Source organism: Dysgonomonas termitidis (genome assembly GCF_042654545.1).
GTDB classification, from domain to species: domain Bacteria; phylum Bacteroidota; class Bacteroidia; order Bacteroidales; family Dysgonomonadaceae; genus Dysgonomonas; species Dysgonomonas termitidis.
This window is the reverse complement of sequence record NZ_JBHSGN010000121.1, coordinates 57,672-115,342: the sequence shown is the minus strand read 5'-3', so window position 1 is coordinate 115,342 and position 57,671 is coordinate 57,672. Positions and strand designations below refer to the sequence as shown.

Sequence of the window (57,671 nt, the reverse complement as noted above, 5' to 3'; positions counted from 1 at the left end):
TCAAAGCGGTCTTTGTTAGCCACATAAAGCCAACGAAGAGCCAATGAAGTATGGATATACTTAGCATTAAAAGTAGTGAGAATCGTTTTCATCTGACAAAGGTAAGAGTTTTTTCAGTGAACAGTCAACAGTCATCAGTTAACAATATACTCTCGCAAAGACGCAAAAGGTAACAAAGGTAACAGATATATCAGTTAACAGTTAGCAGTTAGCAGTAAACAGTAAACAGTAAACAGTCATCAACCCGTAACTTGTAACTGTTAAAAGGTAACAAAGGTAACACTTATTTCAGTTAACAGTAAACAGTCAGCAGTTAACAACCCGTATCTTGTCTACTCGTAACTTGTCTACTCGTAACTTGTAACTGCCCGTAGGGCGCAGTAACTCGTAACTATATCAAAAAAGTTACAAAAGTTACACTTTTCCCACTATTTTTTATCTGTTCCTTTTTCCCTCTCTGTAAGTCCCCCGAGGGGAAACAACGTTCGGCGGAGCCAATTTAGGGGGCTCCTTCAATACTTCAAAGAACTGTCAGCCAAAGGCTACCGGCTAAATACATAGATAAATATTTTCCTCAAAAAAACAAAAAACCGGTACTTTATTCAGTACCGGCCTAATGTTATATTGAATGTGAGATCCGTTATTATCCTACCTCTACTACGAGGAATTTGGTCAGGCTCCAGAATCTCTTGTAATCCGTCACTTTAATAACCACTTTACCGCTTGCATCTTTATCCAGGGTATAGCTGTCTTTCGGATGGTCCGACAAAAGCTTAGCTTTCTTGTCATATACAGGAATACTCTGAGTATCACGTATATCCACCTTTATAAATTTGCTTTTCTCGATACCTTCGTTCAGTATCTTGTTTGACGCAAGGAATCCACCTGTAACGACTTTAGCTTCCTTCAGTTCTTTGGATGTACCGAACATATAATAAGCAGTATTTAATTCCTTATCCTGCTCTTTGATCTTAGAGGCCTGTTCAGCAGTCTGCGTAGATAAGTTATCCACATTTTCTGTCAATGACTTCACATCTGTCTGCAACGAAGCGATCTGGGCATCGCGTGTAGCAAGGGACGACTGCAGCTCGGATATTGTATTTGCCCTTTCGGTCAGCTCCGCATTCAGACGTTCGATTGTAGACTTCAGGCCGGCCATCTGTCCCGAATTACCCTTCAGACGTTGATTCAACTTATCTATATCTGCTTTATTCTTTTTCAGGATTTCATTTATCATTTCAAAATTGTCCCTGACACGGGTTTTAGTGTCGTTCGACATTTCACCTTTCGATTTGGATTCTATAGTCAGATATTTTTCGGCTTCCCTTATCTGTCTGAAATTTTCCTCCACATCGTTTATCAGGCTGTTCATTTCAGCCAGTTCAGTATTCCCCTGAGCACTAACCTGCAACAAGGAGTCCCGTTGGGCTTGTAAAGCCTTATATTCATCCGAATTTTTTACGTTACATGACGCTAAAGCTAATAAGCAAAAGCATCCTACAAATAATTTTTTCATATACAAATATTTAACTTGTTAGTTTTATTATCGAATTTATTCATCCATTTTTACCAGACAGGACTATAACAAACTCACCACGTGGTTCGTTCACCGAAAAGTGAGATATTAGTTCCGTCAATGTTCCACGGCATGTCTCTTCATATACCTTCGATATCTCGCGGCAAGTAGCGGCATACCTGTCTTCTCCCATGTATTCGGCCAATTGGGCCAGTGTTTTTAATACCCTGTGGGGAGACTCGTAAAACACGATAGTGCGGGTTTCCTCTGCCAGGATTTTCAATCGGGTCATACGCCCTTTCTTCTGGGGCAGAAACCCCTCGAAACAGAATCTGTCGCACGGGATACCCGACGATACCAGTGCAGGAACAAAAGCCGTGGCACCCGGCAAACATTCCACATCAATACCGGCTTTCACACATTCCCTCACAACCAGAAACCCCGGATCGGATATACCGGGCGTGCCCGCATCGGATACCAAGGCAATATCTTCTCCTGCATTGAGCCTGTTGACTATATGTGAAACAGCTTTATGTTCGTTGAATTTATGATAAGACTGCATTTTGTTCTGTATATCGAAATGCTTTAAGAGGATACCTGTAGTACGTGTATCTTCAGCCAGTATAAGCGCAGCGTCCTTCAGTAGTCGCACTGCCCTGAACGTCATATCCTCAAGATTACCTACGGGCGTAGGTATGATGTATAACTTTCCCATTTCCTTTCTTTCTATGCAAACTTACACGCTGCAAATATACGAAAAAAATAACCTACCATGTATAAAACGTGAATTATGTGCATTTGTTATGAGCCTGTCTAAATTTTATTCGTTCAGATTTTCAGAACTATTTTTAGAATGATTTTTTCTTTTTTGAAGTGCGAATAGCGGGCTATTCAAGCTGAAAAAAGGGGAAAATCGGATAAAAAGAGACTGAAAATGAACGAAAATAGTATTATAATAAAGTATTCATATAAAATTGAAACAGGCTCTAAGTACTTTCGATAATACATTTTTCCTCAATGGAAATACCAAAAAGGGCGAAATCATATTTCACGGGATCGGCAGCGTCCAGCAACCTGAGATTAGCGGTCAGCTCCAATGCAGCCTGCCAATCCGGCTTATCACGATACAGTAACCCCAGCTTGCGGGCTGTGCGTTCCACATGCAGATCGAGCGGGCAAATCAAATCTTTGGGCTTTACTTTGTTCCATAATCCGAAGTCTACCCCATTATTATCGCTGCGGATCATCCAGCGCAGGTACATATTGAGACGCTTACACGCCGACTTACGGGCAGGCGAAGGTATGTGCTTGCGGGTACGCCGGGGAGCATCGGGATGTAAGAAAAAATAGGTTTCGAAATGGTTGAGCGCGGCTTCAACGGTCATATTTTCATCCGGAAAGAATGCATCCTCAAAGCTATTATATACAGAATAATGCCGCTTCATAAAATGGATACAATATAACAGGTCGGTATCATTGAATGTACGGTGCTTAAACCCCAATACTTTTTTCAGGTCGGAATCTTTATGTTGCATAATAAATTCATAGGGGCTGTTATCCATTCGCTGAGCCAGCTCCCTGCATTTATTTATGATCGTTTTACGTTGTCCCCAGGCAAATATGGATGCAAAGAATCCCATAATCTCCTTATCCTGTTTCGATGCGAAGCCATGAGGGATGCAAACAGGGTCGTTAGCTATAAATCCGGGAGTATTGTATTGCGCTGCTTTCTTATCCAGGAACCCTTTTAAATCAAGTATATGTGTATCTTCCACTTATTCTTTCCATTAAAATCAAGAGTGCAAAGATACGTTTTTTCAGAAATATCGCATATTTTTGAAAATAATCGTATTCAGATGCTCATTCACATAAACAATAAAAAAATAACAATCTACACCCTTATACAGTTAAAATAATCGCTCAAAAAAGCTGTTCATTCATCCAATAATAATTAATTTTGAACCAAAAATTAAAAAAACATGCTACTAAACATTATCCCTGCAGATACGCTCCAAAATGCAGAATTATCGGTATCTGCCATAGACAATTTCCTTGACAAGATTTTCGACCATGCCGTGACTTTAGGTTTGAAACTTATTGCTGCCGCAATTGTGTTTATCATCGGACGATGGGTGATTAAATGGCTGAGAAAATTCATCGACCGCTTTCTGGAAAGACGCCAGATTGAAGCTACTGTAAAAAGTTTTCTTGACAGCCTGGCTAATATTACGCTACAGCTCGTCCTGTTCTTATCGATAGTGAATATACTGGGACTTTCGATGACGTCTTTTGCCGCTATTCTTGCTGCCGCAGGTTTAGCTGTGGGTATGGCCATGAAAGACAACTTATCTAACTTTGCCGGAGGAGTCATGCTTCTGATAAACAAACCATTCAAACTGGGGGACCGGATTGTAACCCAAGGCATGGATGGTTCGGTACAAGCCATCGGTATTCTATATACAATACTTCTGACGGGAGACAACCGCACCATATATATACCGAACGGCCCTTTATCCACAGGAACTATAACCAACTATTCGAGCCAAAAGGAAAGGCGTATAGACATTACATTTACGCTGGGCTATGGTGCAGATGTAGATAATGTAAAATCTATCCTCCAATCTGTTATCAAAAATAATCCTTCTATAAAGGATACCCCCGAACCGTTCATTGGCGTTACAATGCTGAACAATGGGACATTGGATGTTACAATACGGGTATGGGCAGATAGTGGAGATTATGCTTCGATAAACGTAGACCTGAACGAAAAAGTGTACGCGGCATTCCGCGAAAATAATATTTTCGGACCAGCGGTCACAAGCATCAAAATGCTTAAAGATTAAAAAATATTAAAACTCCTCTTTATATCTATAAATAGCATATAGACATTTTCTATTCAAGAAGAAAAAAAGTAGTTTTGTACCAAGTAAGGAATGTCTATATATTATATAATAAATCAATAATTTTTAAAAAGCTATGAAAAGGCAAAAATTAAAGCTATTATTTTCATTAATTGCTCTGGTTGCGATTTTAGGAACATCTTGTAGCAAAAAGACAATGACCCCGTTAGCAAATTCTCTGTTCACAACTAACCCTTCTCCACTCGAATTAGTGGGCACAAAAGTACCGGTGACAATCAACGGACGTTTCCCTGCCAAATGGTTCGAAAAAAGCACATCAGTAGTTGTTACCCCTGTATTGAAATACAGCGGAGGCGAAGCCCTTGGCACTTCTTACTCTTATCAGGGCGAAAAAGTTGCAGGAAACGGTACTGTTGTTAATTTCGAAAGTGGGAGCGCTATCACCCTGCGGTCAGAATTTGACTACACTCCGGCAATGAAGAAATCGGAATTATTCTTAAGATTCGACTTCTCCAGAAACGGAAAAACCGTAGCAGGCTTCCCTGATGTAAAAATAGCTGACGGCGTAGTTTCTACTCAGGCGCTTGCCAGTGCTGCGACTACCACTCCGGCTGTAGCACCCGATGCTTTCCAGCGTATCATCAAAGAGGCATATGATGCGGATATCATGTTCCTTATCCAACAAGCTGAATTGCGTTCAAGCGAGCTGAACTCTACAAATCTTGCCGCATGGAAAGACCTGGTAAAAGAAGCTGATTCTAATGACCGGAAAAACATAAATGTAGAAGTATCTGCTTATGCTTCTCCCGACGGTGGTTATGAGCTGAATGAAAAACTTGCTGAAAAACGTGAGAAAAATACAACAGACTATCTTACCAAAGATTTCAAAAAGAAGAATATAGATACAGAAATCAATGCCAAATATACCGCTCAGGACTGGGAAGGTTTCCAAAAACTGGTTCAGGCATCAAGCCTTCAGGATAAAGATATCGTATTGAGAGTTCTTTCCATGTATCCTGACACTGAAACAAGGGAAAAAGAAATCAAAAACATCTCGGCAGTATATTCCGGATTAGCAGAAACAATCCTTCCTAAACTTCGTCGTTCACGCCTGATTGCAAATATCGAAGTTATCGGTAAGACAGATGAAGAACTGAAGAACGCAGCAAATTCCGACCTTACAGGCCTTTCAGTAGAGGAACTGTTATATGCTGCAAATCTGAACGGAACTTCTAAAGAGAAGATCTATACTTATGTTACTCAGAAATTCCCTAACGACTACCGCGGATGGAATAACTTAGGTGCATACTACTATACAACCGGTCAGACAAGCAAAGCTGTACAGGCATTCAACAAAGCGGCACAGGTATCGGCAAAAGCTCCTGAAGCTAATATGAACCAGGCTTTACTTTCTCTTGCTGATGGTAACACCGCTAAAGCAGAACAACTGCTGGGTAGCGCTTCCGGTGCTAATACACTGGGTGAAGCACTTGGTTTATTATACATACAGAAAGGTGATTACAACAGAGCTGTACAGGCATTCGGCGATGCTAAAACAAACAATGCCGCTCTGGCACAGGTATTAACCAAGAACTACAACAAAGCTCAACAGACATTGGATGCTGTAGCAAATAAAGATGCTACAACATATTACCTGTCGGCTATCGTAGCGGCCAGAACAAATAATACATCAGGTGTTGTTGGTAACCTGCGCTCAGCATTAGACAAAGGATTTTCAACTTCTGAAGTTCTTAACGATATAGAGTTCGCTAAATTCCTTACAAATTCCGATGTAAAAAATCTGTTGATAAGATAAACATTAACAGGCTTTTGAAATATGAAAAAAGCAGCAGGACTTTTCCTGCTGCTATTTTTTTGTTCATAACCGGGATTATAGAAGTAATTGCCTTGCCCTACAAATAAAAAAGCCGGAGTATTATTATTCTCCGGCTTTCAAGATTATCTCGAATATCTCAGACTATTATTTTACTTCCCACACATCTTTAGTCATCAGGTAATCCCTTAACTTGCGCACAGGGTTCTTCGCCTGCACATCTTTGATCTGATCTGCCACACCCTGATCATATGTAGGCCCTTCTACATCGCGGATAACACCTAAAGCCAAAGGCAGTCCGTTTTCAGGAGACATCAGGCCTAATTTCATATGCAAAGTATCATCCAGCATTGTAGCGTCGTGAACAAGAACATCATCTATTGTAAATCCGTTTTGTCCTATAATCACATCTTTTATCTGCCATCCGTCCATAACAAGACCTTTGTCTTTATTGGCTCCGAACAACATTTTCTCTCCGTGCTTAAGCAATATTGTACGTTCGGCCCTCCATGCTTTATCTACAATATTGTCATGGATAGCATCGTTAAATATCACGCAATTCTGGAGGATTTCCACAACGGACGTACCTTTATGCCGTGCCGCATGCGTCAAAATCTCGGTAGTATTTGCCAGATCGACGTCGATACAACGGGCGAAAAAGGTTCCGCGAGCGCCTAAGGCCAGCTCAACAGGATGGAACGGATCTTCGACTGTACCATACGGAGAAGATTTTGAAACAAATCCCCTGTCGGATGTCGGGGAAAATTGCCCTTTCGTTAACCCGTATATTTTATTGTTCAATAACAGAATATTTATATCCACATTACGGCGAACCGCGTGAATAAAATGGTTACCGCCGATTGCCAGGCAATCGCCGTCGCCTGTAGCCAGCCATACAGATAATTCAGGTTTTGCAGTCTTCACTCCTGTAGCCACGGCAGCCCCACGTCCATGAATAGTATGGAAACCATATGTATTCATATAATAAGGCAGACGTGAAGAACAACCGATACCTGAAACCACAGCCGTCATATGCGGCAGTATATCCAGTTCGGCCATTGCTTTATATAAACAGTTGAGAAGAGCATGGTCTCCGCACCCCGGACACCAGCGTACATACTGATCGCTTTTATAATCTTTGGCCTGATGAGATGAGGCCATTTTCACATTTACATCCATAGTTTTACTCTCCTAATTTCTTGGTGAATGCTTCTATCAGGTCGGATACAGCAAAAGGCTGCCCTTCAACCTTATTGTAACGGGATATTTGCAATCCCTCTATTTTTTCCTGCAAATAGCCGGCAAACTGGCCATTATTTTGTTCTGCAACAATAATTTTCTTAAACTTATTAAGTACTGCAGCTGTATTTTTCGGCAACGGGCTAATAAAACGGAAATGAGCCAAAGCTACTTTCTGCCCGGCGTCATTCATTTTCTCCACAGCTTCGCGCAGGTGTCCGTATGTACCGCCCCAGCCCACAACGAGCAAGTCGGCATCTTCTCCACCGATTAATTCCAACTGCGGGATAAAATCAGCAATCTTATTAACTTTAGTCTGACGCACGTTCACCATTTTCTGGTGATTAGCCGCATCTGTAGATATGGCTCCCGTGGTATAATCTTTTTCGAGCCCTCCTATACGGTGTGTATAACCTTCAAGACCAGCCTCGGCCCAATAACGTACCATTGTTTCATCGTCACGTAATGCGCTGCGCCATTCATTGCCCTTATATTGGCTTACATCATGCGGCACTATAGACGGATACTTATCCAAATCAGGTATACGCCATGCGGATGAACCATTGGCTATATAACCGTCGGTAAGTAATATAACCGGAGTTATATGCTCCAATGCAATTTTAGATGCCCAGTATGCCATATCGAAACAGTCTGTCGGGCTGGCAGCCGCCATAACAACAATTGGGCTTTCGCCATTACGTCCATACAGAGCCTGGCGAAGGTCGGTTTGTTCTGTTTTGGTCGGCAAACCTGTCGACGGGCCTCCGCGCTGAACATCCACAACAACAAGAGGCAATTCTGCCATTACGGCAAGACCTATAGCCTCTCCCTTCAGCGCCAGACCGGGACCAGAAGTTGAGGTAGCGGCAAGGCTTCCGGCAAAACTTGCCCCGATAGCCGTACACACTCCTGCTATTTCATCTTCGACCTGAATGGCCTTAACTCCTAACTGTTTAAATTTAACGAGCTCATGCAATATGTCAGTAGCGGGTGTAATCGGATATGAGCCTAAGAAAAGCGGCTTACCTGAATTTTCTGAAGCGGCAATCAGCCCGTAAGCAGTAGCTGTATTACCATTTACATCCAGATAATAACCCTTATCCACATTTACGGTTTCTACGCGGTATGATGATATGGTAGTATCGGTATTCTGTCCATAATTGAATCCATCGGCCAATACTTTCAGATTTGCTTCCACCAATACGGGTTTCTTTGCAAATTTAGCCGATAGCATATGGTTAGCAACATCGAGAGGCCGGTTAAACAACCAGCAAACCAAACCCAGGGCAAACATATTTTTACTACGGATACGCGATTTCATATCCATTTCCATTCCTTCCAGACTACTTTTAGTCAATGAAGTAACAGGAACTGAGATTATTTGCTGAGTGGTAAGTCCCAACTCTACAAAAGGATCTTCTGTAGCAAACTGTGCCTTCTCCATATCTCTTTTCGAGAAAGAATCCGTATCAATAATAATAACAGAATCTCTTTTCAGAAAATTGGCATTTACTTTCAATGCTGCCGGATTCATCGCAACTAATACGTCTGCCTTATCTCCGGAATTATAAATCTGATTGCCTAAATGTACCTGAAATCCGGAAACACCGGAAAGTGTACCTTGAGGGGCTCTGATTTCTGCCGGAAAATCGGGAAAAGTGGAGATTTGATTCCCAAAGATTGCCGAAAGGTTTGAAAAGATGGTTCCGGTTAACTGCATGCCATCCCCCGAATCACCTGAAAAACGTATGACTATGTCCTTTACGTCCTTAATTTTTACTGTGTTTTGCATTACTAATTCTATAAATAACAGATAGTATATTAAATCATGAACAAAGGAAAAAAGTATTCATGAATAAACAAACTAATTTAGATAAAAAAATGCCAAAATAACACTTTTTACTTCGGTCTATACTGTTTCGTTAAAAAGAACTCAAGCATTTTTCTGCAATTATGTATTTAGTATGTATCTTTTAATTTAAAAAGCATGGATCAAAGAAGAATTACGTATGGAGAAGAATTATCAGATAAATATTCCACCAAAACATCGTTAAAACCTATCTATATCAAATAGATTATTTTGATACAGCACCTTTCTTTATAGATAAATATAGAAATTCAGAAAAAGTATAGATATATTTGGGTTCACTTTAAACAAATCCAACATGATATATGCTATTATTTTAATAATCTTCGGATTAACATCTTTTTTATTCAACAAATATCCCGTTATAAAAAAAATGGCTTTATGGTTGGCCTGCATTGCTCCACTAATTATTATCTGGGGAGTCGTAGGCATCGTAATACTAAGTACAATACGATACAGTGTTATCCAGGACAATGCCGCTTACTGGTTCTCTCTTATCTGCGGCAGTGTAATAGAAATACTAATTGGTTTATTACTTATTTACCGATATTTGAGAATAAGCAAATACGCGGATTCTGATAAAAAGCTTTTCCAATATCAGAATATCCTGGGAATAGTTGCAGTGCTGACAGGCATTGTAACAATCATTGTTATTTGAAGCTGCTGTTCCTCTATTCCGTCTCCGGATAATTCTTTCTATTTAAATTTAGGACAATAGATCTTGAATTTTATCATAATTATTCCGAACTTCATACCAATAAATTTAAGATACAAAGATGAAATATCGCATAGAAAAAGATACGATGGGGGAAGTAAAAGTCCCTGCTGACAAATACTGGGGAGCACAAACTGAACGCTCAAGAAATAACTTCAAAATAGGGCCGGAAGCGTCTATGCCCAAAGAGATAATCTATGCATTTGCCTACCTGAAAAAAGCAGCGGCATATGCCAACGCCGATCTGGGGGTTTTGGAGGTTTCGAAAAGGGACCTGATAGCCCTAGTATGTGATGAGATATTAGGAGGTAAACTCGATGACCAGTTTCCACTCGTAATATGGCAAACCGGGTCCGGTACACAATCGAATATGAATGTCAACGAAGTTATATCCAACCGGGCATTGGTATTAAGTGGCGGTAAACTCGGAGAAAAGAGTCCGATCCATCCGAATGACGATGTAAACAAATCACAGTCTTCAAATGATACCTACCCTACCGCATTACATATTGCCGCATATAAAAAGATTATAGAGCAAACGATACCTAAAGCTCAGGAACTACAGACGGCTTTAAGCAGTAAGGCTAATGATTTTAAAGACATTGTAAAAATAGGCCGGACACATCTGCAAGATGCAACACCACTAACCTTAGGACAGGAGTTTTCCGGTTATGCAGCTCAATTACAATATGCTATCGATGCAACTAAAGCTACATTGAAGCATTTATCCCAGCTTGCACTGGGAGGGACAGCTGTAGGTACTGGCTTGAATACACCTGACGGATATGACGTGAAGGTAGCAGAATACATTGCCCAATTTACAGGTTTACCTTTTATTACCGCCCCTAATAAGTTTGAAGCGCTGGCCTCGCACGATGCCATTGTCGGCACCCATGGGGCCTTGAATCAAATGGCGGTGGCACTATTCAAAATAGCGCAGGATATTCGTCTGCTGGGTTCAGGGCCACGTTCTGGTATCGGAGAACTGATATTACCCGAAAATGAACCGGGATCGTCAATTATGCCGGGAAAAGTAAACCCTACTCAAAACGAAGCCATCACAATGGTTTGCGTACAGGTTATGGGGAATAATACAACAATCTCCATTGCAGGATCACAGGGTAATTACGAGCTAAATGTTTTCAAACCGGTTATCGCAACTAATTTTCTGCAATCAGCCCAATTACTAGGTGATGCTTGTAAATCGTTCAATGACCATTGTGTTGCAGGCATAGAGCCTAACCACAAACGAATAAAGGAATTGGTAGATAATTCTCTGATGCTTGTTACCGCACTTAATACACATATTGGTTATGAAAAAGCTGCTGCAATAGCAAAAGCCGCGCATAAAAACGGAACAACATTAAAAGAAGAGGCTATTAAATCAGGATTCCTTACGGCCGAAGAGTTTGACAAATGGGTTCGTCCGGAGGATATGGTTGGAAGCCTGAAACTGAACTAAACGATAAATAGAATACGACTTAAATAATAAATCTCTCCAAAGTTAATCGGAGAGATTTGTTATCCGTGCGCATGAAGGGACTCGAACCCCCACGACCGTAGGTCACTGCCACCTGAAGACAGCGCGGCTACCAATTACGCCACATGCGCCTTTATCCGAGCGAAAAACGGGGCTCGAACCCGCGACCCCAACCTTGGGAAGGTTGTGCTCTACCAACTGAGCTACTTTCGCAATTGGTGGTGTAAAATTAATATATTTTTTTAGAATTAATCAAAGCTTTGACTGTTATTTCAAAATAATTGATGTTTTTTTTCAATCAGGGCAAAGCTGTAAGCCGTAAACAAAAAAGGCTGGCCGTTATAGCCAACCCTTACACGTACACACGATGAGATTCGAACTCACACGTCCTTGCGGACACTACCCCCTCAAAGTAGCATGTCTACCAATTCCACCACGTGTGTATGAATATCCTAAACAAAAAATGTGACCTTTGTCACACTCGAGCGAAAGACGAAGCCCAAACCACTAGTTACTATATCACTGGCAATAAACACCTTACAAATAAATTCAAAGAATGAAGACTGATTCTGTGTCTTTCCTTCATCTCTAATTACCTAACAGATGTCCGCCGCCAACCTGCTTTTCTTTCCGGATTCAAAATTAGTCTCTTTTTTTTAATTACACAAATCTTTAATACCATAAATATCATCATTTTTTAGTGGACCATATCCTTATAATCAAAGGCTATGATTACAAATTAACGATAATATCGCCGGATCTTTCTTCCGGAATTACCTTTAATAATCGAATTGTCCCCTTCTCAACTTTACATTCTACAGTAGTATTATATGGAGCATGCAATTTGAAATGGACATCCCATTCCTTAGGCCATGCAGGCAACAGATAGATTTTTTCCCTATCGGTCTGCAAAAGCATTTCCTGTAAAGCGATCATACCCGAACCACCCCAGTTATGGTCGGGAGTCCAGTCAAACCCCGGCCCCCAGAAAACAGGAAAACGGGTCCCGGCACTTCGCAATTTCTTTACGACCAGATCTTTCGACTCGGCAACCAGGCCAAGACGCGCGGCCCAGATAGCATCTTGTTTCCAACCCACATGACTTCTGAATTTCTGAACATCAGGATCATATCTCCATGTATTGCGGGCTATCTCCAGATTCTCTTTGCCAACGCCATATATTCCCCAGGGGAACACAGGATACAACTGGGGAGTTTCCGTATTATTTACCCGCTCCCAAAGCCAGGCCGGAGCGATTGTTTCATGCCCGCCCGTATGCCGTGTCTTTATTTCAGGTATCCTCGACAGGAAAGCCGTGAAATATTCCCGTTTGATACTGTCTGCCCCAAACGATCCGGACTTTAATAAATCCCTAGTGACGACTTTCAACGCTGCAATGGTAGATGACGCATTATAAGCCATTTTATAAGTTTCGCATGCCGACCCTGGATATAAAACGAGCTTATCCTGTTCATCAAAGACCTTTCGCCCTCTTTGCCGGGCCAGATATTGATAATGTTCATTAAAAAAACGGAGGGTGCTTTCAATTAATGGAAGATATTCTTTGATATCCCCGCCTGTATATTGCTCATGTTCCAGTATCATATAGCAGAATTCCAAAGCTGTATCCCACTGATACTCAAGCCATGCATTATATTCCATCCCCTTATCATAATCGTCAGGGCGTTTCCACCCGTACTCACTCGGATTTGGTAAACCGAAGTTCTCTATCTGCTCGGTAAAGCAAGCTCCTTCATGCCCCCAATAGACCTTACTCCTCAACTCTGCGGCAGGCAATAGCCGGTTATAAAAGTCAAACTGGGATCTCATCATATCAAAATCACCGCTCCTGAGCATCGGGAAATAGACCAGACGCTGATTCTGTGCGGTATGTGTTCCCCCACCCCACTTCCTGAAATCGGGAGTAAAACGATAAAGGGTATCTGTGTACTGAGGATCGTATGTAAACAATCCACCGTTAAATTTTGTAGGATAATCCCCGTATGCATTGCATCCCAGCATATAGCGGAACAACTGATAGTTACGGGCAATCTCTTTCGCCTTTCCATCATTATCCGAAGCGATATGAATAAAGCTGCGGTTCCAGAAATCAGCCCACCATTTTTTATTCTCTTTCCGGTCCGAAACAACTGGTTTTTCCAATCCGGACTTCCATGCCGCAATATCCGGCGTTTGGGCTGTATGAAGTTTTATCCTTATACTGCAATTCTTCAGGAGCTTTTCGCTTTCCAGTCTCCATGCCCGGAAATCGGTATTTACATAAACACCTTCCGATATACCGGATGCTTTAAAACCCTTCGCTTCCATATATCCCCCAAATACAAGATTATGGAGCGGGTTGTTTATCAGGGACTTTACCTCATTTAATCCCTGCTGTGCTACGGCGACGTCGAATACGGTTTTTCCCTGATTCTGATGGTAAAACAAAACCTTATTCCCTTCGAACCTGACTTCATCCTTTTTCGTTACCAGATCTTTCGGAGCAGCCCATTTATATGAATTCTGGTTACTTTCGTCTTTCCGTAACAATCTGTCCTGATAACGCCAGTTTTCATAGCAGGCCTCGATTTTCAAGCCCTGATTATTCGAGATATCGACATTTATAACCGGATTGAACACATCCACCCAAATATGGACTTTTGACGTAATATTTCCGTCACTGCCTTTTATATATACACATCCTTCTTCCGGATTCAATTCCTGACTGAACTCATTACCAAATGGATTGGGTGTGAGTTTCAAGCGGACACGTCCGGGTTTAAGCAGCGTGTTATTTTCGTCGAATGTTCCGCTACGCGACATGTAAAATAATATGTCTCCATTTTCTACCCAGACATTCAATCCTATATCGCCACCGCCACAGGGCATGCTTTCAGCCGAATTTTCACTCTGGGTATTCCACTTCACACTGTAGCCGGAAATTGTCTGCCCCGATACAGTACAGACCTGAAACAAGACAGATAATAGCAATATAAAAGAGCGGGTACACATAGCTTACTTCTTTTTCAGGGAGTCGACATATTCTTTGTATATAGCCTTCCAATTATAATTATTCTGATATAAATACAATTCTATCCGGGTTTTATGTATTTTGAAAATGGCTGAAATCTCCCTCATGCTTTTGTAATCCACAGCCTCTTCCCTTGCCTGCTTCAAATGATTGAGTATGTACTCATCCATTTCTTTTGGCATATCAGGCAGTATTTCCCGGTATGCCTTCATCGTAAAATCGACTTTGCCGATAGTGTATTTATCCAGAATAGCTTCCACCTGCTCCTCTGTGAGATCTTTCCTGAGCCCTGTCATCAACGCCTCATGTACCGTCTTGGGGATTGTGGAATCAACTATCAGTTGGCGGTCATCGGCTGACAGCTTCTCTCCGGTTTTCGGATTTATGCCTTCCGGAACCATCGTATAAGAATGGCTGTCGTGCCAAGTCTTTACGGCCGTCAGGTGTGTCGATATTACATCTGCCAGACGGGCTTCTTTTCCTTTATCGTTCAGTTCTAAGGAAGTAACCCAATCTGTCGATTTCTTTAGAATTTCAGTATCCGCCTGAGCAGATACATATGTAAAAACGAATACAAATAATAAAGATATAACTAACTTTTTCATCATATAACTTATTTAATATCATCCCAGTTATCTGTCCTGAATGAAGATAAAGGCAAGCCTTCGGTACTGAATAAATCTCCAATAACAAAATCCTTAAAGCCATAACGCACAGCGAGCGGTTTGCCGACTTTATCTGACGAAACTTCTATCTTGCTGCGTTTGATCTCTGCCTTTGCCGGATAAAACACCCGGTCTTCGCCCGCTATCTCAAAGTTTTTAAGTTCTTTTCCGTAGGCTGTAAGCCACATAGGGGCATTGTCGAACGACAAAACAGCCTTGCCTTCTTCTACTACCATCTCTCTAAATGTCGGGCTTTCATATGCAAAACCTGTCATCCCGTAAGTCTTAGCCAGAGCCATCATTGCCAGGCGTTCACCTCCGGCTTCTTTATTGCGGGGGTGGATACAGTTCTCTTCGCCTATATCCATCAGAACTGCCATCCCCGAATTTGGTATTACCTGAGCAGATTTATATTGAGCTTCGCGTAAAAAGGCCGCGTTAAAATCCCCGTGCTTTTCGGGAGGATTATTATATGGCGCTATCTGGCAATAATAGAACGGAAATTCTCCCTGCCCCCATATTTTCCGCATTTCCTTTACAAAAGTCTGGAAAAGAAGGGGATATTGCGCTGCCCGGTCGTAATTAGATTCTCCCTGATACATTATCGCTCCTTTGATAGTATAACCTTTTACCGGATGTATCATGCCATTGTACAGAGTCGTAGGAGTCCGGTTCTTCTCCTTTACATCATCGATACTATCCGGCAGTTTCACTTCCTTAAATTCACGGCTGAGAATATCGCGGCTCATCCAGCTTTCGATCCACGACCCTCCCCATGAAGAAAGGATAAGCCCGACCGGAATATCCAGTGTTTCGTTTATCAGGCGCCCGAAGTAATAAGCGGTGGCACTGAATTCCTTTACTGTTTCGGGGGTAGCTTCCTGCCATTCTCCGATAAAATTATCCTGTGGCTCCAGTTCGGATGTACGTTTAACTGTAATAATGCGCATATTCTTATTCTTCGACTTGAAAATAGCTTTATTCCCTCCCTCTACCGGCTGATTTTTAAAGCCTTTCATCGGCATTTCCATATTAGACTGGCCTAAGCATAGCCAGACCTCGCCAATCAATATATTCTCAAGAGTAATTTTATCTTTCCCATCCGAAACAGTAATCGTATATGTATCATTACCTGCGGTTGGAGTAGGTATTTGCAGAATCCATCTACCTGCATTATCTGTCTTGGCCGAATATTTCCGGTCAGTCCATGACGGATCTGCTTCTATCGACTTCCCTTTTTCCGACCAGCCCCACATATTGATATTTGAGTTTTGTTGTAATAACATGTTATCGCCAAAGATGGATGGCAATTTCAACTGCGCCTGAACTGACATGCTTAATATCAACATCAGAGATAATAGCAAAGAGAGTTTTTTCATGTTTATATTTATATTAGTTTTTTAGTTTATAATGACATTGATATTAATATTAATTAACTATATATAGTTAAAAAGTAACAAAAGTAACAGATATACCAGTAATCAGTAAACAGTAAACAACTCGTATTTTGTATCTCGTATCTTGTCAACTCGTAACTTGTAATTGCCCGAAGGGCGAAATAACCCGTTACTATTTCAAAAAAGTTACAAAAGTTACACTTTTTCCACTATTTTTTATCTGTCCCTTTTTTCCCTCTCGGTAAGTTCCCCCTTGGGGGCTCGTTCATCCTTTCAAAGAGCTATCAGCTAACAGCCAAAGGCTATCCGCTAATAACATAGATAAAGTTTTCAACTTCTGATGAGCATCATTTATCAATTTATAATCTCTAAATGTCAATTGTTTCCCTTTTCAATTATAACATTTCCAATAAGACCGCTTCCGGCAAGGGTTTTATCCCTTCTCCTGTGATGGGTTCCGTTCGTCCATATCTTCTTGTTGTCATCAGGTTCCGCATTGTAATATTCATCGCCTAAGATACGGTTTGCCCATGTATTTACAACTTCGATCTCAATTGTATTTTCCCCATTTTTTACAGCACCGGAAATATCCAGCCTATATGGTTTCGTCCAGATGATACCACAGGACTTGCCATTGATTTTTACCTCCGCAAGATTTGCAATTTCATCAAATGCGATATCGAATTTATCTCTGTCGGCAACATTCAGGTTAAAGGTACTTCTATAAATAGCCGTACCTGAATAATAGCGGATACTGTCATTTTTATGCCTGCTCCAATCTGTCAGCGTTTCAAACATTACGGGATTTGTCGGGCCTCTCTTTTCTTTATCAAATGATACACTCCATGTACCTGCTAACGGAATTGTATCGGTTATTTTCCGAATACTTCCTTTTCCGCCTGTTGCGGATGTTGGCGTTTGCAACACGATAAAGCAAGATTCGTTCGGCTCTAATGCCAAATCTATATTTGTTCTTCCGTCCACAACAGACCAGCTGGCATTTGTATCTGTCTTTCCGGTGACAGGATTCCACAATTCAGGAATACGCCCCGATGAACGGAGGCTAACCTCCAGGTCCCGCTTCTTATCCTGCTGGTTGGAAACGAAATAGACATCAGCCTTATCTGATTGGCGATGAGTGTAGGCAATACCCCTGGCATAACCCTTTATTCCTTTCTCCATCGCTGCAAAATCACGTCCGACACCAATATCTTCAAAAGTTTCTTTGACATAAGGCAGCTTTACAAAACTGGCCGAAGCCCATTCTATTTTTTCTCCCTCCTCTTTAAAATCTAACGTTTCAACAGGTAAACCCCCTATCATTATCTTGGCCCCTTGCGCGGAAAACTCTTTCAATTTCCGGGCCACAGCCTTCGACATCCTGTATTCCGGCTGCATAGGATGTTTACCGGGGATTACCAATACGGCGTAACTCATACCGTCAGGAAGGACAATCCGTCCGTCCTCTACCTTCATTCTGTTCAACAGCACATCGGCATTAAAGCTGTCATACTGATAGCCTCTGAGGCAGTTGACCCAATCTTCGGAAGTTGTTATATTTGCGGAATGATTTACTCCGGCAGGCATTTCCCGGGCAGGCGTGCCCACATTCGCCATGCGCCTTTTCTCCCATTCCAGTTTTTTTTCACCAAACAGCCCCGGCAAAAACGGAACAAGCCTGTCCGGTAAGATAGAACGCCTAGGCAATTCCTCCCCTGTGAATACGGCAATATCGGCGACAGGTTTTCCATATTGCAATAAGGCCTGGCAGCGCTGTGCATAATCTACCCATGCCCTGCCAGGTTTCCACCAGGTCTGGTCGCGCTGAAAATACAGCCCGATGCCATCGAGTGTCATACCCGGCTTACGATCCTGCCAGGGATTCAGCGCGTACACATGGTAGCTCAGACGGTTTACTCCCAAAGCATAATGCCTGTCTTGCAGGGTTTTCAGCATCGCGGGATGTTCGTCGAACATCAGCCTTAACTGTGTGAATGCCTCTGCCTGTACAATATTTTTCCCGTAGATGTGCGCGCCTGAAATGGCGTCCGACACATCATTAGGCTTATCGTGGGTAGGACTTTGCAACCAATATTCATTCATCGGAATATCAGTGTTTTTATAGTGCATCATACCATCGCTGACCATAGTTGGCGATACATTCTCGGCGCTGAATTCACAGCCTTTCGCATTGGCTTCTTCTTTCAGTACGGCATAGAACTTATCTACAACCAACTCTGCTATAGTTTGGCGCACATCATACAAAATACGTTCCGACATATCAGCGCTTCCGACAGGAAATCCGGCCATTACCGGTAAATAATCATATATATCGTATCCCCTGCGACTCTTAAACTCATCCCGAAACAACGGAGACCAGTTCTGACTACCACATTCCCAACTATCTACATGAAAGACTTTCAATACACGGGATGCAATCTCCGGCCCGGCCACTTCATAAGCCTTTCCAAACCATGAATTGAATTGCAGGCGGATAGCTTCGGGATTGAATTTATCACACTCCAATCCGATTCCACCTCCTCCGGTGGCATTGGTGTGTCCCGTCGACGTATGGCCTAAACGCAGGATTGTCCATTTTCCTTCCGGAGCCTTCCAGTTCAATTTACCGTCTGTGCCTAGATATGAAGAAATATCTGTCATTTTTTTCATATCTATACATTGGTTATCCGGTATCTGCGAAGCAGTAGTACGGGCGCTGACACGCCACGCGTCTCCCGTTTTACCTTCGTACTGATGTATGCGGGCTTCGGAAGACATCCAGATGCTTTTAAGTTTCAGATTTTGCTTCCATTTAGCCGCATCCAGATCTTCGGCTCCCGGCTCCGTTCCACTCAGATTATATTGCAGGCGGAAATATTTTGCAGTGGTGCCTGGTATAGAATGAGTCATAGGGAAATCATCGTTCTGCCATCCCTGGCGGGGAGGTTCTAATTGAACGATCTTCCTATAGTTTCTCCCGTCATTACTGGCTTCTATGGTGAGCCTTTGCGGCTGGAAACTACGCGAAGGCCCCGTAAGCTGTATGGTACGACAGGTAAACGGTCTTTCAAATTCGAGCTGAATCCAGCAAGGATCATCGCTTCGTAAAAGCTCCTTATTATCTTTTTTCACCAAAAACTGAGGATCTATATCCGCGATGCTGCTTGTTACTCTCGGTTTTACCGTTTCTGTCGAAATCCCCTCTCCGTCAGGTGTAGGAAATGCATAGACAGCAATGTCTTTATAATATCCTTTATAGCTTTCGGGTTGCGGCAAGGTTCCATTAAATTGCTTTCCACCCTGTATATCCAGTTGCGACCAAACGACTTTTTGCATAGAAAGTTCCGGTGTAATCCAGGGGCCGCCGGCCAAAGCAAATCCATCGCAAATATGGAAGGCTATTTTCATTCCTATCCTGTCCGCTTCTTTGAAAGCGAAGTCTACCATCTCCCACCATAGGGGGCTTAACTGCTCCACAACCGGTGTCAGATAAGGTTTTTCGGGAATTCCTCTGATTGGCATCAGATATGCCCCTTCCAACCCGATTTCTTTCATCGCTTCCAAATCGGCCGTAATGCTCTTTTTGTTTACTGCCCCATTCATCCAGTACCAGAATGTCCACGATTTCGTTTCAGCGGAAGGCTTCTCCCACAATTGCCTCAGGTTTTGAGAAAAGCAATCGCCCAAGAATAGAAATGATATGATGATAAATAAGAATATCTTTTTCATTTAATACTTATTTTGTCTCAAAAGACAGGTAAATACTTCCTTTCTGCAATCCGGTTACCCATTGGGCCTGAGAAGAAGGGCCGACCAAATCGGTGGCATTCACCTTATTGCGTACAGCCGGGATAACTTTCAATATAGAAATACCACTATTTGGGAAAGTATATAATAATACATCGCGCCCGTCTCTCGGACTATAAACTCCGAGATAATTATCATCATCAGTATTCTTCAGATTAATTATACCTTCCGAAGTATTAAATGTTGCCCATTTCCAATTACTGAAATATCCCTTAAATTCAGGATACAGGAACGATTCTCCCGGAATAGGGTCGTTGTAATCATTTTCCCAAAGACCGAATGTAGCACCATGCAGACGATTCTGCCATACACGATAAGGCCCGTTACCGAGCCACTTTTTAGACACGACCCGATCTTCCGGATAATCGAACATGATACCCATCAATTCTACAACGCCTTCATATCGGTAAGTATAATCGAGTCGGATAGTTCCATCCGGCTTAATAATCCAGCGGGCCCGACACATATTTCCGAAGTAGTCGGCAACAACCTCGATACTATCTCCTAAAGTTTTATAATTGAAGTTTGTCAACCTGCTTACTCCCGAAATATCTTCATAGATACGCTCTTTACTACGTGCCGAATTATCATCATGGTTGTAATATACATCCATCGAACGGTCGCCACGCCGGAATGCTACAAAACGAGGGCCGTTAGCGAATGAAATAAGCTTGTTGTTCTTCTTCACAGAAGCTAATGTTCCGCTTTTCTTATCGAAAGCAAGAATCATATTTCCGGTCGTTACAAGCAGGTTTTCACCTTCTTCCTTAACTGAAACAGACACATTGCCCTTAGGTAAGGAATAAAAATCTTCTGCTTTCTTCCATGTCCAGTCCCATGTCCAGAGCTCTTCTCCCTGCGGGCCGTAAGCTGTCAGATACAATACATCCGCATCTTTCCAATTGGATGGAAGGCCTATATTTAATGTCCCTGTTGCATGATGTGCAAGGTCGAAGCCTTTCACCTCTCCCGACTTCACGACAGACGCTTTATCGTCTTTGAAGCTTTTCAACATCCATGTAAAACGGCAGTCTTTCAGATTAGTAAAGTCATATCTGTTTTCTACTGTAAACGAACCGCTGAAATCTTCACCCGGTTTTGTATTCATTATCTGCACAGGCGACCATACCTGCTTTACTGTATAGAAGCTACCTTCCTTTTCGTGGTGAGGGCCAAGTATTCCATCAGCCCCATAATTGCCTGCATTGTCAATCCTTTCGTTCTGGTCGGTACGTATAACCCCTTCATCGGCAAACATCCAGATAAAACCTCCGGCTGTGCGGGGATGCTTACGCATCATTTCCCAGTAATCCCAAAGGCCTGCTCCTGCGCCTCCGTCATAAAGTGCATGTAGAAATTCAGTCGGCATAAATATCTCTGGCTTTCGCATATATTCCTGGCTTTCGCCATAAGAACGGTAATGCATGGTTTCGAATCCGTTGAAATTCTTCTGGGGATGCAGGACTACACGTTTCTGAGGATCGAGAGGGCCATATTCTTTGACAAGTTCATGGTTGTGCCCCCCCTCATTTCCGTTAGACCACCACGTTACGCACGGATGGTTGACATCACGTTTTATCATCTCATGTACGAGCTTTGTACCTGCGCCCGTATCATAGCTATAATGCCAGCCACCGAGTTCGACCATGACATACAAGCCCAGTTCATCACAGGCGTCCAGAAAATCAGGATCTGACGGATAGTGCGAAAGCCGGACGGCATTCATATTCATCTCCTTTATTATTTTCACGTCATCGTAGTTTGCCTGACGGCTGAGCGTACGCCCTGTTTCAGGACGGAAACTGTGACGGTTTACTCCACGGATATTTACTTTCTGTCCGTTTATATATATTCCGTCGCTTTCGCGTATTTCAATAGTACGGAAGCCAAAACGCTCTTTTGTCCGGTGCAACACTTTACCATCCTGCACTAATGAAAAGTTTACATAATACAGATCAGGCGTTTCGGGTGTCCAGTTTTTAATATTTTCAAATTTCCCTCTTATTACCGCTTTGTCCGTTCCTTGCGACACAGTAGTTTCAAGCGGCCGGCCTATAGATTTACCATTGACATCTGTAAGTTCGGCAACTACTTTCGTATTGTTTCCCATTCCCAAACCAAGAAAAATATCGGCATAGAAACTGCCGTCGGCTTTAGCATCGATTGCTGTACGGTCAATAGACTGAGCCGGAAGAGCTTCTACAAAAACCGGACGGAAAATCCCTCCGAAATTCCAGTAATCGCCGCGTCTTTCAGCCATATTTACACTCGAATTGGCTGACTCTTTACTAACAGTCACTTCCAATACATTTTCAGTATCACCAAAGAATATGCGATCCGAAACATCACTTTTAAAACGGTAAAATGCACCCTGATGCAAATGCCCGCAACGACGGTCGTTAATCTTTGCTTCGCAATCGGTCATTACTCCATCAAAAACGATGCGGATAACCCGTCCTTCCCATTCTTTCGGAAGTTTAAACTTGTATTTATACAACCCCTGCTCTTTTGCTATCCCCGGAGGATTGGCCTTTCCATAAAACGGCATACCATATTGATAAGTCCCGAATCCCTGCAACTCCCAGCACGAGGGAACCGGAATAGATGTCCACTTCCCGCTGTTATTGCCTTCTGTACAAAAGAACTCCCAATCTACGGCATCATCAAAGCCCGTTCCCGACAGGTATTGTATTCCTGTTTCAGCATTTGCTCCGGAATTGTTTCGTTGCGAAAAGCTATTTTGCGAAATTAAGAAACTCAAAATCAATAATAGGTATAAGACTTTTTTCATATTCAGAGAGATTGTTTTTTATCGTAATGGTTCTATAGTGAAATCCAGCGTATAAGGCCTTTTTTCTATTGTATATTTTTTCAGTACACCCGGCCCGCAACTACTGTTACCCAGTCCCAGCATTATAGCATCGAGCGATAAAACGACTTCCTTACGAGGTTTCAAAAGGTAAGCATGAGAAGCCATATCAAGATCCCCGGCTGTGAAATGTAAAGCTGAGCCTGACATACGTTCAGATGTACAGGTAAAGCGAATACCTTTCCCCGCCTTATTTGTAAGTTGTATCCATTTAATATTCTCTTTATTCCCCGTTTCCTGTGGCACCGGATAAGGTACATATTGCTCTGTTACAGTAGATGCATAGATTCCTACCGGACAACTTTCTTTTCTGTCCGAATAATTCTCATATGGCCCGTGTCCATACCATTTCATATTTTCCAAATTCTGATTCAAAGACATTACCACTCCAAGACGGGGCAATTCGGGCAATGTGCCCGATGGCGTAAATGTATTACTGACATCTATCCTTCCGTCACCCCATATCGTATATATAACTTCATGTACAAACCATCCTGCTTTCGCATGGCTTTCTGCAATAGTTTTAATCTTTACAAATTGCTCGCTTTCTCCTGTTATACCGGCAAATTTCAGTGTTCGTTTTAAACTGTCGAGACCCTGATCCTTCCAATCTTTCGCCAGCCAGTTACCAAACCCCTTGTCATTATCCACAGGAGCACGATAGCCCTGGAATATAAGAGGAGATACGATCATTTCATTATTATCGTATTTCAAAGATGAAAGGATTCCCTCTTTCAGATCGAAAACCATAGAGAAAGTTTTTCCATCCATCTCAATCACACCGTTTTCTTTTACAATGGACTTAAAAGCTACGTTACTACGATTTTCCGCTTTATCTTGCCTGAGACCTAAATTTAATTGTTCGAATCCGATTTCATAACCTCTATCAGCCCATAACCGGCCTTCTTTCAAATGAAAACTTATTCTCAACCAATAGTCTGTATCCGGCTTGACGCTTATCTTTTTGAAAGGGACAGAAATCTCTCCGGTCATACCGGCGGGAATATCTATACCGGTAAAAACTCCTTGCTGTAAAGTATCTCCACCAGCAATTATTTTCCAACGTATTTCATAGTCGTTCAGATTAATGAAGTGGTTCCGGTTTGTTACGGATATAACATTTTTATCACCCCTTGAAAACTCTGCTTTTATCGGCTGATACACTTTTTTCACCTCATAATATTTAGGAGTAACTTCTCTTTCTGCAAATACAATTCCATTGAAACAGAATGCTTTCAGATTAGGCTTATCTCCGAAATCTCCCCCATAGGCCATAAAACGAATCCCATTTTCATCAGTCTTATAAAGTCCCTGATCTACCCAATCCCAGATGAAACCGCCAAGCATCCTCCTGTTCGAATATATCTCATCCCAGTATTCCTTGAAGTTTCCCAGCGCATTGCCCATCGCATGGGCATATTCGCTGGTAAGGACAGGACGGTTGTCGATAGTATCCCTTGCTATATTTAACAAACGTTCCCAACGTGCGTTTTCAGCCCGTTCTTTATCGTCTCCTTCTGCGATATTCGGGTTCAGATATTCATCCTGTACACGCGGATAAAAACGGCTGATAATATCCACGGTCTCAGGGTCAAGATTACCCTGAGCCCCTTCGTAATGAATGAAACGTGTCGGGTCAAAATCTTTCAGCCATGCAGAGATAGCGGCAAAATTAGGGCCGTATCCGGATTCATTACCCATCGACCAGCAGATTATCGACGGATGATTTTTATCTCTTTCTGCCATACGTATAGCCCTGTCCATAAAAGCTGCGTGCCATGCAGGATCACTGGCCAGTTTTCCCCGCAGGCCGTGCTCCTCTATATCGGCCTCATCCATTACATACAAGCCGTATTGGTCGCACAGTTCATACCATTGGGAATTGTTGGGATAATGTGCTGTACGGACAGCATTGATATTTGCCTGTTTCATCAGCTTAATATCCTGCACCATCCTTTCGTAAGAAATGGAACGGCCGGTTTCCGGATCATGCTCATGGCGGTTGACACCCCGGAGCCTTACCGGATTGCCGTTAACCAACACCTGCCCATCTTTAACTTCAACGCTGCGGAAACCAACTTTGCAGGATATTACCTCTACAACCTGCTTTTTATCATCAACAAGGCTGAGAACCAATGTATAGAGATTTGGTGTTTCGACAGTCCATTTCAAAGGATTAGAAACAGCCGCTTCCATCCATGCAAATTTGGCCGGGCCTCTCTGCGGCGTCCTGTCATTCAAAACAGCGGCTTTATTATCGGCATTGAGTACAGGAAGGGCATCTTGCTGAAGCTGTGTGCCAAACACCGGACTATTATCAGCATCGTACAGTTGTGCTTCAAGATTCCAACCTTCCAGCTTATCGCCATTGTACGATTTAATTTCCGGTTTTATCTGCAAGCTCGAATCTTTATAATCTTTATCTAATATTGTGCGAACTGCAAAATCTGAAATTCTTACATCGGCAGTCGAATAAAGGAATACTTCGCGATGTATGCCACTGGTACGCCACATATCCTGATCCTCGAGATAGCTGCCATCACACCAGCGATAAACCTCTACTGCCAATTGATTCGTCCCGGCCTTTACATAATCGGTAATATCGAACTCCGCCGGCTCCATGCTTCCCTGACTATATCCTACTTTCACCCCATTTATCCAGATATAAAATGCACTCTGAACCCCTGCAAAATGAATGAATGTTCTCCTATCCTTCCAATTGGAAGGTAACGTGAAAGAATGACGATACGAACCTACCGGATTACGCTCCCTGAATGATGTATATTCTGCTTTCGGCTCACCGGTTACCCGTGGAGGATCTATTTTGAAAGGGTAACCTGCACTGACGTATATCGGTGTGCCATATCCCTGCATCTCCCAGTTGGAAGGAACAGGAATAGTTTTCCATGATTTATCGTTAAAATTCGTCTTGTAAAAATCTATCGGCCGTTCTTCCGGACGGGGAACCCAGTAAAACCGCCAGTCTCCGTTAAGAGATAAGAACCAAGGGGATTTTTTCCTGTCTGCTGACAACGCCTGCTTACTATCTGCATAAGGGATGAATGTTGCCCGGGCAGGTTCCCGGTTTATTTCAAGTACGGACAAGTTTTCCCAGTCCGGCTTATCAAATTGGGTAAAAGCGGATTGAACAAATAGCGTCAGAAATAATAAGGTCAATATATTTTTCATCTTACTGCATATCTAAAGCATCAAACCAAAGTCCGTCCAGATTATCCCCGCTTATAACCACCCTGTAATGTCCCGCATTGATATAAGCTCCGGTAGTAGTGCTAACCATACGCCATTTTTCAGGAGCGGAAGGAAACTGTATTTTATCTTCACGCATCACCCTGTCGTCAGAAGCCAGAATCCGGATATTCGCAATAACCGGAATTTTACCGGTATTCATATATTTAAAACGTAAAGCATATATTCCGGCTAATCCGGGTGAAATAGTCCATGTTATAGTATGCCTACCTTTACCTTCGGCTTTTACACCGTCTTTTTGGCGGTGATTTACGGCCGACCATCCGGCGCTAACTTCCGACATTTCAGCTTCATAAGTTATTTCGGGGCGGAGATTCGGTTCCTCTATCCAATTTATCCGGGGAACAGCGATAATATAATTGTTCCCTTTGATATTTATCTGCTGATCTTTTTTATATGCCTTTTTTACAAAACCCGTATCTACTTCGGTATAAATATCAGCATCATCTGTGAGTTTGAATGATACATTTTTTGCTTTAGTATCAGATTTTATCCATTCTGCCCCATATAAAACAGGTGGAAGACTTGTGAAACCGTTACCTGTATCGAGCCATGAACTATGTTTACCACCTTTCACATCTGTAATCAGTCCCGGTGATGGAGGTGCGGCCTTCACTGCATTATCTTTAGACGCAATGGCAATAGCAGATATTACAGCTTGCCCAGCCGTCAATCGAGGGAAAGAGATTTCCAGTATACCGCTTTTAGCATAACCTTTCACTGTTTTCTTCAAAACCTTATCGTGTCCGGCTTCCCACCAGATGTCAAGGTCTTTCAATACAGTTTCACCACTTACTGCGACATCGAATATGCGGTAGCCTTCGCAATCCATGCTGCGGTCTGTTCCCCACCATGGCTCTATGAAATAAAGTTCGACTAAATATTCGCCGTCGGGCAGAGGGAATTCGTATTTTAATTTATCACGCCCATAGCGGAATGTCTGGAATAGCTCCCAGTCTTTTGTGCCCGCAATGGGGTCTTTGGTACGGCGTTGCGATGCCAGAAAATTTGGAAGATTACCAAAATCATCTGTCCATGAGAGTGAACCCCAGGAATTACCTTTTTTCTTGTGTACATCTGCCATCCACAGATTCCCGTTTTCGTCTGTAAAATCAGGGCCTCCGCAATTTACACGATAAATATAGGTATAATCATTTTCTGGTAAAGTCTGATTCTTAACGTCTTTGTATAACTTACCGAAAGACGGCGACTCCGGCAAATTTTCCATTACAATATAGTCCTCGGCTACGGCGTTGCCATTTACATAACCTACGGCATACAGCACATTGTAACGGATATCCACTCCATCCCATTGGAAATGAGTTCCAATACCATTTCTTGTACGTTTGCCCAATGATAGGGATTTTACATCATTGAAAAGCTCCACTTCATCGCAATTGGAGAAAACCCTGATGCCATCTTTCTTTCCCGGTTCAGTCCAACGGTGATTCCATGTATGTGATACCAGATAAACCATCGGCGCTTCTTCTTTCGGAACATAATTAGAGCGATACATATAATACACATCTAAAGGTTCTTCCCAGGGAGTAACCAACCCTTTATAATTGAATGGCCCGATGCGGTCTATATCGCGGAAACCTTCTTCGTTTTGTACTCGTCCCGGATTATCATGTGAACTGTATATCCATTGGAATTGCCCGCAAACACTATCCCTTGCCTGCTCGGCCAATCTTATTTTCATCTCCATAAGTAAAGACATACGGTCTTCGCTGATAGCTCCTTTCTGGTCATAATCACCTTCCGTATGCAGATCGATACTTCTCCATGCGCCGTACTCCCCGTTAAGCAACTGGTCTTTCTTGCTTAGTTCCCGATTATAGATATATGGGTTGCCACCATACGTTCCAGACCAGTTCTGAACTACATTCCAGTCTGTACCTGTGCCTCCGTTACAGGTGGTAACCAAACGTTGGGAAGGAGAAGTAGGGTCCATCTCACGGATTATCTCCATACATTCTCGGGCAAAATCTTCCGGCAATGTACTCTCATTCTGTAATCCCCAAAGAACTACTGAAGGACAGGAACGCCGCTCTTTTACCCATTCCCTCAGATTAGCCTTGAATGTTTTCCTGAATTCGGGAGTATCGTACCAAACATGGGCAGACAATTGCGTCCAAAGCAAAGTTCCGGACTTATCCCACATTTGTTGATAAATCAGATTATGAGGCTGATGCGCATCACGGAAAGCATTGAATCCGGCTGCTTTCATCTGGCTGACACGCGACCATATCTGTTCTTCGCTGAAAGCATGGCTCTGCCCCAGCATGTGCTCATATTCACAAACACCATTCAGAAAAACAGGCTTCCCATTCAGGAAGAAACGGTGATCGCCATCGGTACGGTATACCGGCCATGAAATCCAACGGAAGCCATAATCTGTGGTCTCCTCGTCTATAACTTTCCCGTTTTCCTTTATCATCGTTATCAATTTATACAAATAAGGATTTTCGGTATCCCACAAAACAGGATCTGTAACGTCCTTACTTTTCTGATTGATAACTCTTATTTCATTTGCTTTCAATATTATCTTGTCCGCAACACGTTCTACCTGTATGCCATCTTTGTTTACCAGCTTCTGTATTACTTCCAGTTCACGGTCTTTATTACTGTAATTCTTCAACTCCGTATTTACATTCATCGTAAATACATTTTTACCATCAACCACCTTTGGCTCGTTATTCCAGATGTGCACACCAAATGGTTCTATCCTCGCCGTGTTAGTTACAACCAATGTTACCGGACGAAAAATTCCCATAGGCTGTGACCCTTCTGAAAATCCCCATTCGGAAGAACAACCTCCACATATCCATGGAGAATCTGAAATCATTGGCGGATGATCGGCCTGCACAGCTAAAATATTAGGCTGGTCGAACTTTACTGCATCTGTTATATCAATGGTAAAAGTAGTACGGCCACCTGAATGAAACCCGACCTTCTCCCCATTGACATAAACAGTTGCATAGGTGCCGACACCCTCAAAGAAGAGGAAGTATCGTTTACCGGCACCTTCATCACTAATCCCAAACAATCTACGATACCATGAAAATCCATGCTTGTTGCCGTGTTTCAGACGGCGAATACCTTCATATTTGTCCCAATTGTGTGGGACATCGACCTTTTCCCAATTAATATCATTGTAGCTCATATACTGGAACCCGGTATGAGCCTCTTTATTCGTATCGTCTGCCGTTGTCAGCCAGTTATCATTGAGTGAAATCTCTTTTCTGAATGTCGTTTTATCCGGCTTGGGGAAACGGATAAGACTTCGTCCCATATCTTTGGACGTGGCCACAGCTATTCCCCGCTGATCGTCTTCGTTCACCGCACAATAGAAGTGATATACGACACCATTCCATTTCATAACATAAGACTTGTGAGCAAACAGATTGTCATATTTTTCCGTCGGGATAATCAAATCATCACCATCCCAATCCGTCCAATTCACCAGATCGTAAGAGCATGCGAATGTATTAAACGCTTTATAAGGTCTGTCTTTGCGGAAAGCGCTGAAATAGAACATTACATATATATCTCCGATTTTCTGGATGACTCCATCACCAGTGATACCTTCTTCGTGGTTTACAATCGGATTACCCTCATAACGTTTCCAATCGACCATATTGTCGGATAAAGCAACGCCGATACGCTCTGCCTTCACGTTATTATCCGGATTTACCCCTCCAGCATTGTAATACATGATGAAAGGATAGCCCAGTGTTTTATTCCTATCCCAGATAACTGACGATTTATATTGCGTAATATTCTCCCACCAGCCCCTATCTTCATCCAGTGGTGATAATCTGGGCATATCGAAACTTTGCCATTCATGTGCTTTGGTTATATCGCCGGAAGTATATGCTACTCCTTCTTTCAGAACGCCGCGCTCATAACCTCTGGTATCGCTGCCGAAATATGACATCCAGTATTTATTACCGAATTTCTGAGCCTTATAGCTTCCGCCCCACTCATGGTCGATCAAAGCCACATATCCGGCACGCTGGTTTTCGTCCCAACGCCCGCTTCCGGCTTCCGGAAAAGACAGAATTCGTCCCAATATATCCCAATGAAGCAGATCCTCGCTTTCGGCAAGCCATGTTTCATAACCCCGGCCATCTGTGCCCGATTTACCATTATAGATAAGGTAAGACATATACCATTTCCCGTTTTCACGAAAAACAGTAGGACAATCTATCTTATGCTTATTATCTGACGGGGCAAGTACTAATCCGTATTTAAACGGAGTCTTTACTTCCTCATATATCTTCTTCATAATATCTTTCGGCACAGTAACCTGTGCCGAAAGACAACCTGCAAAAGAAATAAGTAATATTATAATTACTCGAAATACACTCATATTCATCTATTTACAAACCCTACCATTAATAGAATATCCAATCTATCCGGCTCGAAGGATCATTCGCGCCCAAACCGGCATTGCGGGGATTTATTTTTTGTTCCGCTCCGGTAAAGCCTAATACCATTAATGCGCCTTTACCCAGATTCAACGTATGTTTTCCTGCCGGGAAAGTATATGTGTGGACATTCACCGTTGCCCGTCCCGGAATATCTATTGCGTTGGCAATCTGCACATCTCCCTGCCCGTAAGCATTTGCACTGGCATCGGTTTCCAGAGTCGGGGCCTTTGCATATTCTTTACGTTCGGTATTCAGATAGCCCACCAAAAGATTGACGCCTTCTTTACATTCAAAAGAGATGATAGTGCCTTCCGCAGCCTGCTTGTCCTGGCTGAAACGGAATGGGTGCATATTTTTCAATTCTTCAGACAATTCACCTATTACAAAGTCCTTATCGGAGAATACCTTCTCTCCTTTTTTCATCGGATAGCTCACCGGATTTCCGTCAACTGTAATATTCACCGGATTTAATATCTCTATCGTTTGCTTATTATCGGCTCCGTGCTTCTTTAAAAATTCTATATTCCTTTTGAGGTTTACCAGTTCCGCTTCATAATGAGGCAACAACTCTTCCCATGTTTTATTATTTCCATCATCACCGCCTGTTGGAATCCGGCGCTGGGCTGTTTGCATGCTGTTTGCATACAGGTAGGTATCTTTTGTAAGATTAACTAGTTGCTGATAATATTCCAGACTTTTTTCGACAAGAGGAATCGCTTTATCCAAATCTGTAATATCGCCCGAATGGGTGTATCTGAGAATAAGCATGGCTGCTTTTACTTTCTCAGAGAAAAAGTTCGCAAACGCCTGATAACAGTAAACGTCATTTTTCAAACGGTTAAATTCATCTTTATTTTCAGATACCTTAGGCGTAGCTTTGTCGATCGCTTCCACAGCAGCATTGCCATGCGCAACAGCTTCACCGATCAACTGCGGAGGGGTTTCCCCTACATGCGGCTGATTGTTCCACTCTTTATTCATATACTCGATAAGCAATTCACCCTCCGGCCCGCAAGACTCATGGAATCCGGGATATACCTTCCATTTGGCCGGATTTACAAGCTGGCTAAGGAACATTCCAAGCAAAAGAGTCTGCCTGTTACCTTCCGTGATACCGAACTTGCGTAATAACTTAGGCGCTATTTCCCCCGTTTGCTCATAGGCTTCGAGAATATTTCGCCCTTCTTCTCCACAACCGTACATATCGCCAAGTTGCTTAGTCCAGTATTTTATTTCATCATTTCTGTCACGGTTTACATTCCATGCATAACGAGCCCACGCTTTGTACCAGATCCAGTCTCGATCCATTTCGCGCAAACGCGGCTCCGTTTTATCTGCCGTATAAGGCCAGTCCCAGTACGATGCCTGCGGATACAGATGCAGAGCATTTGCACCATGAATATTATGCATAGCATGAACTGTTTTTTGTATAAAGTCCGGCGAACCATAGCGGAATGGCTCCAGATTAGCTAAAATATGTACATTGGATATATGAACCGACCCCAGACTGCTCAAATCGGTATGGATCTTCGACCAGGGACCTCGGGGCTCATAAGTTGTAAGAGATTCACCATTGTATTTATGCATTGTATAGAGGTTCTTGTATAAAGGTAGAGCAGCATCCATTACCATTTTACAATCCGTATCATGCGCTCTTAGCACCAACGGAGGTTCTTTTGTAATATTCAATGCTTTCAATCCATCCTGCACTCCGGGTATGATCGTTTTTGTAAACCACTCCACATCATCTTCATAGGTATCCATGGCTTCTCCGAGACAAACCAGTAATCCTACATTCGGATATTTTTCAATGAAGGCAGCCACCGATTTTCTTGTATAATCCGAAACAAGCGGGGTAATAGGACGGCTTCTGTCCTGTGTTTTTATTCCGTGGTGTTCAGCAAAAGGTTTCGATACCAGAATGTTGTAAAACATCTGGATAACCCAAATCCCCCTTTTATCGGCTTCTTCCGTCAGAAAAGAGAACATCTCTTCATTCTTTTTGAATGTCACATCATCTACTTCTACAGCATAAGGATAATCCTTCAGCCTTACCAACGAAGCAAACGGATGTCCGTTCCAGAGATAGAGCGAATTCATCTTATTGGCGGCAAGCATATCCAGATATTCTATCCACAAGGCTTTATCATAGAACCAAGGGAAAGTCTCTTCTGTATAGGGATATTCATAAACAGTCCTGCCCGGCAGATAATATGGTTTCTGCACACCGATGCAGGCTCCACGCAATACCATTTCAGGCTGGTCTGTCAGATTGATATCCGAAGGAATTTTCCGGACATCTTTTATCCGGCTTATAAGTTCCATGCAACCATACATCGCACCGGACGCATCATTACCTATAATACGAATGGATTTACCTTCTGTACTTATAGAATAGCCTTCTTTAGCTAATGTATCGGCTGCGCTTTCTTCTACATAAATTGTATAATCTTCCGCTTTATTATTTTCTCCGGATGCAGCAACTATTACTTCATAATTTTCCGCTTCAAGAGTTGATTTTAATTTATCAACTCCGTATAGAATCCTGTTCGATGATCCTTGTGGAGAAACAATTACAACTTTTTCTTTTGAGCAGGATATTATCAGAAAAAAGAACGATAATAAAGCTAACAGATGTTTGATTTTCATTTTATCAGGCTATTTTTATTCGGTTTTTAAATCCGCTGGAATTATTCAATATGGAATGTTAAACCCAAACTATACTATTCTGTACTGTGCTGACAAAGATATATTTTTAACATGAGATGAAAAAAGCCGTGAACATGCTATAAAACATGTTCAAGACTTTTAAGTGTACTTTTTACAGTTTTCAGCAATTGTAAACCCGTCTAAATAGTCGGCTCAAAGGCTTTTAAAACCTTCCGTTTATTATATATTCCTCACCGGTATCAATCATTACTCTATATCTGTTAGCTGCGATTTGTTCAATATCCCCAATATTTATTTTAGGCTTCCCCGATGAAGTAAAATAGAGATACCCCTCTCCTTCTGTAGCAGAAACCTTAATCTGTTTCTTATCCATATATACTTTTATATCTCCTTTCGGTGTAGGTACAGAACCCTCCATCCATTTAAGGTCACCTAATACCGGGCTGATACTGAATTCTTTATAGCCTTCTTTTTCTGGTTTCACCCCAAGGTAATATTTGCCCAACAAATATATTGGACTGGCTCCCCATGCATGACAAAGGCTTTTTCCAAACGGACGCCCATACATGGCCAAATGCTCTGTACCGGTTTCATCGGGATTATACTTTTCCCAGAAAGAAGTCGCGCCCAAGTTGAGCATACCGCCCCAATAGTCACGGATTTCTTTCAGCACATGGTTGTACTCTCCCAGCTTACATAAGGCTTCCAGCTCATAGAAACGCATATATGGCGTTGTTATCTTCAATGCATTAGTATTTAACAGGACATTGTCTTTCACTGCTTTTGTTTTCTCCGCATCCAGATAATCGAATAATACGGCAAACATGTTGGTAAAAGGAGTTACCTGCTCACTCATTACCCCATTCTCGCGATTATGGATAAAAGCATTTTTATTTGCCGACCAAAAGGAAGTGAACAGTTTCGATTTTAGGTCTGATGCCAACGATGCATATCGTGCTTCATGCTCAGTATCTCCCATTATATCTGCACACAACGCCATTGTTTCCAGGCTTCGGCAAAACAGTAATTGCTCGAAACTGACCTCACCACTTTTACTCATCTTAAAATCTGCCCAGTCGATGAATACCCAGTCCCCGGCTAAGCCTTCCATCATACCGTTACTGTTTCGGCGGGATAAACAGAAATCCATCAGGGATTGCATACGCGGATAGAATTGCTTTACAAACTCCCGGTCGCCCGTATATTGCAAATAATCATATACACCTATAAACCAGTAGAATGTATAGTCCATTATCGTATTTACATGGCTCGTAACAGGGTCTTTCCCTCTAAGGTTCAGCATAGTACGTGTAACCGAATGGGAATCGAAAAACAGATAGTAATTCATCAGGTAACTCTGATAAGCATCACCGCTCCATATCCAACGGTCGCGTTTAATGCCATCAATAAAAAACTCCCTCGAGGTAAGGTGCATCGTATAGGCAGAAATATCCCAGATGCGGTTTATCAACTCATCGTTACATCTGAACTGCCCCCTGTAATCCAGAGGCAGATACTCATACAACATCGACACGGAAGAGTAAGACAAGTCTCCATCTGTTTCGACATATATGTAACGATAAGCTTTTGAATCTTCCAAAGTAAAATCATTCGCGGATGGATTATCTATATCGATCCGGTCTAATGTTTCGCAATGGGTTGTCGATAAAGCTTCTTCGGGTGATTCCCCGTAATATATATTCAGACGGCCTTTTCCCTTCAGCTGATGGAATTTCACATATCCGAAAGTCTCTTTTCCAAAATCAATGAGTTCTCCCGCCCCTTTCTTTTCAGTTCCGGCAGCAGTCATTGGTGTTACTGCCAGTTTGAACTCAGACGGAGGAGTATCAGGTGAATTGAAATTCCATCGCCCGGCTTGCAGGTATGCTGTACCTGAAGAGGTATCGGAGGCTTTACCCGACTCGTCTATCCATTCTTTATCTTCGAAAGTTACTTTCCAACTCTCATCCGAACCAAAGGATTGTCCTTTCACATATATGGCCGGAACATGAGCCTGATTATGTACTTTAATATTCAGGCTATGTTTTCCTGCCGGAATGGTTATCTTATTACAGGCAGGAAGTATTTTTCCATCCAGTTTTATATTATACTTACCTTCTGCATATATTTCAACTTCCTCAGCCACAGGCAAGACTAATTTTGTAGAAAATTCTACCGCGACATAGTGGCTATCCATCTTCCAGAACGGAGGAAAGAAACCATCCCTTTCCGTACGGCGATTCTGCGTTTCATTACCGAGCCATATTTCAAAATCTCCCGGATAGTATATCCATGTGGCATCCTGAGCTGATAGAGGAAACGTACTCAAAACAAAAAACAATACAGTTAATATTCTCTTCATAGTATATTACTTTATATTCTTAATCCATGTATATTCCGGCTTCAGTCCTGCCTTTTGTCTGATTGAGTCGGAGACCATCGGGCCATTGTTTTCCCACGTATTGCCGGGACCGTTTGCATTTTGCAGGAACTTTTCGGCAGGGCACCAGTTATCTTTTACCGTGATAAACGAACTCCCTTCATCAGTATATAGGTAGAACCAATGATTGGGATCATGCACATAAGAAGGCGTATATATATCTTTCACCACGTTTTCGGTAATAAAAGATTTAGGCTGTACCGACAGTGTATATATTCCGGCAACATCATACATATGTTTTCCGTAATGATGAATATAATTGGCATGCACCATATTATTCCGCATACAGTTCACCGTTTTTGTCCATCCCCAACCCAGGCTTATACCTGTGTAGGCTACTTCACTGATTTCGTTATGCTCAATATTAATGTCTTGTACAAAACCTGCCAGAATGCCCACGCATCCCCAGTCTTCGTTTGTCACATCCGTGATATAATTGTTGGAAACAGAAATATGAGAGCAGATTTCGCGCTGGTCAACAGGGTCGTAAGGCAGATGCGTCTCCATACCGGTTTCCGAAAAACGGCCGATCTGCATGCCGTTTCCGGCAATATCCCTGAATAACGAGCCTTTTATTCCGGATTTCTGCACTCTATCGATAAGGTCGATTCCGCATGAACCGAGATGTTCGAAGCGGCACTGGTCAAATTCAATATTCAGAGCCGATTGCACCATTACTGCTGCCGGAGGGCGACCTACCCAACCCTGATTTTCAATTCCCTTATTAAAGTTACCGGGAACTCCCGGAGGCCTCAATTTATAAGCGTCCAGCAGATACATTCCGGCCTGCAACGGTACATGTCCCATCTGTGAAGGACGTACCCAGGTCGTATAGTTAAATCCGATATTCTTAAAACGGATATGCTCCACCGGACGATCCGGCGTCCCTGTTATTTCCATAAGGGATTCCAATACCGGAACAATTGCTTCGGCTGTCGGCATATTCTCTCCCTGACGGGGCATATAATATATCTTGTCCGTCTTCGTATCGTGATACCATTCTCCGGCTTCATCCAACAATTCAAGGGCATTCGTAAAATAGAATGCAGAATTCAGGCCTTCTTTAATCATCGGTTGCGGCCACGGATGCTCAAATTGAATACGTGCTTCCGGATTATGAAAACGGACTCCTGCCGAATCTCCCTGGACAATAATGGATTTAACCCGAAGATTAGCGATTGCCCACATCTGGTGGATAACGAGTTCAAGATTCTCCGATTTAGTCAGTCCTTTTACAGCAGAAGCCGGAATCCAGAAAATTTCATTCATTTTATCATTGCTTCTTATCCGGTCCATTTGTTCAAAATCGGATACATTCCGCGCTCTTACAGCCTTCTTTCCATTAATCCATAGCTGGCGGAATATCAGCCTGTTTCCATTAAAGGTGGGCACATCAGCTACCCAGTATTTGCCTTGCTTTTTCCAACTTTCAATCCGTATGCCACCGCTAAGAACCACATTATCACCTTCAGCCGCTTCTATTATGGTCGGACTGCTTTCCGTTCCCGAATCTTCAGGACGAATAAATACAGGTTCGTACAGGTTGTATGTACCTCCGGCCATACGGATACGCACAGGTTCGTCGTTTCCCGCTTTTAATAACCTCCGGTATTCCCTTGCCTCTCTTATTGCTCCATGCAAAGAGGCTTTCGGTTCAGATTGTGTACCGGGGTTCCGGTCGTTTCCCTGCGGGGAAACATATATCTCTACTGAAAAAACCGATAACGAGATAAAGAATAGAATCACAATATAAATTAATCTCATGGAATTTTATTTTTTGAAGTGTATTGACCAGATTTAATATTTACATTAATTAACTATATATAGTTAAAAGGTAACAGAAGTAACAGTTTTTAGCTATTAGCTGATAGCTTTTAGCCGTTCGCTTTTGAGAACTATTATACCCTGTCATGCTGAGTGGAGCGAAGCATCTCCTTCAAAAAGTAACAAAAGTAACAATGAAATCAGTTAGCAGTTAGCAGTTAACAGTCATCAACTCGTATCTCGTATCCCGTTTACTTGTAACTATTTTCAAAAAGGTTACAAAGGTAACAGTCTTTTTAGCCTTTGTGCCCTTTGTGATTCCCATCGTGTACTTAGTGGTTGAAAACTCTTTACCCCAAGGGACACAAAGATTTACACAAAGAACACTATTTGCAGTAAACAGTCATCAGTCAACAACTTGTATCTCGTATCTTGTCTACTTGTAACTATTCCCAAAAAGGTTACAAAGGTTACAACATCTTCACTCATTTGCAAATCAACTTTTGGCTCCACCGATTTTCAATTCAAAGAGCTATAAGCTAATGGCTCACAGCTAATAGCTTATTACATAGATAAAGTTTCGAGCTATTGATTCACCTGAAATACAGATTTCAGATACCGTGCATTTGCCCCGTAGTTTTTCTTTACATTGTGGACATCCTTTGCATCGCGCGAACGTTCAACAACAAGCCAACCGCTCCACCCCATTTTGTCCAAAGTAGCTTTTACTTCTTTCATATCCAGTGCCGGGTCATTTTCGATCCAGTAACCATCGGTATTAGAGGCATGTATCTGAACAATACGGTCTTTTCCCAAGGTTTTCAGGTCGCTTATAATATTTCCTCCTCTTTTCAGGATAGAAGAGAAATTGACATAGCTACGGATCGAAGGAGAACTGATTTTATCTATCAATTTCGCTTCTTCCTTAGCCGGCAATGTCGTTTCTATACCGATGACAACACCTGCTGCCTCCGCTTTTTTAGCAACAACTTTCAGCCGTCCCAATACAACCGGGTACAGTTCGGGTTCTTTCACCAAATCGCTTTGGTTACCCATTGGCAGAAATGCGACTTTCACCCCGAGAGCCTTCATAGTTGCTATACATTCGTCTATCAGGTCTTCATAGTTCTCACGCTTGGCAAAAGATTGCCCGTAAAAAGCGGACACAGCGATGGAACTAAGTTCTATTCCTAATCGATTGCATTCCGAAATAAATAATTCCTGAAAATGTTTATCGGTAAATTTATTATCAAATGACACACGTTTGCCCAGTCCGCCCATATCCAGTTCAAGTCCGTCTGCGCCAAGCTCTTCGGCCAGTTCCATCGCTCCGACTTTCTGACGCTTGAGCATCATCCAGTCACAAACAGAAACCTTGTAACGATGATTATTTACGACCTGTATTTCTTTCGTCTCTTTTAAAGACGGCCATTTCATGTTTTCTATTTTCGATAATACCAATTTATCCGGATCTACAACTACATGCTTAATAGCTTTCCGCCTCCATGTATAAACGATGTGAACCAAGCCGTCTTTAGTCTGTATAACAGAAGGATAAGAATACTGGCTAATCGGCGAATCTTCTACCACTAATGCCGCATACCATGTTTTCCCATCTTCCGATATAGCTACATTAAGAGGGGTGCGGGCTCCTTTTCCCCGTTTAAGCGTATCGTGAGGCAAGACATGATTATAGACCAATAACTGGCGGCCGTCCCGCAAGGTTACGGCATCTGTACCCGAATTATTATTCGGCAACATTGTTCCGGCAACAGGCGTCCATGTTTTTCCATTGTCCGAAGACCATGATTCTCCGATAGTTCTTTCCTGCGTACGGCAAAGAATCTGTAATCTTCCATCTTTATAAGTCAATATGGACGGTTGTATCGTATGAAGCTCTTTTCCTTCATTGATGGGGCCTATCATCTTCCATGTTTTACCAAAATCTTTTGTAGCTTCGAAATGAACTTTCCAGCCATCCCCCTCGGTACTCGACGGGCACAGTAATGTCCCGTCTTTCAGCAAAACAGGTTTATTTTTCACCGGGCCTAAAAATCCTTTAGGAAGATCACGTGAAGCCGACCATGTAACGCCTCCGTCGTCAGAAGTGATCACTTTTCCGACCCACCCTGCCACATTAGGGCCAACTTTATAATAAAGTTGTAATTCTCCGTCCGGCACCTGATATAATACGGGATTCCATGTGGCATAACGGAGTGTATCATTTATAATCCCATCAGCTACATTCTGCGGTTCTGTCCATTTATTATTGATATAGCGGCTTACCCAGATACAAACATCGGGATTACGCTCTTTTGTTCCGCCAAACCAGGAAGCAATAAGATGACCTTCTTTGGTTTCCGCTATTGTAGAGGCATGGCTTTCAGGGAATGAAGGCTTTTCACAAATAAATTCATCTGTAAGAATACCTTCTCTGAAACGGTTTTGAGCTTCTCCGTATTTACAAACAAATGTATAGTCACCCGATCCGATTTCAAGATTTATGCGATTTTCTTCAACCCGGACATATTTAAGTCCTTCAACCTCTTTTACAGGTTTTCCGCTTTCGGCAATATCTTCTACTGACGTCGCCGGCAATAATATATTCGCCCTGCTGTTTGCCGGGATGGAAATCTTCCATGTGAAAATTCCATCTTTAAGAGTCCAGTCACTATTTACCCAACCATATGGTGTTTTATGAGACGCTTTTGTGTAGGTAAGGTCTTCGGTTGGATTTGGCTTCATCCACAGCCACTTAAATCCCCCCCTTATCTTGTGAGACTTTATTCCGGCCAAATCTTCATACATCCATGCCAGAAGGTCTCCTAAGAGCATCACATGATTATGAGAATTCATCTTAGGGCTTGCAGTATCACCGTTCCAGAGTTCCCAGATCGTAGTCGCTCCCCGTTCTATCATATATCCCCAACTAGGGTAATCTTTCTGAGTAGCAATAGTATAAGCAACATCTGCACATCCCCGTTTTGTGAGTTCACGCATCAGCCACTGAGTACCGATAACACCTGTACTGATATGCAGTTTATCTGTAACTGTAATACGGTTTATCAGATTTTGGAAAACTCTCTCCTCATTATCTTTATCTACCATACCGAAAGCCAGAGGTAACAGGTTCGATGTTACCGTATAATTGCCATATTGTCCTGTTTCCGCATTATAGAATTTCCGGTTGAATCCTGCTCTTACATTTTCTGCAAGCGTTACATATTCGGCGACATCACTTTCATTGCCCGATATAACTGCAAATTCCTGTAACAATTGCAACAACTTATAAGTATATGCTGTAGCTATCAGCTGTCCGTCCGTCTTACGGGCAGGGTCCAGAGAATGGATTAGTTCTTTTGATTCAGGAGGAACGCACCAGTCTCCGTATTTATCTTTGGTCATTATATAGTCTGCATTCAGGTAATTATCCTTCATATGCATAAACCATTTTTTCATATATGGATAATGCTTCTTTATCGGTTCGGTGTTGCCGTATTGTTTATGGATCATGTCGGCGACAAACAGATATGTACCCGGCCATGTCATATTATCACTATAATACGTCATATAGTACGGAGGCGCAATATCCGACAGCTTTCCTTCCGGCGTTTGGGAATCCCTTATATCATCCAGCCATTTTATATAAAACCGTTCGTTGTCATAAACGAAACTTTCCCCGATACAACCAATAGTATGGTCGCCGAGCCACGGCTGCCTTTCGTCGCGTTGCGGACAATCGAGGGGGATACTCTTGTAATTACTGTTGATTCCCCACCATGCATTGTTATATATTTGATTCAGAATATTATTTGATGTCTCGAATGAACCGGCTGCAGCCATATCGTCATATACGACTTTCCCTTCAAAATCACTTATTGCCGGAGTTCCCGGATAACCCGTCACTTCTACGAAACGGAACCCGTGCGTAACAAAACGGGGTTCCCATTTCTCCGTACCTTCTCCTTTCATTGTGTACACATCGGTAGCTCTTGCGCTACGGAGATTTACTGTTTTCAGGCGGCCGCCGTTTTCCAGTGTTTCGGCAAAACGCAGGGTAATTTTATCTCCTTTCTTCCCTTTTGCCTGCAAACTAAGCCAGCCTACCATATTCTGCCCCATATCGATAACGAACGTATCTTTTGCTAAAACCATAACAGCCTTTGGCGTCAATACTTTCATCACCTTCATATTTTCCTGCATCTGCGCAGTAATTACACCTCCCGGGGCTTTTACCAGTTCGGCTTTCAGCCATTTGCGGTCATTATATCCGGCTGTGTTCCATGCTCCCAGCTCCTTATTCGCATCATATTCTTCTCCGTCAAAATCATTATTTGAACGGATAGGGCCATCGGAAGTAACCTTCCATGTATCGTCACTGATGATGGTTTGTTTTGTTCCGTCATTATATTCTATTTCTATCTGGAGAAGCATTTTCGGATAGCCGAAAGTCTTTATTTTATGAGGTTTATAATTCTGACGCATATTGTAGAAACGCCCATTACCCAAGATAGTCGCAATCGCATTTTTCCCTTGTTTAATATAAGACGTCACATCAAAGGTATTGTACAAAACAGTTTTGAAATAGTCTGTTTGTCCCGGTGCTAAAGCCTGATCCCCGATCTTCTCACCATTGATATATAGCTCATAAAATCCTAATCCTGAAATATATGCCTTCGCTGATTTAACCTGCTTCTGGCTGGCAAACTCTTTACGAAAATAACGTGCAGATAAACGGGAATGCACCGTCTCACTATCCCAGGGGAATATCCTGTCCAGCCCAATCCACTTCGCAGACCAGTCGGAATCAGTTAATAAACCCACACTGAATTTAGCCGGAGAACTCCATGCTGTTTCACCTTTATTTGTATAAACTTTTACTTTCCAATATATCTGGCTACGGCTTGTCAGGCCTTTACCCGTATAAGGGACAAGAGTAGATGCGGCATTTTCAATTTTTCCTGAATTCCATAAATCTGCATCTGTTTCATTGAGCTTATCCAATGAAGAGGCAGCAAGTATCCGGTACGCCTTTTGCTCTACATTTCGTTCTTTCGATTCTATCATCCACCCCAGACGAGGTGTTGCCGTACCAATTCCTTCAGGATTATTTAGCATTTCGCACCTGAGTTCCTTCACATCCACCGAAAACACCAGCAGGGAACAAAATAAGGCGGAGAATATAAGTATTGTTTTTTTCATGGATTTTTTAATTTGAAAATTCAAGAATGCTGTCAACTGATTATTGTTGACTGTTAACCGTCATCAAGTTTTCTTCTACATAAGATGTATCGGCATCCGTAATAATCAGGACCCTGTCATTACCGGCCCTGTATTCTGAATCGTGAGCAAAAACCTGTCTGCCATTACCGAATTCTCCGATATATTCCACAGAACCATTTACTGGACTGTACCACCATGCCTTTTTCTTAGCTCCCGATATTTTTGTCATATCTATCTCCACTTTGCGGTTCGTATAATTATAGACAAGAATATAATCGTTACCACGGGTGGCAATCACCCTTTCGTATTGCAATCCGTTTGCTCCCACGATTACCGACTGGTCGGGTATCCTCTCAAAAAAAGGAAACGCCAGTATCAGGTTTTTCAGGTACTTCATTTCACGACAACCCGGATCGTTTACAGCTTCCCACCATGGCTTTTCAGCACCGAATGAAGGCTGATATCCCGGACGAAGCATCTGCATCGTAGAATTATGCCCGTAAGTATGTCCGAATGAGCCTGCAAATACAGACCAATAAGCATAACGGCGAACATCTTCTGCCTGCCAGCGACGTTCATTCACATCGTGAAGCCCATGGGGAATATCTTCATAAGAAGGCTCACCATCGATTACCGGTTTCAAAGGAGAAACAGCAAGACTCCGCCCGGCAAAACGCCAGTTGTCTTCTTCTGTATTCTCTTCGATAGGATAATCTCCATCGCCATTACGCTGATTATATCTGCGATGGCCTGATTGGAACATATTGAAATCGAGCCATGGCTCATTGTTAAACCAAGTGCTGGATATCGTCCTGCCACGCGGATGGAATGTCATCAAATGATCCGGGTCCATTCCTCTTATCGTTGTTGCCAAAGCCTGCCAGACTTCCGGCTCTACATCTCCGCGGATATCGCCACCAATCAGCCAGACTATATTCGGGTATTTTTTATAACGTTCCGCTAAGAACTTACCATACTTCCTGGCATCCTCAACTGTCATCTGCTTCTGTTGCACAGGCGTTCCCCAGACACAAACTATCCCGATATAGATACCGCTCTGCCGGGCACGTTCCACGATGTAGTCCACATGCTGCCAATAGTTATATTCGCCTCGCTTATCTATATTCCTGAAGTCGAACCCATCAGGTAAAGCCCAGTCACCATATGCATTTATGGCAGAAACAGTATGCAGCACAGATATTTGCACCACATTGTAACCATTATTTTTAGTGGCATTCATAAAATAGTCCACCTCTTCCCTATTCGACCGTGATGGCAAAAGCCAGGCCGTTTCGCCAAGCCAAAAGAAAGGAGTGCCGTTCTCATGTTGTAAGTAACGCTTATTGTCGCTTACTTTCAGCTTACCGTTATCCCAGGGCATATCCGGTTTCTTCGACTTATTCTGGGCTGTCGATGACAAAGTGATTAGTAACAATAAGAATATCAGTATTGTATATTTTTTCATGATACAGGTCTATTTCTTCGTTTTGTTTTCTGATTTTTCATGTTCGATAGCAGCCCATATAAAAGGAGCCACAGATTTAGGGTCATTCAGGATTACCGGTTCACCGATATAATATTCGAAAGACCCGTCACGGTATGTCTTCTCTCCTCCCAGACCGGCAACAGCACAGCAATTGGTGATAGAATAAGTACCATCGTCTTCTTTCTTCACGAATTCTTTTATCAATCCGCTAAAACCTTTATCGGCAGCAACTTTATAATCAGGACTGATATATCCCTTATTTATAGCCGAATAGAGGAAAGTAACAAACATAGCCGAACCTGATGATTCAAGATAATTTCCCTCGCGGTCTCCCATATTGGTTACCTGATACCATACTCCGGTCTTATCATCCTGCCACCTCACAATCCCTTCTGCCATTTTTTCTATAATAGCGATCACATCCGGGCGACCTGCATGATCCTGAGGAAGAAAATCCAAGACATCGACAAGCGCCATTCCATACCAACCTATGCTCCTCGACCAGAAGTTAGGAGAGCGCCCGGTGGTTTTGTCCGCCCACCTTTGTTCGCGACTTTCATCCCAGCCATGGTAGAATAAACCTGTTTCGGGATCGTAACTGTTTTTATCCATCAGACGAATCTGATTCATAATATCGTCGTATATCTCAGGATGATTGAAATCTCTTGCATATTCCGCTAAAAACGGAGAAGCCATATATAAACCATCGAGCCACATCTGATGCGGATAAATCTGTTTGTGCCAGAATCCGCCTTCCGATGTTCGGGGCTGCTTTTCCATCTGAACAACTAATGTATCTATCGCTGTTTTGTAGCGGACATCTCCGGTTGCTTTATAGAGACGGAATAATATCTTACCGGGATTGACATTGTCGATATTATATTTATCCATCCTGTATGTCTTTATTTGTCCGTCCTGCGTGATCAGGCTGTCGGCATAACCTTTGGCATAATTGTAATAGGCGCTGTCCTGTGTGTAATCGAACATATCCAGCATGGCTTTAGCTACACATCCGTGAGTATATCCCCAGCGTGGTGATTTCGCTTTTTCGATCATCCATGCCTCAGGAAAACGCATCATTTCCGACTTGGCTATTTTAACCGACCATCTGTTGTCCTGTTCTTGTTTTTTATCCCGATTACAACCAATAAACAGCAGAACTGCAAAGATTGTGAGAACAAAATATTTCATTGTCGTTTATATATTAGGTTACTATTTAGCTCCTTTGAGAGTATACGTCTTTCCCTTTTCTGTTGAAAGGTCATACAGGCGTGTTGCCTTATCGAGATCTAATGGAGTAGCATGTAATGTCGCCTCATCAGAGATTAATGCAGGTTTCACTTTGGGAGTTTCAAACAGGATATTGGCATTCTCTCCTTTTGCCTTTTTCAGCCCTGTACCTTTAAGCACAGAAGCAATACGGATACGGCAGTTTCCTCCATAACGGGACGTAATTTTCAGATTGCTCACTTTGCCGTCTTTCCAATCCATGTCGATGACAAACCCGCCTCTGGCCACCAATCCTTTTATACTACCGTCTTTCCATACATCAGGCAGCGCCGGCAAAAAGTATATGAATCCATCGTGGCTTTGCATCAGCATTTCCGCGATACCTGCCGTACAACCGAAGTTGCCATCTATCTGGAACGGAGGATGAGCATCGAACATATTGCTGTATGTACCTCCTTTTTTCTTCTCATTAGTTACCAGATCTAACTGGTTTCTCAATAGCGTATAGGCATGATTTCCATCCAATAAGCGCGCCCATAGACAAACTTTCCAACCCATAGACCAACCCGTAGAAGGGTCTCCCCGATAGGTCAAAGAATTTTTGGCCGCCTCAAATAACTGAGGTGTATGAATAGGCGATATTTGATTACCCGGATAAAGTCCGTAAAGATGAGATACATGGCGGTGCTTATCGTCCGGTGAATCCCAGTCATACAGCCATTCCTGAAGCTGATTGTGTCGTCCGATCTGCATCGGCGGCAATTTCTCACGCTTCATTTTCAATGTATCCGCAAATGATTTATCTATACCTAACAATTCGGATGCTTTGATTACATTGGAGAATAAATCGAATACCAACTGGTTGTCCATCGTGCACCCCGCCGTAATCGTTGCTTTCCCATTACTTCCGGCATGCGTATTTTCAGGGGAATTGGATGGCGAAACAACCAGCCAGCCATGCTCCGGTTCTTCTATCAGGAAATCGTTAAAAAACATAGCGGCACCTTTCATCACCGGATATACCGACCTCAGATAATCCAGATCGCCCGTATATTCGTACCTGTACCACAAATGCTGGCTTACCCATGCACCTCCTGCCGGCCACATTCCCGAAGCAGCCCTGTCGACAGGCCCGGTAATACGCCATATATCGGTATTATGATGAATTACCCAACCTCTGGCATTGTACATCAGTTTTGCCGTATGCGCGCCCGTTTCGGCAACCTCACGAACCATTTGCAGCATCGGTTCATGCATTTCGGACAAATTGGTAACTTCCGCCGGCCAATAGTTCATTTCCACATTGATGTTACAAGTGTATTTACTGTCCCATGACGGAAGGTAACGGTCGTTCCATATTCCCTGAAGATTTGCAGGTTGCGTACCCGGCAGGGAAGATGAAATCAGCAGATAGCGTCCGAACTGGAAATAGAGAGCCGCCAGTTCAGGGTCAAATGTCTTCGCGAAGTCCCTGATACGTATATCCGTCGGTTTCTGAGATTCTGCAGTTTTCCCCAGATCAAGAGACATACGGTTCATATATTGCTGAAAGAACGCGGTATGTTCACTTTTTGCTTTCTCGTAATCATTCGAAAAAGCTGTCTCCATATATTTCTTACATTTGGCTGTCTTATCTCCGGTTATGTCTTTATAGTTGACGAAATTGGTAGCAATAGTCACGTAAAGAATAACTTCATCTGCATTCTCCACAGATATGATATGATCCGAAACCGTATATTTCCCTCCTTCTACTTTCGGCTTCACTCTTGTTTCAAGCTGTACTTTTCCGCTCTGCTTTTCATGTGCAGGGGTAATACCCGTCAATACAAGCTGGTTGTCTTCGATGAATCTCTCCACTTTTTCCTGAGGGGTGGTCAGAAAAGCATTGCAGGTGATACTTGCCGGTTTATCAGCTGTCAGTCTTACAATTATAGCCTGATCGGTGAAAGACGTGAAGATCTCACGCCTGTAAGTTACGTCGCCCACCTTATATGAGACACTGGCAACAGCATCGCTTATATTCAGATCGCGATAGAAAGCGGTATACCGGTTATGCCCCGGAAAAGAGATAAAGAGGTCACCCATCGTCTGATAAGGCATCCCGTGATTTGTAGGCGACATTATTTTGGCCGTAGCCAAATCCTGAGCTTCTACATATTTTCCTTCAAAGATAAGGTTACGGACTTTCTCCAGGACTCCGTCTTCCAGCTTATGGGCATTACTATTGGGCGAACCGGCCCAAACGGTCTCTTCATTAAGCTGCAATTGCTCGACAGAGGGATTCCCGAAAACCATAGCTCCCAGCCTGCCGTTACCTAACGGCAAAGCCTCGTTCCAATCTAAAGCCGGTTTATCATACCAGAACTTCATGCCTTGCTGGGCATTAGCTACCAGAGCCAGACTTATAAACAATGACAATATTATTCTTTTCAACATCAATATCTTATTAATCAATTACACCAACGTTTTTCAATACTTCCAGCAGAGCCTCTTTTCCTTTGATTGCATTTGCCGGCAGTTTCTCACCATTTTCACCAAATGCGTGCATCTGCAGTTCTTTCTCAATAGTTACCTTAGATTCATCTGCCATATCATGATTTAAGCCTAAATGCTTAGCAATAAAGCGATACATAGCCGTACGTTTCGAAGGGCCATAATCATGTCCTTCGGTTGGAAAATGCACATTCTCTATATTATCTTCTGCTCCGTAGAATCCATAGATTTTTTTAAGGTATGGCAATTCCAGTCCGAGAACAGAACTCGACCAGTCTTTCCCGTCAGTCAATGCCAATTGCGGTTTCGGAGCGAACATAGCGGCAATCTCGGCATTATTGGTACGTCCCCCGCAAAGATGAGCAGGCATACCGCTCTCACAAGGGCATCCGCCAACAAAATGAGAGGACAGCATAACAACCGGAATACTGACTGTTATACGGTCGTCGATAGCCGACATCATCATCGTCATACTACCCCCGCCAGAGCCGCCGGTTATACCCACTCTGGAAGTATCTGCCTCTTTCAGAGCTAATAAGTAATCAAGGATTCTGATTGCATTGATGGTTTGTATCGTATTGGCCGCGCTCAGGCGATGCAATGTTCCATCGAACTGAAGAAGGCTTTCTCCCCACGCAAACAAATCCCAACTTACCGATATGGCACCCATACGGGCTTGTATAGCACAACGCATTTGCTGGTCTTCACGGTAGCGGCCGTTTCCAAAATGCCCGTTGGGGTTGAGTATCACCGGACATTTACCTTTTATCTTTGCAGGTTTATAGATTGAGCCGCACACATAAATTCCGGGAAGGGTTTCTATGGCAAAGTTTTCAACTGTGTAGCCATCGTATTTTCTTTTCGGTGTCAGAATAATTTTCGACTCAGGCTTCACTGGCATCGGAGACACTCTTAAGGCTTTGGGTAAACAAGCCTTTAATTCAGCCTTGCGTTTTTCCCACGATTCTTTGTCAGAATAAAGGGTTTCGAGATAATCCAGAAACTTCTTGCCTTCCGCCTCGGTTGTGCGGGCATATTCAAACTCCTTTACCTTATATTTGCCATTATCCATGACAAACTTGTAATCGAAAGGAGCCAATACGGCAATGAGGGATTCCTCCGCGCTCCACGGTTTTATTCTCCAGTCGGCATATTTGAGTATCTTGCCGTCTATCATCCTGGCATCGTACTTTATCTTTATGCCGAACCGGGTTTCAATGTCATGCAACACATCTATCAGCGGCCGCGAATAGGCACTATCCGCCGTTTGTGTATTTTGAGCATAAGCGCAAACGACAGACAGAATACATAATATAAGTATATAATACCCTTTTTTCATATCTCCCAAATACTATTGCATTACAATATTCGCCGACTTATTCAGTCCTGCACCCTTATCGACAGGCATAGCCAATCGCTCCAAATAGTTATTCTTCAAAATGATATTATCAGTCAGACCTCCATCCAGTTTTATGAAAGACCGGCTACCGGTTTCAGGAAAACATCCCTGAATAAACATATCCCTCACATCAGTTACTTCCAGTACAGGTTTATCCTGCAATGGTTTAGGATTGTAAATATTATTGATACGCAGGTTGGAAGACTCGCTTATTTTGAATGCAGCGCCAATTTCAGTCTCAACTCTGACATTATCCAGCGTTATATTCTCCGCCTTGTTTATTTCAAAACCGGTTTTGGCTTCTATATTAATATCAGAGAATGTAATGCCTGATATAGGGGCTTCTTCTATTCCCAAAACAGTACAGGCCATGTTCACATCCGAACCTGTAAGACCCGATATATGGATATTACGGAAAATCGGCGTCCGCTCTGATAAAGGTTCAGCCGGAACATTTGAATAGAACAGGTTCAGTGTTATAGCCTCCCCCGGAATATTTTTCATTACAATATTGCTCACCCGTATTTCCTCGACAATACCGCCACGGCCTCTGGTTGATTTCATGCGAATACCCCTATCCGTACCATCGAATACACAGTTAGAGATAGTCACTTTACGCACATCGCCCGACATTTCGCTCCCTATAACAACACCTCCATGTCCTGCAAGCATGACACAGTTTGTTATTGTTATATTTTCGCAAGGAGTAGCATACCGGCGTCCCTGCAAATCGCGTCCCGACTTTAATGTGATGCAATCATCCCCTACCGTTATATGGCAATTGGCGATTATCACATTCCGGCATGACGACGGGTTGATACCGTCTGTATTCGGCGCGTCCGGATTGTTTATAGTAACTCCGAGAACGCTTACATTTTCGCAAAATTCGGGGTTGATAGTCCAGAACGGGGAATTTATAATTGTTACTCCTTCCACCTTAAAACCCTTGCATTTATAAGGTTGCATCAATGGCGGACGAAAAAAACGTTTATCCAATGTGCGCTTCCAGTCCGAATTTTCTTCAACTGTAAAACCGGGATTTTCTTTCTCCCACATTTGCCGGTACCCTTCCAGTTCTTTCCTAAAGGTTTCGTCTTTATGCGCGCCTTCGATAGCAAATGTTCCGTACCACCACTTTTTCCCGTTTCCGTCGATGGTGCCTTCTCCTTTGATAGCAATATTTTCCTGTTCGTATGCGTAAAACAAAGGGCAGAAACTCTTCATCACCACACCTTCATAACGCATTTCTACAAAAGGAATATACTCCGACATATCATCGGTGAACTTAATCGTCGCACCTGCTTCTATGTCGATAGTTATATTACTTTTCAATACAATAGGCCCTGTAAGATATATACCTGCAGGGAAAAACAATGTACCTCCGCCGTTTTGGGAAAGCTTGTCTATCGCCTTCCTAATAACAGCAGTGTTGGACACTTTACCATCTGCCTTAGCCCCAAAGCTTCGCATATTAATAGTTTCAGCTTTGGAGGCTATGGACAGAATAAAAACAATGGTAAACAGTAATATTTTTTTCATTCGTAAATGTTCTCTATTTTAACAGATTATCCAACTTAGCGACAGCAGACTTAACCTTCTCCTTTTCAGGGTCTTTAAATAAATTAAAAGGCTGAGCCAGAAAATCGCTGCAAATACCTTTCAGTGCCAATGCAGTCTTGATACCTTTGATATAGCTCGACCCGAAACGGCCTATGCCATATAACTCCTTGCTGACAGCCATCATCTTGTCCTGCAATTCAATAGTCTTATCTACATTCTTTTCTGCTGCTGAATTATACACATCTACAAATATCCGTGGGTAAACATTCGCACCCCCCGAAACACCTCCGTGTGCACCGAGCAATACCACAGAAGCCATCATTTCTTCAGGGCCTACGAATAACCCGAATTCGGGATGGTCTCTGAACAATGTCAGTAATTTACAGAAATATACGCCATTGGCAGAACTATCTTTCAATCCGATTATATTTTTATGTTTAGATAAAGCCAAAACCGTATCGGGATCTATCATCGTTTTGGTATGCGAAGGCATGTTATACAAATACAATGGAAGCGGGCATTTATCAGCTAACAACTCATAATATTCAATCAACTCGGGCTGTCCCAGGGCAAAATAATAAGGAGGCGCAGCAACCAGAGCAGCAGCCTTATATTCAGCAGCAAATTCTGCCAGTTTTATACTTTCATACACCGAAGTATCTGTTATGCCGACAAGTACAGGCACGCGTCCATTCACAGCCAGGCAAGTATGTTTGATGAGTTCTTTCTTAATATTGATACTAAGGTGCTGGGCCTCGCCGGTAGTTCCTAAAATAAAGATACCGCTTACTCCTCCCGATATAAGATGCTCTACCAGATTATTTACACCTTTCACATCCAGCGTGTCGGTATCTGTTAACGGAGTTATCATGGGAGGGACAATTCCCTTCAGTTGGAAAATTGGATTATTTGAGTTCATTATATTTTCAATTTATTTTATAGAATAAATATTTAATCATCTGTTTTATTTATAGCTGTAGGCTTCAATATCGTCAATTGCAAAATAATCGCAATAAGGACAACTATGGCTAAAAGGGCAAAGTCACGCCCCATATTTCCGGCATCGGCCGATTTTCCAAGAACATTCGTTATCACTGCTCCGGCTGAAATTCCGGCTAAATTCAATAATCCATAACCTGTTGCCCTGTAACGAGGGGAGACAAACTGACAAAGGATCGGCATATTGTTTACATCAAACATACCAAAACCAAAGCCAAAGAAAATGGCTCCGGCAACAATAATAACCAGGCTATTACCGAAAGCCAGTAACAAAAGAGCAGGTAATGTGAGAACTAAACCGATAACTCCCGTATAAATGCGCCCTTTTATATTTCGCTGTACCCATTTATCCGATAAATACCCACCGATAAGCACGCCAACCAACGAAGCCATAGCAATGGTAATCGTAGCCATTGGCCCTACATGTTCCATATCAATATTCAGACTGGTGGAGAATAGTGTCGGCAGCCAGTTTTTGGTTGCCCAACCCGGCAAACTCGGGGCTGAAAAGTAGAATAATATAACCCAGAAAGAGATATTACCAAACAGTATTCCCAAGCCTTTAAGCATAGCGGAAAATTCTTTCTTAACAGATTTCTTTTCTTCCGTCTCAATTGTATATGCCTTATGTTCTTTCAAAAATAATATAAGTACAATACAATATATAATACCTACCAATCCGAATGTATGGAATGTCATCTGCCACGAGAAACTACCGGCCACAACAGCACCAAAGCCGCCCAATGCCTGTCCTAAGTAAACTCCCGTAGTATGGAAACCAACAGCAAGCGAACGGGTTTTCCCCTGATGATAATCAGCAATAAGCGATAATCCCGCAGGAATATAAAAGGCTTCGCTTATCCCCATAACCGCACGCAAAATATACAATTGATCAAACGAAGTTGCGTATCCCATCAGTAAGGTAACGGCTGACCATGTAAATAAACTCCCTACAATAAGCCATTTACGGTTCAGACGGTCGGCAATAATGCCCGATAACGGGCTCATAAAAGCATATATCCATAAGAATATGGCCATTAAACGCCCAAAATTAGCTGCCGATACCAATTCCGAAATATCTTCCATCATAGCAGGACGCATAGTAGAAAGCATCTGCCTGTCCATATAGTTCAGCAGGGCAACAAACCATAACATCGCTACGACCAGCCAGGGGTACATCTTTTTGCCTTTCATGAGAATATTTCCTGTGGTTTATCCTATTTATATAAGGGGCCGTATGCTTCACAGGCTCTGTAATCGGAACCTTCTGCATCCGAGCCGAATGCAGCCCATGATGATGGACGGAATATTTTATCCTCGTCCACATTATGCATGCATACAGGAATTGAAAGCATAGAGGCTAATGATATCAGGTCGCCACCAATGTGGCCATAGCTTATAGCGCCATGATTAGCACCCCAATAATTCATTACTGAATATACATCTTTAAAATGACCTTTTCCGGTAAGCCGGGGAATAAAGAATGTGCTCGGCCATGTCTTATCCGTGCGTTTATCTATTTTGTCGAATACTTCCTGCGGGAAAGTAGCTGTCACCCCTTCCGCGATCTGCAATACAGGCCCGATACCTTTCACAAGATTAATCCTGCACATAGTAACAGGCATTCCGGGTTCGGTCAGAAATTTAGAAGAATAGCCTCCTCCCCTGAAGTATTCGAGCGAAGCAGGATACCATTTGGTAGCACCCAGCATCTTATCTACTTCTTCCTGATTTATCTTCCAGAAAGGTTTCATTACAGGCTTTCCATCTTCGCTTTGACGACCTGTACCATCCAAGGTACAAGAACCCGAGTTAATTAGGTGAATTGCGCCATCAGCCAATACGCCTTCCGGCTTCCAGCCTGTAACCCGTTGGATAGATGCCGGACTCCAGTATGTTCTGACATCGGCAAATATCTGCGCTGTATTCGTCAGTAATTTACCAAATAACATACTTATACCATTCAAATGGTCATCTTCCGTAGCAAAAGCGAATGGCTCACGTATTCCATTCCAGTCGAAAGAAGAATTAAGGATTGCCTCCGAAAAATCTCCGTTCGGTAAAAAGTCCGTCCACTGACGCTGTCCCTGAAATCCTCCGGCAATGGCATTATGCCCCATCGCTTCTTCGGAATAGCCTGTTTTATGAAGTTTATCATTACCTATCATCAGGTCTCTCATAATCAGAGTCATTTTGACAACAAATTCCCAGTCCTTATCTTTTTGTTGACGGGAACGCTTCAAATGTTCAGGATTATAATCATCACCTTCATTTACAGCACAATTTTTTATAGTCCATTCCAAGGCCTTTTTATACTCGTCTTTGTCATATATTTCGAGTTGTATACGGCGGAGAATCTCCGAAGAGTCTACAAACTCGGAACGCAAGCCTAAATATTCCTGTAAAAATTCAGGATTAACGATAGAACCCGCTATCCCCATAGATACACTTCCGATTGCCAGATAAGACTTGCCGCGCATAATAGCGACAGCCAATCCGGCTTTAGCGAAACGTAATAACTTTTCCTGTACGTCTTCCGGAATAGACATATCGCCTAAATCCTGTACATCATGCCCGTAAATACCAAACGTAGGTAAGCCTTTCTGATTATGCGCTGCCAGCGCAGCTGCAAGATAAACAGCACCCGGACGTTCTGTCCCGTTAAATCCCCAGATCGCTTTCGGGATAAGCGGGTCCATATCGATAGTTTCGGAACCATAACACCAGCATGGAGTTACCGACAAAGTCAGCCCTACATTATTCCTTTTGAACTTTTCGGCACAGTTAGCCGCTTCTTTTACACCGCCAATACAGGTATCTGCAATAATACATTCAACCCGGCTTCCATCGGGATAACGAAGATTTTCTGCATAGAATCCGGCTACATTCTTAGCCATATTCATGGTTGTTTCTTCCAACGATTCTCTTATACCTTTCCTGCGTCCGTCAATAATCGGACGTATGCCAATTTTGGGATACTCATTATTCTTCATGATATTATATTTTTTTAAATCCACTAAGTTGAGGATTGTTTTGTCTGTAGAAAGAGGCGTGGTTCTTCTTTCACGAAGAACCATTCCAGTTATATTAAATGCTAATTTATTCGCTTTTTTTCTCACCAAATTCGGTTTGTTGCAATTCAACCTCATTCAGCGTCTTTCGTTTTTCGTCTTCCGACATTTGCCGTTTATATGTACCGGAATAAATCGAGCTTTGATTTACCTGCGGTTTTTCCGAATATACCAGCCGGCGCTTAGGAGCAATACTTTCAAATTCTATCCAGGCGGGAGTCGGGGCATGCTCACCTTCGAATAAGACACGGGCATGAACTTTAATCTTTCCCGGATTCAGTGTGGAACGAATAAGGACGGGAGCAGAGCCAAACTCTACGGCTCGCGGATTTGCTCCGATTATTTCATCTCCGATTATTTCACCCTCTCCTGTCACTGTAAACAATATCTGCTCTTTTGCCAGTCTTCTCACATTTCCCTCATCATCTGTGACTTCACAAATTACAGGAATAAAATCCGATGCATTTGCAATTAAAGCCTGTCCTTCATTATCAAGGGAAAGCCTCAATTTAGAGGATCTTCTCGACGGCATTTTCTTTGTACTGCAAACCACCTTACCATCAATCAGGCCTTCTACAACAAACGTGACTTTCTGCCATTGCTTTTCTACATATGGATAAATCCTCATTTTATTGAAATCATACACATTCTTAAATGTAACAGGAGGATTAGGCATACCATATTGCCGGCGTACCACCTTTTGTACTAAGGTATCTGTCCCATACATTATTAGCCTTACCTCGTCACAGTTAGTAAATACCGTAACATCTGGACTTGAAAATGGAGATATTTCATGCGCAATAAAGACCATCGGCCCTGTCTCCGAAAACGGGTGCTTTAACAAAGCGCTTACCTGGCTCTTAAACATATAATATGAATATTTCGGCTGGCGGAAAGCATCCATTATACCACCCCAATACGGATCGGGATGATAGCCTCTCTGATGATCGAAAGGATGCCAGAGTGCCCCTCCGATAAACTGCCTGCCTTCGGGATACATCTCATCATATGCTATTGCCAGTTGAAGAGCCTGCGTAAGAAGCGGGCCTTCACCCCAGCTTCTTGATGCTCTGTTATTTGTATTATGAGCATACCAATCATCAACATTCTCTCCAAATTCGCGGGTAAAAATGCATTGCTCAAAATTGCCAGCATCTTTTGGCCAGCCATACACCACCTCATAATTATCTGCAACACCTGCCGAATGATGGTCGGCCACGCAGGCTGCACCCGGATATTCAGTTTGCGTAATCTCCCTTGCTTTCAAAGAAAACTCCAATGGGAAACGGGTCTCATTTAAGATAGGTTCCCACATCAAGACGGATGTATGATTCCTGTCGCGACGAATCATATTACGTATATCGTCATAAACCAGTCCGGCAAATTTGGGGTCTTTATTCCAGTACTGCCAACCGGGAGTTGCTACGATAACAAACATTCCCAATTCGTCACACGCGTCCATAAACGAAGGGTCCTGTGGATAATGGGCAACCCTGATTATACGGCAACCTGCATCCCTGAGTTTTTTCGCATCTTTCCAATGCTGACTGTTAGGCATCGCATTGCCGACATAAGCAAAATCCTGATGCCGGTTTCCACCGATTAACCGGTCAGATAACTCACCGTTAAGCCAAAAACCATCTTTTCCTCTGAATTCGGTTTTCCGTATGCCAATCCGTGTTATTCCTCCATCGAGGGAAGTACCGTCAGATGCTAAAACACGGGTGGCAACTTTATATAGTGAAGGACTGTCGGGGTACCAAAGAACAGGATTGTCAACAACAACCTTCTGAGTTATCTGTTTTCCTTCTCCTTTTCGTAATGTTACTTTGGCAGACAGCTTTTTTATAATTTTACCGGAAGGGTCTATCAGTTGATTCTCTACAGTTACGGACTGATTGGATGCTAAAGCATTTGCGATATCAGTATAAATTACAACCTCCGCTCTCTTCTTTGTTATCTCACCATATTGGACAAAAACTCCGCCTCCGGCTATTTTATCCGCTTTATTCGGGTCTGTAATATGCACTTTAGATGTAGCAATCATCCATACATCGCGGTATATACCTCCATGATATGTAAAATCGAGGGTTGTTTGTTTTTTTCCGGGAGGATAATCCTTATCGTCAGAATTATCGACAAAGACCGCAATAATACATTTATCGCCCGGCTTTACGCCATACTGAGTCAGTTCGATACTAAAAGGCAAATATCCACCCAGATGCTCTTCTACTTTTTTACCATTGAGGTAAACTATGGATTTTCCCATTGCAGCCTCAAAGTATATATTAATCAGTTTCCCCTCCAAGGAATTATCTATTGTAAAATGCTTACGATACCATGCTGCTCCCT

The 57,671-nt window shown here is 42.6% G+C and carries 29 protein-coding genes, 3 tRNA genes and 2 pseudogenes (2 of these 34 cut by a window edge); 4 read left to right on the top strand and 30 right to left on the bottom strand.

The features are described 5' to 3' along the window. From ACFO6W_RS20125 to ACFO6W_RS20110, 4 genes are all read right to left on the bottom strand, one after another. On the bottom strand, positions 1-92 hold the 5' portion of the coding sequence (locus ACFO6W_RS20125) for a B12-binding domain-containing radical SAM protein (RefSeq protein ID WP_379999774.1). It extends 1,582 nt beyond the left edge of the window; only the first 92 of its 1,674 coding nucleotides appear in the window; it begins with the start codon at positions 90-92; the stop codon falls past the left edge of the window. A gap of 551 nt (positions 93-643) precedes the next feature. Further along, the gene (locus tag ACFO6W_RS20120) at positions 644-1,516 is read right to left on the bottom strand and encodes a Cbp1 family collagen-binding glycoprotein adhesin (RefSeq protein WP_379999772.1); all 873 of its coding nucleotides are present in this window, start codon (positions 1,514-1,516) and stop codon (positions 644-646) included. A gap of 40 nt (positions 1,517-1,556) precedes the next feature. Next, positions 1,557-2,231, bottom strand: coding sequence for a 16S rRNA (cytidine(1402)-2'-O)-methyltransferase (rsmI, locus tag ACFO6W_RS20115; protein ID WP_379999770.1), 675 nt, complete (start codon positions 2,229-2,231; stop codon positions 1,557-1,559). 271 nt (positions 2,232-2,502) lie between these two features. Beyond that, the gene (locus tag ACFO6W_RS20110; protein WP_379999768.1) at positions 2,503-3,291 is read right to left on the bottom strand and encodes a TIGR02757 family protein; all 789 of its coding nucleotides are present in this window, start codon (positions 3,289-3,291) and stop codon (positions 2,503-2,505) included. A gap of 204 nt (positions 3,292-3,495) precedes the next feature. Here ACFO6W_RS20110 and ACFO6W_RS20105 point away from each other — a divergent pair, with 204 nt between their 5' ends. Together ACFO6W_RS20105 and ACFO6W_RS20100 are read left to right on the top strand one after the other, a co-directional pair. After that, positions 3,496-4,359 carry a mechanosensitive ion channel family protein gene (locus ACFO6W_RS20105; RefSeq protein WP_379999766.1) on the top strand — a complete coding sequence of 288 codons (864 nt, stop codon included), beginning with the start codon at positions 3,496-3,498 and terminating at the stop codon, positions 4,357-4,359. A 133-nt stretch (positions 4,360-4,492) separates the two neighbouring features. Next, on the top strand, positions 4,493-6,193 hold the full coding sequence (locus ACFO6W_RS20100) for a tetratricopeptide repeat protein (RefSeq protein WP_379999763.1): 1,701 nt from the start codon (positions 4,493-4,495) through the stop codon (positions 6,191-6,193). Between the two features lie 165 nt (positions 6,194-6,358). On the opposite strand, the gene ACFO6W_RS20095 is transcribed toward ACFO6W_RS20100, so the two are convergent. Further along, on the bottom strand, positions 6,359-7,390 hold the full coding sequence (locus ACFO6W_RS20095; protein WP_379999761.1) for a 2-oxoacid:ferredoxin oxidoreductase subunit beta: 1,032 nt from the start codon (positions 7,388-7,390) through the stop codon (positions 6,359-6,361). A gap of 4 nt (positions 7,391-7,394) precedes the next feature. After that, positions 7,395-9,242, bottom strand: a complete 1,848-nt coding sequence (locus ACFO6W_RS20090; RefSeq protein ID WP_379999759.1) for a 2-oxoacid:acceptor oxidoreductase subunit alpha — start codon at positions 9,240-9,242, stop codon at positions 7,395-7,397. A gap of 448 nt (positions 9,243-9,690) precedes the next feature. Here ACFO6W_RS20090 and ACFO6W_RS20085 point away from each other — a divergent pair, with 448 nt between their 5' ends. Together ACFO6W_RS20085 and fumC are read left to right on the top strand one after the other, a co-directional pair. Continuing rightward, positions 9,691-9,975, top strand: a complete 285-nt coding sequence (locus ACFO6W_RS20085; protein WP_379999757.1) for a hypothetical protein — start codon at positions 9,691-9,693, stop codon at positions 9,973-9,975. 118 nt (positions 9,976-10,093) lie between these two features. Next, complete coding sequence (gene fumC, locus ACFO6W_RS20080; RefSeq protein WP_379999755.1) at positions 10,094-11,494, top strand: class II fumarate hydratase; 1,401 nt, start codon at positions 10,094-10,096, stop codon at positions 11,492-11,494. A 66-nt stretch (positions 11,495-11,560) separates the two neighbouring features. On the opposite strand, the gene ACFO6W_RS20075 is transcribed toward fumC, so the two are convergent. The 24 genes and pseudogenes from ACFO6W_RS20075 to ACFO6W_RS19960 form a co-directional block, all read right to left on the bottom strand. After that, a tRNA-Leu gene (locus ACFO6W_RS20075) sits at positions 11,561-11,643 on the bottom strand. A 9-nt stretch (positions 11,644-11,652) separates the two neighbouring features. Next, positions 11,653-11,725, bottom strand: a tRNA-Gly gene (locus ACFO6W_RS20070). Between the two features lie 146 nt (positions 11,726-11,871). Beyond that, positions 11,872-11,955 (bottom strand) — tRNA-Leu (locus ACFO6W_RS20065). Positions 11,956-12,244: 289 nt separating this feature from the next. Further along, positions 12,245-14,524 (bottom strand): DUF5703 domain-containing protein, encoded by a 2,280-nt coding sequence (locus ACFO6W_RS20060; protein ID WP_379999753.1) that lies wholly within the window; start codon positions 14,522-14,524, stop codon positions 12,245-12,247. A gap of 3 nt (positions 14,525-14,527) precedes the next feature. Next, a complete protein-coding gene (locus ACFO6W_RS20055) occupies positions 14,528-15,151 on the bottom strand; it encodes a DUF3826 domain-containing protein (RefSeq protein ID WP_379999751.1) in 624 nt (207 codons plus the stop codon). A gap of 5 nt (positions 15,152-15,156) precedes the next feature. Beyond that, positions 15,157-16,587: a sialate O-acetylesterase gene (locus ACFO6W_RS20050; protein ID WP_379999749.1), complete on the bottom strand. Its 1,431-nt coding sequence runs from the start codon at positions 16,585-16,587 to the stop codon at positions 15,157-15,159. Positions 16,588-16,980: 393 nt separating this feature from the next. Further along, positions 16,981-20,334 carry a glycosyl hydrolase gene (locus ACFO6W_RS20045; RefSeq protein ID WP_379999747.1) on the bottom strand — a complete coding sequence of 1,118 codons (3,354 nt, stop codon included), beginning with the start codon at positions 20,332-20,334 and terminating at the stop codon, positions 16,981-16,983. A gap of 7 nt (positions 20,335-20,341) precedes the next feature. Further along, the gene (locus ACFO6W_RS20040; RefSeq protein WP_379999745.1) at positions 20,342-23,203 is read right to left on the bottom strand and encodes a glycoside hydrolase family 2 TIM barrel-domain containing protein; all 2,862 of its coding nucleotides are present in this window, start codon (positions 23,201-23,203) and stop codon (positions 20,342-20,344) included. An 18-nt stretch (positions 23,204-23,221) separates the two neighbouring features. Continuing rightward, the gene (gene lacZ / locus ACFO6W_RS20035) at positions 23,222-26,470 is read right to left on the bottom strand and encodes a beta-galactosidase, LacZ type (RefSeq protein WP_379999743.1); all 3,249 of its coding nucleotides are present in this window, start codon (positions 26,468-26,470) and stop codon (positions 23,222-23,224) included. A 1-nt stretch (position 26,471) separates the two neighbouring features. After that, entirely contained in the window at positions 26,472-30,923 is a 4,452-nt protein-coding gene (locus ACFO6W_RS20030; RefSeq protein ID WP_379999741.1) for a beta-d-glucuronidase/beta-L-arabinofuranosidase, read from the bottom strand. Between the two features lie 25 nt (positions 30,924-30,948). Further along, on the bottom strand, positions 30,949-33,633 hold the full coding sequence (locus ACFO6W_RS20025; RefSeq protein WP_379999739.1) for an alpha-d-galacturonidase: 2,685 nt from the start codon (positions 33,631-33,633) through the stop codon (positions 30,949-30,951). A gap of 223 nt (positions 33,634-33,856) precedes the next feature. Then, the gene (locus tag ACFO6W_RS20020; RefSeq protein ID WP_379999737.1) at positions 33,857-36,016 is read right to left on the bottom strand and encodes an alpha-L-rhamnosidase-related protein; all 2,160 of its coding nucleotides are present in this window, start codon (positions 36,014-36,016) and stop codon (positions 33,857-33,859) included. Between the two features lie 6 nt (positions 36,017-36,022). Then, positions 36,023-37,858 (bottom strand): right-handed parallel beta-helix repeat-containing protein, encoded by a 1,836-nt coding sequence (locus ACFO6W_RS20015; protein ID WP_379999735.1) that lies wholly within the window; start codon positions 37,856-37,858, stop codon positions 36,023-36,025. Between the two features lie 585 nt (positions 37,859-38,443). Continuing rightward, positions 38,444-39,169 (bottom strand): annotated as a pseudogene (locus ACFO6W_RS20010) (sugar phosphate isomerase/epimerase family protein); the annotation flags it as partial. A gap of 147 nt (positions 39,170-39,316) precedes the next feature. Then, positions 39,317-43,060: pseudogene (locus tag ACFO6W_RS20005) on the bottom strand (family 78 glycoside hydrolase catalytic domain); the annotation flags it as partial. A 40-nt stretch (positions 43,061-43,100) separates the two neighbouring features. After that, entirely contained in the window at positions 43,101-44,546 is a 1,446-nt protein-coding gene (locus tag ACFO6W_RS20000; RefSeq protein WP_379999733.1) for a glycoside hydrolase family 140 protein, read from the bottom strand. 9 nt (positions 44,547-44,555) lie between these two features. After that, positions 44,556-45,758, bottom strand: a complete 1,203-nt coding sequence (locus tag ACFO6W_RS19995; RefSeq protein ID WP_379999731.1) for a glycoside hydrolase family 88/105 protein — start codon at positions 45,756-45,758, stop codon at positions 44,556-44,558. A gap of 21 nt (positions 45,759-45,779) precedes the next feature. Further along, positions 45,780-48,236, bottom strand: coding sequence for a glycoside hydrolase family 95 protein (locus ACFO6W_RS19990; protein ID WP_380000099.1), 2,457 nt, complete (start codon positions 48,234-48,236; stop codon positions 45,780-45,782). A 7-nt stretch (positions 48,237-48,243) separates the two neighbouring features. Further along, positions 48,244-49,629 (bottom strand): alpha/beta hydrolase family protein, encoded by a 1,386-nt coding sequence (locus tag ACFO6W_RS19985; RefSeq protein WP_379999729.1) that lies wholly within the window; start codon positions 49,627-49,629, stop codon positions 48,244-48,246. A gap of 12 nt (positions 49,630-49,641) precedes the next feature. Further along, positions 49,642-51,228: a glycoside hydrolase family 28 protein gene (locus ACFO6W_RS19980; RefSeq protein ID WP_379999725.1), complete on the bottom strand. Its 1,587-nt coding sequence runs from the start codon at positions 51,226-51,228 to the stop codon at positions 49,642-49,644. Positions 51,229-51,241: 13 nt separating this feature from the next. Further along, positions 51,242-52,168: a dihydrodipicolinate synthase family protein gene (locus ACFO6W_RS19975; RefSeq protein WP_379999723.1), complete on the bottom strand. Its 927-nt coding sequence runs from the start codon at positions 52,166-52,168 to the stop codon at positions 51,242-51,244. A 32-nt stretch (positions 52,169-52,200) separates the two neighbouring features. Then, positions 52,201-53,442, bottom strand: coding sequence for an MFS transporter (locus ACFO6W_RS19970; RefSeq protein ID WP_379999721.1), 1,242 nt, complete (start codon positions 53,440-53,442; stop codon positions 52,201-52,203). A 23-nt stretch (positions 53,443-53,465) separates the two neighbouring features. Further along, on the bottom strand, positions 53,466-55,241 hold the full coding sequence (locus ACFO6W_RS19965) for an L-fucose isomerase (protein WP_379999719.1): 1,776 nt from the start codon (positions 55,239-55,241) through the stop codon (positions 53,466-53,468). A gap of 106 nt (positions 55,242-55,347) precedes the next feature. Further along, positions 55,348-57,671: the 3' portion of a glycoside hydrolase family 2 protein gene (locus tag ACFO6W_RS19960; RefSeq protein ID WP_379999717.1), read on the bottom strand. The gene runs 277 nt beyond the window's last position; only the last 2,324 of its 2,601 coding nucleotides appear in the window; the start codon falls outside the window, past its right edge — the gene reads right to left on this strand; its stop codon occupies positions 55,348-55,350.

Bases quoted from the DNA above. Each gene is read 5' to 3' on its own strand.
- ACFO6W_RS20055 (WP_379999751.1), bottom strand. From the start codon at position 15,151: ATGATGAAAAAGTTAGTTATATCTTTATTATTTGTATTCGTTTTTACA.
- ACFO6W_RS20090 (WP_379999759.1), bottom strand. From the start codon at position 9,242: ATGCAAAACACAGTAAAAATTAAGGACGTAAAGGACATAGTCATACGT.
- fumC (WP_379999755.1), top strand. From the start codon at position 10,094: ATGAAATATCGCATAGAAAAAGATACGATGGGGGAAGTAAAAGTCCCT.
- ACFO6W_RS19970 (WP_379999721.1), bottom strand. From the start codon at position 53,442: ATGAAAGGCAAAAAGATGTACCCCTGGCTGGTCGTAGCGATGTTATGG.
- ACFO6W_RS20030 (WP_379999741.1), bottom strand. From the start codon at position 30,923: ATGAGTGTATTTCGAGTAATTATAATATTACTTATTTCTTTTGCAGGT.
- ACFO6W_RS20015 (WP_379999735.1), bottom strand. From the start codon at position 37,858: ATGAGATTAATTTATATTGTGATTCTATTCTTTATCTCGTTATCGGTT.
- ACFO6W_RS20045 (WP_379999747.1), bottom strand. From the start codon at position 20,334: ATGAAAAAGATATTCTTATTTATCATCATATCATTTCTATTCTTGGGC.
- ACFO6W_RS20000 (WP_379999733.1), bottom strand. From the start codon at position 44,546: ATGAAAAAATATACAATACTGATATTCTTATTGTTACTAATCACTTTG.
- lacZ (WP_379999743.1), bottom strand. From the start codon at position 26,470: ATGAAAAATATATTGACCTTATTATTTCTGACGCTATTTGTTCAATCC.
- ACFO6W_RS19975 (WP_379999723.1), bottom strand. From the start codon at position 52,168: ATGAACTCAAATAATCCAATTTTCCAACTGAAGGGAATTGTCCCTCCC.
- ACFO6W_RS19980 (WP_379999725.1), bottom strand. From the start codon at position 51,228: ATGAAAAAAATATTACTGTTTACCATTGTTTTTATTCTGTCCATAGCC.
- ACFO6W_RS19985 (WP_379999729.1), bottom strand. From the start codon at position 49,629: ATGAAAAAAGGGTATTATATACTTATATTATGTATTCTGTCTGTCGTT.
- ACFO6W_RS20100 (WP_379999763.1), top strand. From the start codon at position 4,493: ATGAAAAGGCAAAAATTAAAGCTATTATTTTCATTAATTGCTCTGGTT.
- ACFO6W_RS20105 (WP_379999766.1), top strand. From the start codon at position 3,496: ATGCTACTAAACATTATCCCTGCAGATACGCTCCAAAATGCAGAATTA.
- ACFO6W_RS20050 (WP_379999749.1), bottom strand. From the start codon at position 16,587: ATGAAAAAACTCTCTTTGCTATTATCTCTGATGTTGATATTAAGCATG.
- ACFO6W_RS20025 (WP_379999739.1), bottom strand. From the start codon at position 33,633: ATGAAAATCAAACATCTGTTAGCTTTATTATCGTTCTTTTTTCTGATA.
- ACFO6W_RS20120 (WP_379999772.1), bottom strand. From the start codon at position 1,516: ATGAAAAAATTATTTGTAGGATGCTTTTGCTTATTAGCTTTAGCGTCA.
- ACFO6W_RS20020 (WP_379999737.1), bottom strand. From the start codon at position 36,016: ATGAAGAGAATATTAACTGTATTGTTTTTTGTTTTGAGTACGTTTCCT.
- ACFO6W_RS19965 (WP_379999719.1), bottom strand. From the start codon at position 55,241: ATGAAGAATAATGAGTATCCCAAAATTGGCATACGTCCGATTATTGAC.
- rsmI (WP_379999770.1), bottom strand. From the start codon at position 2,231: ATGGGAAAGTTATACATCATACCTACGCCCGTAGGTAATCTTGAGGAT.
- ACFO6W_RS20040 (WP_379999745.1), bottom strand. From the start codon at position 23,203: ATGAAAAAAGTCTTATACCTATTATTGATTTTGAGTTTCTTAATTTCG.
- ACFO6W_RS19995 (WP_379999731.1), bottom strand. From the start codon at position 45,758: ATGAAATATTTTGTTCTCACAATCTTTGCAGTTCTGCTGTTTATTGGT.
- ACFO6W_RS20095 (WP_379999761.1), bottom strand. From the start codon at position 7,390: ATGGATGTAAATGTGAAAATGGCCTCATCTCATCAGGCCAAAGATTAT.
- ACFO6W_RS20060 (WP_379999753.1), bottom strand. From the start codon at position 14,524: ATGTGTACCCGCTCTTTTATATTGCTATTATCTGTCTTGTTTCAGGTC.
- ACFO6W_RS20085 (WP_379999757.1), top strand. From the start codon at position 9,691: ATGGCTTTATGGTTGGCCTGCATTGCTCCACTAATTATTATCTGGGGA.